Below are 54,405 nucleotides of genomic sequence, written 5' to 3' on the forward strand. Positions count from 1 at the left end.
CCCAGGGACGCCCGCGTTTCCACGCCCCGACGCCGCCCTCGCGCTCCGGACGGGTCACGAGAGCCACTGGCGTTCCGGACCGGAGGCCACCGCTGGAGGGGCCCTTCGTCCCGGTGGGGAGATCCACATCACACTGTAGTCTGCACTATATGTCCGAAATGTCCGAAAGAAGACGCGGTCCTGTCGACAGCGGGCAGGATCCTGACGGCGCGGAGGCCGCCCCCCTCGCCGGAGCCCGTATCCTCCTCGGCGAAGCGGACCCGGCGACCGCCGAACGTATCGCCCAGGCCCTGCGCGAGCACGGAGCGTCGACCGTCCACACCGTCCGCTCCACGGACGCCTTCCTGGAGGTCGGCGCCGCCCCGCCCGCGCCCGTACGGTTCTGGGACGCGGCCGTGTGGCACACCGGCCTCGCCGAGACCGAGACCGAGGCCGAAAGCGGGGCCGGGCGCGAGTCCCGCAGCGAGGCCGGCGGCGGGGCCGGAAGCCATGAAGCGCTCCTCCGGCTCCTCCGGCGCTGGCGGGACCGGCATTCCGGCATCCCGGTCGTCGTGACCGACGACGCGCCCACCGCCCGCCTCGCCGTGTCCGCGCTGCGCGGCAAGGCCGCCGACCTGGTCGAGCGCTCCGATCCGGACGCGCTGGCGGCGGCCGTCGCCCGGGCCGTCGCGGAGCGGGCCGATCCGCTCGGCGTCGAGGGCTCCGGGCAGGGCTCGCTGCGCATGCTGGTGGTCGGCGCCCACCCGGACGACGTGGAGATCGGCCTCGGCGGCACCATCCACCGCCGCGCGCACAGCGGCTGGGACGTCACGATCCTCACCATGTCCGGCGGCGGGAACGGCGGCGACCCGGCGCTGCGCCGGCGGGAGGCCCACCGGGCCGCCGAGGTGCTGGGCGCCCGGCTCGTCATGGAGAACCTGCCCGACGGGTCGATGGCCGACGACCGGGTCACCGTGGAGGCCGTGGAACGCGTCGTCGCCGAGGTGACGCCGGACGTCGTCGTCGTCCACTCCGAGAGCGACACCCACCAGGACCACCGGGCCGTGCACCGCGCGACGCTCGTGGCCTGCCGCAAGGTGGCGCGCCTCGCCTGCTACCAGTCGCCCTCCGCGACCGTGGCGTACCGGCCGAACCGGTTCATCGAGCTGAGCGAGGTCGACGTGGAGGCCAAGCTCGCCGCGATCGCCGCGCACCACTCGCAGGCGGCGAGCCGCTGGTACCTCGACGAGGACCTGCTGCGCTCCACCGCCCGCTACTGGGGCCGCTTCCCCCAGACCCGCTACGCCGAACCCCTGGAGCTCGTCCATGAACGCAACGCCGTCCTCCTCTGACCCCTCCCCCGCCTCCGCCCCCGCCTCCGCCCCGGTGCCGGACCTCTCCCTGCCGCTCGGCAGACCGCCGCGGGTCCTCGTCACCGGCGCCGGCGGGCCGTCCGGCGTGTGCTTCCTCCGGGGCCTCGAAGGGGCGGCCGAGCGGTACGCCGCCGACCTCGACCCCAACGGCGCGGGCCTGTACCTCGTGCCGCGCGCCTACCGGATGCTGCTGCCGCCCGGCGACGCCCCCGGCTTCGCCGAGGCCGTGCTGCGGCTGTGCCGGCGCCACGCCATCGACGTCCTGGTGCCGACCGTGGACGTGGAGCTCGTGGCGCTCGCCCGCGTGGCCGCCACCTTCGCCGACGCGGGCGTGCGGGTGCTGGTCTCCCCCGCCGAGTCGCTGGAGGCGTGCCTGGACAAGTGGCGGCTGGCGGAGGCGTGCCAGGGCGCGGTACGGCTGCCGGACACCCTGCTCGTCGGGGCGTCGGGCCCGGTGGAACCCGAGGGCGGCTATCCGGCGGTGGCGAAGCCGCGCAGCGGTTCCGGTTCGCGCGGCATCGTCGTCGTGCGCTCCGCCGAGGAGGTGGCCGGGCTGCCGCAGGACGGGTCGTACCTGCTCCAGGAGTTCCTGCCCGGCACCGAGTACTCCGTGGACGTGCTCACCGACGCGGGCGGCCGGGTCGTGGCCGCCGTGCCGCGGGCCCGGGACAAGACGGACTCCGGCATCGTCGTCGCCGGCCGCGTCCTGGACCTGCCCGAGCTGTCCGGGCTCGCCGAGGACACCGTCCGCACCCTGGGGCTGCGCGGCGTCCTCAACGTCCAGCTGCGCGAGGACCGGTCGGGGAAGGCGGCGCTCCTGGAGGTCAACCCGCGTCCCCCGGGCGGTCTTTCGCTGACGGTCGCCGGCGGGGTGGACATGCCGAAGTGGGCCGTGGCCTCGCTGCTCGGCGTCACCCTCCCGGAGCGGATCGCGCACCGGGAGACGGCGGTCGTCCGGCACTGGCAGGACGTCGTCCTCGCGCCGCGTGAGCTCGGCGACATGGGTGACGTGACGGAGGCCGGCCGGCCCGCCGCCGAAGGGGCCCGGGAGGCGGCGGCGTGACCGGCTCGCCGGCGCACGGCGCGGTCCCGGAGGGGCCCGATCCGCTGCGTACCGACCTCCACACCCACACCGACTTCTCCGACGGGCACGACACCCTGGACGCCGTCGTCGCCTCCGCCGCCGGCGCCGGACTCGACGCGCTCGTCCTCACCGACCACGTCCGCGCCGACACCACCTACCTCCCCGGCTACGTCCAGGCCGTCCGCACGGCCCGCCGCACCGCGCCGCTGACGCTGGTGTGCGGGGTGGAGGCCAAGATCCTCGACACCGAGGGCGGCATCGACCTCCCCGGCGACCTGACGGGCGTCGAGCACGTGGCGCTGGCCGACCACCGGTTCCCGCTGCCCGACGGGCCGGCCCACCCCGACACCGTACGCGCGCTGCTCGACGAGGGGCGGCTCGCGCCGGACGAGGCGCTGCGGCTGCTCGTCCGGGCGACGGCGCGGGCCGTGGAGCGGGTGCCGGCGGGGATGACCGCGCACGTGGCGCACCTGTTCAGCGTGCTGCCGAAGGCGGGTCTTGACGAGGCGTCCGTCGACGCGGCCGTACTCGCCCCGCTGGCCCGGGCCTGCCGCGCGCGGGGCGTCACCGTCGAGCTGAACGAGAAGTGGCGGTGCCCGTCCGTCCGCACCGCCCGGCTGCTGCGGCGGGCCGGGGTCCGGCTGGGGGCGGGCAGCGACGCCCACCGGGCGGAGGCGGTGGGCCGGTTCCGGTGGGTGGCGCCCGCGCTCAGGAAGGCGGCGGACGCGACAGACGCGACGGACACGACGCGGAAAGCAGAGGCGGGAGAGGCGGCGGAGGCGGCGGAGGTGCGGTGGACGTCCTGAACCAGATCCTGCACGTCGTGGCGACCGTCCTCGTCTTCCTCGGCGCCGTGCCGCTCGTGGTCGCGATCGTCCAGTTCCTGCTGATCGGCCTCCAGCGCTTCCGGCACCTGTACGAGGACCGGCCGCCGCACCTGCCGCGTACCGCCGTCCTCATCCCGGCCTGGAACGAGGCGCCGGTCCTCACCGCGTCCGTCGAGGGCCTGCTCGCCCTGCGCTACCCGGCCGACCGGCTGCGGATCGTGGTCGTCGACGACGCCAGCACCGACGAGACGCCGGAGGTCATGCGGCGGCTGACGGGCCGCCACCCCGGGCGGGTGGTGCACCTGCGGCGGGAGGACGGCGGCCAGGGCAAGGCCCACACCCTCAACCACGGCCTCGCCCACGTCCTCGCCGACGACTGGGCCGAGGCCGTGCTCGTGATGGACGCCGACGTCGTCTTCGACCGTGACGCGCTGCTGCGGATGACCCGCCACCTCGCGGACCCGCGGGTCGGTGCCGTCACCGCGTACATCAAGGAGGGCAGCGGGAAGCAGGGCAACTACCTGACCCGCTACATCGCCTTCGAGTACATCACCGCGCAGGCCGCCGCGCGCCGCGCGCAGAACGTGCTCGGCGTCCTCGCGTGCCTGGCCGGCGGCGCGCAGCTGCACGCCCGGGACAGCCTGGAGGCGATCGGCGGCCGGATCGACACCTCCACGCTGGCCGAGGACACCGTCACCACCTTCGAGACGCAGCTGACCGGCCGCCGGGTCGTCTTCGACGGGTACGCGACCGTGCTCGCCGAGGAGCCGGGCGACCTGGCGGGCCTGTGGAAGCAGCGACTGCGGTGGGCCCGCGGGAACCTCCAGGTGACGCACCGCTACCGGCACGTGTGGTTCCGTCCCTGGCGACGGCGGCAGGGGCACCGGCTCGGCTCGGTCCTCTTCGGCCTGATCTGGTACGCGCTGCTCCTCACGCCCGTGCTGCTGACGGTCTGCTCGGCGGCGCTGCTCTACCTGTACTTCACCGCCTCGGACCGTTCCTGGCAGCTGTTCCAGTGGCTGTGGGTGGTCAACCTCGTCTGCTATCTGCTCATCATCCTGATGGCGGCGGTCGTGGACCCCGGCACGTTCCGGCGCTGCTGGCGGGAGGCGCTGATCTATCCCGGGCTCGTCTCCACCTGCATCCTGGTCGTCACGGCGCTGCCCGCCGTCTTCCTGCCGCTCCTCGCCGACGCCGGCCTGTTCACGGACGACGGCTCGCCGCAGCCCCTGATGATCGTGGTCTACGCGTGGATGGGCCTGAGTCTGCCCCTCGCCTGGGTCGCGAAGCTGCTCACCGGGACGCGGATGCGGTGGTGCGCGCCGGTCCTGCTCCACCTGGTGGGGTACGGGTCGCTGCTCGCGGCCTGCCTGGTGGCGGCGTGGGTGCAGGAGCGGCGGAACGCGGACCTGGCGTGGGACAAGACGGAGAAGACCGGGAAGGTGGCGGCGGGACGATGACGGCGGCGGCAGCGGACCCCGGCGGCCCGGGCCCGGAGAGGGACCCGCGGCGGGCGCCGGCGGCGGACGCGGACGAGGAACTGGCGCGGTACGCGGCGGAGCTGACGGGCGGCGACCGGCGCCGTGACCGGCGGCTGCTGTGGTGGGAGCTGCTGGTGGTCCTGCTCGTCGCCGCCGCGCTGACGGCCAGGGCGCTCTGGCTGACCTGACCGGGGTCAGGAGAGCACGAACGGGTTGGCGCCCTGTGCGGCGAGCGCGAACCAGGCCGTCGTACCGGTGTGCAGGCTGGCGTACAGCGTGTCGCCGTCGCCGGTGCGCAGCCCGTCGGAGGACGCGGCGACGATGCCGTACCCGTCGGCGTGGGGTGCGCGGGCCTGGGCGGCGCGGAGGGTGGCGAGCAGCTGGTCGGCCTGCTCCCGGTCACGGTCCCGGTCCGCGCCGTCGGCGTCGTCCGCGCCTTCGGCGCCGGCGCGGTGGCGGAGGGCGGCGGCCATGTGGGCGGTGCCCTCGAACCACACCTTGGAGGTGTCGGCGTCGCTGACCGACACCCCGCGGAATCCGCCGTCCTCGGCGGCCAGGCGGCGCAGGGCCCAGTCGAGCGATCCGGCATGCCGGGCGTTCCCGGTAGCCAGGTAGGACCAGCTCTGGGGGTCCTCCGGGACGGGCGAGCGGTTGACGGTGGTGCCGTCCGTGCCGGTCCCGGTCCAGAAGTGGGGGCCGTCCGGGTTCCACAGCGCGTCGAGGAAGCCGGTCGCGACCGCTGCCCGGTCGGCCCACGTGCGGTCGCCGGTGACGTCGGCGAGGCCGCGGAAGAGGGCGGCGACGTCGGTGTTGTGCTCGGTGGACTTCCAGGTGAGCGGCGTGCCGGAGGCGGGGGTGCCGCCGGTGTGGCCGGCGACGCCGGCGGTGGACGCGGTGTGGTCCTGGATCCACGCGCCGAGCCGCAGCGCGCCGTCGCGGTACGCGGCGCCGCCCGTCGCGCGGTGGACGTGGAGCAGGGCGAGCCCGGTCCATGCCTGCGCGCCGGTGAACGCGTCGGCGGCGGCGACCGCCGGCAGTCCGTCCGCCGCGGTCACCTTCCCGGAGGTGTACGACTGGCGCACCCGCCCGTCTCCGGCGGCGTCTCCGGCCTGGAGCGCCAGCAGCGTCCCCGCCAGGGCCCGGGCCCGCTTCAGGTCGGATGCGGTGCCGCGGGCGCAGTAGGCGATGACGACGAGCGCCACGTCGTAGGTGAAGGCGATGGTCGAGTGGTGCGTCTCCATCCACCCGCCGGTGTAACTGCGGGGCAGCCCCTGCCGGTTCCCGCCCGCCGCTTCGTCGACGCGCCGGTCGAGGAACGTGTACGCCCGCTCGATCGCTTCCTCCTCGCCCACGCCGCTCTCCCCCGCCGCACCCGCGCCTCCCGACGCGCACCCGCCGAGCGCCACCACCACACCACCCACCACCGCCGCCGCGAACGCGCGCCGGCTCACCGCCCCGCGACCGCTCTCCCAGGAACCCATGGCTCCTCACTTAAACGCTCCGGACGGCTCCCCGGACCCAGACACACCCGAACAGAACGAACATTTCGCACGCTTCAGGGGGGGCGAGGGAACCAAGGGCTCGGCCGGACGCTCAACACCAGGGAGAGGAAGGGTGGGACCGTATGTCCGACGAGGTGACGGCCTGGCTGCGGCGGAGCGCATTACCGCTGGACCGCGTCACCGCGGGCGGATCCACGGCCGATCTGCAGCCGCTGAAACGGGCTCTCGACGGGGTGCGGGTCGTGGGACTGGGGGAGGCGACGCACGGGACGCGGGAGTTCTTCCGGCTCAAGCACCGGCTGCTGGAGTTCCTGGTGACGGAGCTGGGGTTCTCGGTGCTGGCGATGGAGGCCAGCGCCTCGGCCGGTCCGGCGGTCGACGCGTACGTCCGCCACGGTGCCGGGGACGCCGCGCGGGCGCTCGACGGGCTGGGGTTCTGGACCTGGCGGACGCATGAGGTGCTCGACATGATCGAGTGGATGCGCGCCTACAACCAAGGGCGGCGCGACGACCGGAAGGTGCGCTTCGCCGGCATCGATCCGCAGCGGTGCGGCGGCTCTCTCGACGTCCTCGCGTCCTTCCTCCGCCGGACGGCGCCCGACCGCGCGGCCGGCCTGCTCGCTCCGCTGCGCGTGCTCGCCACGGCCCATCCGGGGTCGCGGCCCGATCCGCGGCAGCGGCTGGTGCGCGACGCCGAGGAGGCGCTGGCGTACGTCCGCCGCCACGGTCGCGAGGCCACAGGCTCTGCCGACGCGCTGCGGCACGCCGAGATCCTGGTGCGGGCCGCCGATCTGGTGACGCGTCCCGGGCACCACGAGGACCCCGAGCAGACCGTCTTCGCCGCGCGCGACCGCGCCATGGCGGACGCGGTCGGGGCGATCCTCGAAGACCCTGAGGCCAAGGTCGCCCTCTGGGCGCACAACGGGCACGTCACCAAGGGCCGTCACGCGGGCGCGGTGCCGACGCTGGGCCACCACCTGCGCGCACGGTACGGCGACGCCTACTACGCGCTCGGGCTGCTGTTCGGCAGCGGCGCCTTCCGGGCCCGGCGGATGCGGCCCGGCCCGTGGTCCCGTCCCCGGCCGACGCCCGTCGCCACCCATCCGGTCGGGCCGCCCCGCGCCGGCACCGTCGAGGCCCGGCTGGCCGCCGCCCACCCGGGCGACCACCTCCTGGACCTGCGCGGCGCGGCCGACGCGCCGCCGGCCGTCCGCGCATGGCTCGGCGAGCGGCACGGGACGCGCAGCTTCGGCGCCGTGGTGCCGCGCTGGACGTACCGGCTCCACCTCCTCCCCGCCTCCCTGGCGGAGGAGTACGACGGACTGGCGTACGTCGCGCGCTCGTCCGCCTCCCGGCCGCTCCCCGGTTCGTGAACGCCGGCGCGCACGGGACGCGTGCGGCGGGCAGGGGGCCGGGGTCAGGCGGCCAGGGCCTTGCGCAGGTGCTCGGCGAAGTCGGCGGGGTGGGTGGTGAGGCCGACGTGGCCGCCGGGGAAGTGCCGGAAGTCCGCGCCGAGGGCGTCGGCCAGGAACGCCGCCGTACGGTACGGCAGTTCGCCGCGCGAGTCGTGGCCGCCCGCGAGGACGAGGCGGGCCGCGTGCGCGCGCAGGCGGACGAGGTCCGGGACGTAGGCCATGAAGCCGGGCACGACGCGGCCGAGGAAGTACGGGAGGTCGCCCAGTGTCTGCTCGCGGCGTGCGGCCGCCTGCGGGGGCAGTTCGGCGGCGGCCTCCGGCGCGGCGGGCGCGGGGGCCACGCCGTCCGCCCGCAGCCCCGCGGCGAATTCGCCCATCGCCGGCCCGAGCCCCCGGGTACGGAGCGTCGTCTGCACGCGCGCGAGGAGGGCGCGGTGCACGGCGGCGTCCGGCAGGACCTCCGGCACCGGCGGTTCGTGCGCCACGACGCGTTCGACCCGGTCGGGGTGGGCGGTGAGGAGGTGGAGCGCGGTGACCGCTCCCGAGCTGGCGCCGAAGACCCGGGCGGGCGCGGTGGGCGACAGCTCGTCCAGCAGACGCAGGGCGTCGTCGGCGTGTTCGGACACCCGCTGCGGGGCGTCGGGGTCGTCCAGGGTGCTGCCCGCCATGCCGCGCGGGTCGTAGGAGGCGACGGTGTACTCGGCGGCGAGGACGTCGGCGATCCCCGCGACGCCGGCCGCGCCTCCGGTCCCGCCGGGGATCAGGAGCAGGAGCGGGCCCTGGCCGCGTACCTCGTGACGCAGGGTCGCTCCGGGGACGCGCAGGTGCGCGGTGGTCGGTTCGGTGGTCATGCGGATGCTCCTTCTCCGGTGGTGGTGGGCCAGTGCTCCAGGAGGGTGTGCAGGGCGTCGAGGGTCCGCTCCCAGGACCGCTGCGGGGTGCGCGCGTGCGCGAAACCGCCCGCCGCCTCCAGGGCGACGAACCCGTGGAACGTGCTGCGCAGCAGCCGGACCGCGTCGGTCAGATCGGGCTCGGTGAGCCGGTAGCCGCGCAGCATCCCGTACGTCAGCTCGACCGCGCGGCGCGGTCCGGGCGCGTCGGCGGCGAGCGCGGGGTCGATGTCGACCGGGGTCTGCGTCGCCGCGTAACGCCCCGGGTGCGCGTGGGCGTACGCACGCCACGCGTCGGCGAACGCCACCAGCGCGTCCTTGCCGGACCGCCCGGCCATCGCCTCCGCGATGCGGATCGTCTTCTCGTCGGCCGCCGCGAGCGCGATCCGGCCGCGGAGGTCGTCCAGGTTCCACACGTGCGAGTAGAGGCTCGCGTCCTTCACGCCCAGCCGCCGCGCCACCTGCGCCATGGTGACCCGCTCGAAACCGACCTCGTCCGCCAGTTCGGCGCCCGCGGCGGTCACCCGCTCCGCCGTCAGCCCGGCCCGTACCATCGCCCGCCCTCACCCCTTCCCTGGAACCCTAGGACCCCTAGGCTAGACCTACGCCCCCTAGGAACGTCCACCGGATTATGCGACGGCGGCGCCCGGAAGCGCCGGGGCATGGCCGGCGGTCAGCCGATGCGCTCCGCAAGGGCGACGATGATGCCCGACGGACCGCGGAGGTAGCAGAGCCGGTAGACGTCCTCGTAGGTGGCCACGTGGCCGAGCAGTTCGGCGCCGTGGGGGCGCAGCCGGGCGAGGGTGTCGTCGAGGTCGTCGACCGCGAACATGACCCGGTGCAGACCCACCGTGTTCGGCGGCGGGGCGTCCGACCCCGCGCGGATCGCGGCGGGGGCGTGGTACTGCGCGAGTTCCAGCCGACCGTGACCGTCCGGGGTCCGCATCATCGCGATCTCGCTGCGGACGCCGTCGAGCCCGACCGTCCGGTCCGCGAACAGGCCCTCGATCGGCATCCGGCCTTCGACCTCCATGCCCAGCTCGGTGAAGAACGCGACGGCGGCGTCCAGGTCCTCGACGACGATGCCCACGTTGTCCATACGCTGAAGCGCCATGATCCTGCTCCTCCCGCGCCGCACGGTGCGCCGCGCCCCCCGGTATACCGAGCGCCCGCCCGACGACCCGCGCACGACACCCGCGAACACGCCGCGGCGATCCCCCGGCCGACGCCGGAGTGCTCAGACCGGGGGCAGCAGGTCGCTGGGGCTGAGGGTGTAGGTGAGGGGTGGGTAAGTGAAGTCGGGGTCGTCGTTCTCGCGGCGTCGCAGGCGGTAGAACGCGCGGCTCTGGTCCTCGTCGGCCAGGGTGAGGCGGGTGCCGTCCGGGAGGTGGGCGTGGCCGTCGCTGAAGCGGATCCGGGTCTTGGAGGTGCGGAAGGTGACGCCCAGCCACCGGTTGTCCGGCTCGTGGCCGGGGGCGTCCCAGACGATGCGGTGCTTGAGCCGGCGGTTCGCGGCGACGGAGAACGCGACGACGCTGTGGTGGGTCAGGGGGATCTCGTAGGGGTCCTCCTCGCCCTCTTCCTGGCCGTCCTTCACGGTGAAGACGAGCTTCCGCTGGGGCGCCGCTTCGGGGTGCTCGTAGCAGGAGTAGACGGCGATGTACCCGTCGTCGCGCAGGTCGAGGGCCTGGTCGGAGTGGCTGCCCATCTTCTTGTAGGCGTTCGTGTAGCACTCCACGAGCGCGTTGTCGAAGCCGACGGGAAGGCCCGCGTGGCGCTGGACGTCCCGGGCCAGGCGCGTGTGCACCGGGCGGAAGCGCTGCGCCGGTTCGGCGTAGCGCGTGGTCGTGCGGACGAGCGGTACGCCGCCGGAGGCGTCGACGTCGCACAGCACCGCGCCGGTCCGGCCCTTCCCGACGCTCTCCAGGCGCGTCGCCGCCGACAGCTCCGCGAAGGGGTCACCGGCGGCCGGCAGCGCGCACGAGACGACGAGCTCGTCCCAGGCCCTACGGTCGAGGGGCACGGTAGTCCCCCGTGTTCATGCTGAAGAGGAAGCCGTCGCCGTAGTCGACGTACGCCGTCGTGCTGTTCTCCTCGGCGTACAGCCTGCGCAGCTCGTCCATGCCGGCCGGGGTGGGTGGTTCGAGCTCCACCAGTCCTCCGGCCCGCTTGAGGTAGGTGCGGCCGTCCTTGTGGACGGCTTCGGTGCGGGAGCAGCGCACCACGTAACCCAGGCGCGTGGGGATCGTCCCGGCGTCCAGTGCCGACGGGCGGATCTCGTGCGTGTACAGGCGGTTGGTGGAGAGCGGCATGAGGAAGACCGAGCCGGGGTGGAGCGTCACCGTGAACCGGTCGGGGAGCTCGGTGACTTCGGCCTCGTCCGTCCGGTTCTCCTTGCGGCGGAAGCGGAGCCGGGTGAGGCCGCTGACGCCCTTCACGCCGTAGTCGAAGGGGTCGTCCGGCAGCGGCTGGAGCCCGTCGAGGCCGTCGTAGAAGGTGCAGAAGGCCATGATGCCGTGGGCGGGCATGTCCTTCGTCTTGTCGGCGTGGGCCGCGATCTTCGCCTTGGACTGCTTGCGCTCCGCCGTGGCGCTGGTGTTGTGGTAGATCTGCGCCAGGACGTGGTTGAGCGGCGGGTGGTCCCGGAACACGGCCGCCGCCTCGCGGTTCAGGTCCGCGACGATGCGGGTGTCCGTCGGGCCGAAGCCCTCCGTGGGACCCGAGAGGTTCGTGGAGCAGCGGAGGAGCCTGAAGTGCCGTTCGTCGCCGCGTACGTCGACGGGCGTCAGGTAGATGCCGCTGCGGTGGGCCGCGCCGGGTTTGGTGGACTCCGTCAGCGACTGGAAGGCGTGTTCGGCCCGTATCCGCCCGAAGTGACCGGCGTCGGGCTCGAAGAAGCGGCGGTAGTGGACGCCGGCGCCATGGACGCGGACCGGCACCCGGCCGACGTCGACGACGGACCACGGGCAGGCGCCCGCGCCGTCCTCGTCCCGCCCGTGCGTCAGCTGCCGGACGACGAAGACGCGCGCCGCCGCGGCGAGTCGGCGCGTGAGGCCGCTGATCTCGGCTGCGTCGCCGCACAGGTAGACCGTCTTCCCCGCGAGGTCGAGCGCGCCGGAAGCGGCCTCCTCCGGAGTCGCCTTGGTCCCGAAGAAGTCCCGCAGCAGCTTGTCGTCGTGGAGGTGCCGGGGAGCGACCAGGACACTCCTCGTCTCGTCGACGCGGGCTTCCGGCGGCTTCGTTGCGGACATCACGCGCTTCCTGCCCTGTACTGCTCGTCACGGGAACGTCGGATGCCGATGCTCTCACGGGGCTTGGCGGCGATCAACGGAGGTCCCGGCGTCACACCGTCCCAGGCCGGCCGCGCCCCCGGGCCGTTCCTCAGCCGTGCAGAGCCGCGTACGCCGCCGTCCAGCCGCCGCCGATCCGGTCGCCGCGCGTGAAGACGGCCGCGCCGCGGCGGCCGGCCGAGGGGTCGGCGGGGGCCGCGGGCGGGAACGGGAGGGTGGTGTCCTCGCCGTCGGACGTGTGGGCGGCGGTCGCGGCGCGGTCCCACAGGTGGATCACGGCGCCGGGCGGCGCCCACACCCGGACCGTGTCGCCGTCGAGGTCGAGCCGGGCGCCCGTGGCGCGTTCGGCGAGCAGGGCGCGGTACCGGTCCGGGGGCAGGGCGCAGTCACCGGGTGGTGTGGTGCCGGGCCAGTCGGGGGCGTCGATGCCGCGGGCCCGGGCCGCGTGCCACAGGCGCGGGACGAGCTGGGGCGCGAGCGGGGCGGTGGCCATGCGCTCGCACATCCAGAGCAGCCGGCCGGCGCCCCGGCCGGGCCCCAGCGCGCGCCAGCGGATGCGCAGGGCGAGGTCGGCGGCGACGACGGCGACCCAGGGGTGGACGGTGCCGAGCGGGCCCTGCGCGCCGAGCCACGCCAGGTAGCGCTGGGCCTCCTCCAGGATGCCGGCCATGGAGTCGACGGGGATGCCGAGGACGTACGCGGGACGGCCGCGGAAGAGCGCCGGGCGGGTCGCGGCGAGCAGCAGGACGGCGCGGGCCAGGTCCCCGGCCTGCGGCTGCTCCTCGTCGTCGTCGGCATCCGCACCGGCGCGGGCGCCCTTGGCGGGTTCCTTCACCGGGCCGATCCCCCAGGGGTCGTCCCCGGCCGTCTCCCACCCGGTCCCCCGTTCGAAGTCCGCCGTGCCGTCCGGCCGCTCGGTCTCGCGCAGGACCCGGCGCAGGGCCGCCTTCGCCCGGTCGGTGAACGGCGCCTTCTCCAGCGCGGGCAGGCAGGTGCTGAGCAGCGCCGCGAGCACCTGCTCGGCGGCGAGCGGGTCCTCGGGGACGGGTGCCGTGCGCAGGGCGGTCGCCAGGTCGTCGGCGAGGGTGGCGTCGACCATGAAGCGGCTGGTCAGCCGGCCCAGCGCGGTGGGTTCCAGGCGCTCCCCGCCGTCGCCGGCGCGCAGGCAGCCGGTGTCCGTGAGGTACCGGGCCGCCTCGTGCAGCGGCTCGACGCTGTCGTGGCCCTGGTACGCGGCGAAGGTGCCGGCCCACCACCGCTCGGCGTCGTCGAGGGTCGCGACGCGTTCCTGGACGGCCTCCGCGAGGAGGTGGTCGGCCAGGGACTCGTCCAGGCGCGACCGCACGGTGTATCCGGCGGCCAGCCGGGCCTGCCAGTGGGCGCGTTCGGCCGGGTCTGCGAGGAGGAACGCCCAGCCCTCGCGTTCCCCGGCGCCGATGCGCCCGGCGCGGCCGAACATCTGCTGGACCATCGACACCTCGACGCGGTCCAGGCCGAGGGTGGTGTCGCGGACGACGACCGCCCGCGCGGGGAGGTTGACGCCGGCGGCGACCGTGGAGGTGGCGACGAGGATCTCCGCCTCGCGGGCGCGGAACGCCTGCTCGGCCTCCCGCTTGTACGGCCAGTCGCGGTAGTGGAGCCGTACGCCCGCCTTCGTGCAGAGCCGTTCGACCTGTTCGGCGTCGTCGGCGTCGACGCCCGTGGTGGGCACGCCCCGGTCGGCGGCGAGGGCGAGCGCCGTCGCCCGGACACCCCGTTTGCTGCCGCAGAAGACGAGCACGCTGCCGCCGTCGTCGGTGACCTGCCGGGCGATCCGGACGGCGGCCTCGGTGCGGACGGCGACCCGCCCCGCCCAGTCGGTCTCGTCGACGGCGGGCAGGTGGGGCAGCTGCCAGGTGAGCCGGGTGGGCCGCCAGGTGGTGCGGACGAGCCGGGCGCCCAGCCAGTCCGCGACCTCGTCGGCGTTGGCGACCGTCGCGGACAGGCCGACGATGCGGGTGCCCGCGCTGTCCTCGCGTACGCGGGCGAGCAGCGCCTCCAGAACGGCCCCGCGCGTCGGGTCGCCGAGCAGGTGGATCTCGTCCACGACCAGGCAGCCGACCTCGCCGAGCGCGTCCCGCAGCGAGCCGGCCCGGCAGATCGCCTCGAACTTCTCGGTGGTCGCCACCCACACGTCGGCGGACCGGATCAGCTCCGTGTCCACCGCGGCCTCTCCGGAGAGGCGGACCACGCGCAGCCCGTGCCGGCGCCACAGCTGGAGCTCGCGGTCGAGTTCGTCGGTGAGCGAGCGCTGCGGCACCAGCCAGGCCGCCTTGCGGCCGCGGGCGTGCGCCGCCAGCGCCGCGACCATGCCGATCGGGGTCTTGCCCGCGCCCGTCGGCGCGACGACGACCAGATGGCCGGTGTCCTCCCGTACGGCGGGGACGGCGGCGGCCTGCACCGGGTTGAACGACGGGTGCGGCAGCAGGCCGGCCCAGTCGGCCGGCACCAGCTCGCCGACGGGCACGTACGCGTCCCGTCCCGCGTCCGGCAGTTCCTCCAGGGCGTCCCACTGGGCGGCGAAGGCGTCCCGGGCGGCGACCGCCCAGGGCCCCACGGCCGACGCCGCGCCGTCCGGACCGGCCGCGACCAGGTCCGTACGGCCTCCGGTGTCGCCGACCGTGCCGACCTGCCCGCCCTCCTCCCAGTAGCGGCTCACCCGGTACGGGACGTCCCGCTGCTCCAGCCAGGCGCGCAGGTCCGCGTACTCCGCACCCTCGGGGAGGATCACGCGCACGTCCTCGGCGGCGGCGAGCGCGGCGTCCGCCGGGCGCCAGGCCGGGTCGGCGGTCTTGCACCACAGCAGGGCGCGCCGTTCGGTCGCGTCGGGCACGGCCAGGTCCACCGGCCACGCCGCCCCCTGGTCCGGGCGCGGCCCCGGGAGCCGGACCCGCACGGTCACCTTCACCTCGGGCCGGCGCTCCTGCCGGGGGGCCTCGCGCGGCGCGGGCGCGGAGGGGCGGCGGCCGGTGGTGCCGGTCAGCTCGTCGTAGCGGCGGGCACCGAGGTCCGCGAGCGTGAAGGCGGCGGGGCAGGCGGGGCAGACGAGCGCCGTGTACCGGTAGGTCCGGCCCTGGGACTCGTACGGGCGGCGCAGCGCGTGCAGGGTGCCGGAGCAGGCGGGGCAGCGGCGCGCGACCGTCTCCTCGTAGCTCCACCCGGGCTCGGCGAACCGCGCGGGCAGCTCGCCGTCGCCCAGCGTGATCTTCCACCGCTCCCGGGCCAGGTCGGCGACGGTCCCCTGGCCGACGGTCTCGTCACTGCGCATGGCACGACTCTCCCATCCCAAGATCACCGCGCGCTCGGAAATCACGCGAATGCCGGTTTTCCCTCCGGGATAGGGTGTGGCCGCGACTGCACGCCCGTTTCAGGAGGTCACGAGTGGGGCGGGAACGCCTGGCGATCCGCGTACCGGTCGGCGAGGGCTCCGCCCGGTGGGCGAGCCGTGCCGTGGAACGCCGGGTCCTGCTGGTGGTCCACAACGTCACCTCGGCCGGGCGGCTGCTGGACCTGGTCCCGCTGTTCCACGACGACTTCCGCGTCCAGCTCCTCGTGACGTGCACGGGCTCCTCCCCCTTCCAGGGCGGCGTCCGCGAACTCCTCGACGCGCTGCAACTGCCCGAACTGCCGTGGGAGCAGGCGCTCGCGACCCCGGTGGACCTGGCGATCTCGGCCAGCTTCGGCGGCGAACTCGACCTGATCCAGGGGAAGTTGAGCGTGGTCTCGCACGGTGTCGGCTACACGAAAAAGCTTGGTAAGCAGGAGGACGGGAGCCGGGAGCCGACGTTCGGGTTGTCGGCGGAGTGGTTGCTGGGGGCGGACGGGCGGCCGTTCGCCGACGGGCTCATGCTGTCCCACCCCGAGCAGCTGGAGCGCCTGGCCCGGGCGTGCGCCGAGGCGGTGCCCGCGGCCGTGCTCGCCGGCGACCCCTGCTTCGACCGCATGCTCGCCGCGCGCCCGTACCGGGAGCGCTACCGGCGGGCGCTGGGCCTGCGCCGCGGGCAGCGGCTCGTCGTCCTCAACTCGACCTGGAACCCTGAGGGGTTGTTCGGGACCGAGGGCGACGGCACGGACGTCCTGCCCGCGCTCCTCCCCCGGCTCGCCGCCGAACTCCCCGCCGACGACTACCGCCTGGCCGCCGTGCTGCACCCCAACATCTGGTACGGGCACGGCCCCGGTCAGATCCGGGCGTGGCTCGACCGCGCCCGCCGCGGCGGCCTGACCCTCGTCGACCCGGTGCACGCGTGGCGGCAGGCCCTGCTCGCCGCCGACCTCGTCCTGGGCGACTTCGGCGCCGTGTCGTACTACGCCGCCGCCCTGGGCACCCCCGTCCTGCTGGCCGCCGACGGGAAGGGCGTCCTCGACGCCGAGGCGCCGCTCGCGGACTTCGTTCGGCGCGCGCCCCGGCTCGACCCGTACGCCGCCCTCCTCCCCCAGGTGCGGCGGGCGATCGGCGGCCACCGCCCGGATCCCGCGCTCGCCGGGTTCGTGACCTCCGAACCGGGCCGTTCGGCCGCGCTGCTCCGCCGGCACTTCTACGCGTTGCTGGACCTGCCCGAGCCGCCGGGCCCCGCGTCGCTCGAACCGCTCCCGCTGCCCCCGTACGCGCCAGCGAGGGCGACGGCCCCGCTGCACGTACGGACCCGCGTGGAGGGGACGGACATCGCGCTCGAACGGTCCGCGGGTCATCCTCCGGACGCCGCCGGTGAGGCGCATCTGGCGGTGCACGAGGAGACGCGGCACGCCGCCGACCTCGACGTGGCCGACGTGATCCTGCGCGACGGACGCGCGGACGACCCGCGGCTGGGCGGCCCCGGGGCGTGGACGGACGAGGTGCTGCGGCTGCACCCCCAGTGCTGGACCGCCGTCTACGTGACGGGCCCGCACACGTGCGTCGTCCGCGGCCGGAAGCACGGCACGGCGTTCCGGCTCACCGCCGACCCCGCCGCCGGCGCGGACGCGGACCCGGCGGCGTACGCCTCGGCCCTGCACGCCTGGTGGGCGTACGGCGGCACGGTCCCGGCCCGCGGCGTGGTCCTCCGGTTGCACACGGCCGGCGGGGCGCACCCGTTCCGCGTGGAACCGGACGCCTGAAAAGCCCACTCGATCGAAACCCTCAGCTGCCGGAGGGCGGATACGGGGCTTCCTTGAGGCGGCGGGCGAGGTGGGCGGTGTTCACGGCGAGGGTCCTCGTGGTCGCGGCGGTCTTCTCCGGGGTCGTGTCGAGGTCCTGGTAGTCGGTGCCCTGCATCGCCTCGCCGACCCAGTAGGTGACGGCGTTCGGGGCGAGGGAGAAGCCGACGTCGTTCAGGCCCTGGAAGAGTTCGGCGCTGACGTGGTGGGCGCCGTCCTCGTTGCCGACGACGCACACGGCGGCCACCTTGCCGTAGGTGAGCATCCGCCCCTCGTCGTCGCTCTCGGAGAGTTCGGCGTCGAGGCGTTCCAGAACGCGCTGGGCGAGGCTGGAGGGGTGGCCGAGCCAGATGGGCGTGGCGAGGACGAGGATGTCGCTGTCCAGGATCGTGTCCCGGATCCCGGGCCAGGCGTCGCCGTCTCCCATGTCGACCTCGACGCCCGGTTTGACGTCGTGGTCGGCGATGCGGATCACCTTTCCCGTCACTCCGTGCTCCGCCAGGGCCTCCAGGGTCTGCTCCGCCAGCAACTGGGAACTGGACGGCTTCGGCGACGGCGCGAGCGTGCAGACGAGCGCTACGGCGCGCAACGGCGTCCCTTCGGAGGCGGCGGAAGCGGCGGAGGCGGTGGTGGTGTGCGGGGTGGTGGTCGTGGTGTCCATGGGCTCCGGCTACCCGATCGGCCAGGCCGTATCCGTCCCGCCGCACACCCGGTCCCGGCGCGCGCCCGGTCCGGCTGGGCACCCTGTCCCGCTGGGCACGCGGCGGAGCGGAGGGCGGCTACTCCTCCCCCGACCCGGGTTCGGCCATCCGGCGGTGCCCCTCGGCCTTGAGCCCGTCGGGCAGCACCTTCACGGCCATCCCCTGCGCCCGCGTCTTCAGCGATCCGGCGACGACCTTGTCCTCGCCCGCGAACAGCGCGTCGAGCCCCTGGGCGGCCACCTGGACCGGGTCGTCCTTCGCGCCCCGCCCCACCTTGGTGTCGAGCATGTCGGCGCGGCGGAAGAAGTCGGTGTCGGTCGGGCCGGGCATGAGGGCGGTCACGGTCACCGGGGTGTCCTTGAGCTCGTGCTGCACCGCTTGCGCGAAGGACTGGAGGAACGACTTCGACGCGTTGTACACGGCCTGGTACGTGCCCGGCATGGTGGAGGCCAGCGACGACGTGATCAGCATGCGTCCCCCGCCGGCCGCGGTCATCGTCCGGAGCAGCCGTTTCGCCAGGTGCACCGTGGACCGCACGTTGAGGTCGATGATCTCGAACTCGTCCTCCAGGTCGATGTCCAGGAACGCGCCCCCTCGGCCGACGCCCGCGTTGAGCGCGGCGACGGCCACCGGCCGCCCCGCGGACACGACCGTCTCCACGAGGCGCTCCGCCTCGTCGTAGTGGCGCACGTCGGCCGGCACCGGGTGCACGACGGCTCCGGTCTGCCGGGTGACGGCGTCGGCGGCGGCCCGCAGCCGCGCGGCGTCGGCGGAGTTCACGATCAGGTCGAAGCCGCGCTCGCCGAGCTGCCGGGCGAGTTCGAACCCGATGCCGCTCGACGCGCCGGTCACGACCGCGAGCTCTCTTCTCTCGTCCATGCCCGGCGGCTACCCCGCCGCGCCGCCTCCTACCGTGGCCGCGCGGCCGCCTCGCAGCGCCGGCGGAGCCGGGCGAGGTACGCGCGGTGCGGCGCGGCGTCGGCGGGCAGCAGCGCTTCGGCCTCGGTGATCGCCGCCAGGGCCGCCGTCTCGTCGCCGGCCTCGTGCAGGGTCTCCGCGAGGTCGGTGAGGGCGCGGGCCTGGTTGTACGCCTCCGGGGGCGCGCCGGTCCGTCCGGCGAAGAAGTCCACGGCGTTGCTCAGGCGCCGGCGGGACTCGTCCAGCCTGCCCATGCCCCGCAGCGCCCTCCCCCGGTGCCGCTCGATCAGGGCCAGGGCCCTGGGGAGGTCGGCCGCGCCCTCCTGGCCCGGCCGGATCCTCCGGTAGACGGTCTCGGCCTCCGCGAACCGCTCGTACGCCTCCTCGTACGCCCGGCGGTTCAGGCTCAGCAGGCCCAGCAGTTCGACCGCCGACGCCTCGCCGCGCAGGTGGCCGGCGGCCCGCTCGTAGGTGACCGCGGCGCGGGCGGCCCGGGCGGCCTGCTCGGGGCGGCCGGTCTCGCCGAGGCAGTGGGCCAGCTGGAAGTGGAGGGCCGCCGCCGTCCGCTCGTCCGCGCGGTTCTCCTCGGCGCAGCGCGCCGCGTCCCGCAGGGCGGGAAGCACCTCGTCCCAGTACCCCGCCTTCAGCTGCAGCGGCCACAGCGAACGGGCCAGCCACAGGGCCGTGCCGGTACGCCGGTGCTCCTCGGCGACGACGACAGCCCGGGCGACGTTGGCGACCTCCTCGGCCAGGACCGCGATGCCGTCCGCGACCTCGGCGACGCCGTCCTGGTACGCGGGCGGCAGCTCGGTGCGCCAGCTCTGCGGCAGCGCCGCGCGGGAAGCGTGCAGCACCCGCCGGAGCAGGGCGTCGAGCGTCCGGCCGACGGCTTCCGCGCACGCGTCGAGGCCGTACGCGGCGGCCGCGGTCTCGGCCAGGTGGCGCCGGATCTCGGGCCGGAAGCGGTACCGGCCGTCGGGCAGGGCGTCCAGGAGCCCGACCCGTACGGCGTCGTCGAGGAGCCGGGCCGCCGTCGCCTCGTCCCCGTCCGCCGCGGCTGCCGCGAGCAGCGGGCTGACGGAAGGCCAGCCGCCGAGCGCCACGAGCCGGCACAGGCGCAGCGCGTCCGGGCCGAGGTGCTGCGAGGCCAGGTGGACGGCCGTGCGCACGGGAGGCTCCGACGGCGCCGGGGTCACGGTCCCGGCGGCGGGCCGGGATGCGTCGCCTGCCGGCTCGCCCAGTGTGAGCAGCCGCGCCTCCGCGTGGAGGGCGAAGGCGTTGCCCTGGCAGCGTGCGAGCAGTCCGGGCAGGTGCGCCTTGACGCGCGCCGCGTGCTCGGGCCCGGCGACCTTCCGGACGAGCCGCTTCGCGTGCCGGTCGCTGAGCGGCGGTACGGCGACGCGCTCGGCCTCCAGCAGCAGCGGCGGCCCCGAGACGACGACCAGCAGGAGGACGTCGGGCGTCGCGGGGACGAGCCCGCGGACCTGCGCCAGCGAGGTGGTGTGGTCGATGACGACGAGGGCCCTGCGGTCGGCGGTGAGCTGCCGGTAGAGCCGTGCGCGGCCGGCCTCGGTGGCCGGGATGTGGTCGGCGTCCACGTCCATCTCGCGCAGCAGCCGCAGCAGGACCCCCGCCGCGTCCGGTCCGGTCTCGCCGGGGGCGTCGCGCAGGTCGACGTAGTACCGCCCGTCGGGGAACCGCTCGCGGGCCTCCGCCGCCAGCCGCAGCGCGACCGAGGTGGAGCCGCTGCCCGCGGGTCCCGACAGCAGCACGACCCGGGGCCGACCGTCCCAGGGGCGTTCGGCCTCCCGCGTCAGCTGCTTGAGCACCTTCTCCTGGTTGGTGAACGCCCACGGGGCCGGCGGCATCGCGCCCTGCGACGGCTCGGGGGCGCCGTCCGGCGCGCTCTCCAGCATCAGCGCCCATTCCCCGGCCCGCCGCGGATCGCCGCTCAGGCGCGCGTGGACACGTCCGGCCAGGGCCCGGCGCTCGTCCGCGGCGGCCGGCAGCGGGGTCTCGCGGCCCAGCGTGCGGCGCACCAGGGCGCCGGCCGACAGGGTCAGGTTCTTGCCGATCTCCCCGGCGGCGCCGTTTCCGACCCCCAGCAGGAACGTGGTCAGCGCACTGAGCGCCACGACCTCCAACACGTCGGCCCCTCCCCCTGATCACCGGCCTGCTCCCGCCGGACTGTACCGCCGCGTCTCGCGATCACGGAAACGCCCGCGCCCCGGTAACTGCCCTTCCTGGCGCGATACATGTGCGCGCCCGGCACTCTGTCACCTCGGCGCGGGGCGCATCGCCTCCCGGAGCCGTGGACTCACCACGGTGCCGGTCGGATGGAGTTGCCCGCACCCGAGACAGGCGCCGCGCAACTGCCCTACGGTAGAGGATCGTTGAACGATTCTACCGACTGAGCAAGCCCTGACAGACGACACGCACCCGCACCCGAACCCGCACCCGCACCCGCCGAGGAGGAGCACCATGGTGACGACGACGCTGGAAGGTTCACCGGGACCCGGTCCCTGGTATCTGTGGCTCGCCGCGCCGCTCGTCGCCGCCGCGCTGGGAGCCGGCTTCGCCGCACTGGGCCGGCGCGGCGCCTTCGTGAAGTCGGTCCTCGGGACGCTGGCGCTGTTCGGCCTGGCGGTGTGGCTGGACGCGGGAACGGCGCCGGCGCTCTGGACCGTGCTGTACGCGGCCTGGGCGGGACTCCTGGCGTGGGCCCTGATACGCGCGCTGCGCCGCCCCTCCCCCACCGGCTTCACCCCGCCCCTGCCCCAGGAACGCCGGCGGGCCCTGGTCGCCGCCGGCCTGGGCCTCGCCCTCGCCGTCGGCGGCCTCGCCGGTCTGCGGTTCGCCGCCGACACGCGGCTGGCGGAGGGGGACGCGGCGCAGCTCGCCGGGGACTGCGCCACCGCGCTGGAGCGCTACGCCGGCGTCGAGGGCGCACTGAACGAGTACACCCTCGGTGCGGCGCCGGTCGCCGCCCGCACCGGCAGGTCCGCCTGCGTCCAGACGCTGCTGGCCGAGCGCGCCGACGGGACGGGCGACCACGAGGGGGCGGAGAGCGCGTACCGGCGTGCCACCGTCGCCTTCACGGCGCGCTTCGGCACGGGTGCGCCCCGGCTCGCCGCCCTGCGCCTGGCGCACGGGGACGCGATGGTCACGGCCGACCGCCGGCGGCTCGCGGCCGCCGACCCGGGCGCGGTGGGCCGCCCCTGGTTCGACGCCGAGGCCGTCACGACGTACCGGTCGATCGTCCGGGACACCCCGCACACGCCCGAGGCCGCCCTCGTGCCGGCGCGGATCGACACGCTGTACGCGCAGATCACCGGCGACGCCGCGAAGCGGCCGTGCGTCGGCCTGGGCCGGCTCCTCGGACTCGCCACCCTCGACGGGGCGAAGGAACCGGGTGCCGAGCCCGTCACCGCCAAGGCCCGCGCCGCGCTCCCGGAAGTCCGCTACGCCTGCGGCGCGTCGCAGTACCGCGAGAAGCGCTATCGCGAGGCGCGCGCCACGCTCAAGGAGGTGACCACGGGGCCGTACGCCAAGAAGGCCGCGGACCTGCTGATCGCCGTGGACGTCGCCGACGCCGCGCAGGGCATCGCGGGCGCCCTCCCGCCGCCGGCCACCGAGGGCCCCGCCCCCGCCGGCACCACCGAACTGGTCGTCGCGAACGATTCCACCAAGGCCTTGGAGGTCCTGTACGCGGGCCCGGAGAACGGCACCGCCGAGATCGAGGCGTGCGTGACGTGCACGACCCGCCGCACCCTGCCCACCAGCCACCTGGGCGGCCGGTACGACACCTGCTCGTCCTCCGCGAGGACGGTCACGCTCCGCCTCAAGCCCGGCACGTACGACCTCGTGGTGCGCGGCGCGGGCTCCACCGACGTCCGCCCCTACACCGGCAGGTGGTCCCTGAAGCCGGGCACCGCGTATTCCAGTTGCTTCTACATCAGTTCCGGTCTGTACTGACGCGTTGCATGACGCCGGCGAGCGAGGGGAAGAGCATGGCTCTGGCGGAACGTCCGTCCCGTGCGTGGGAGATCGCGGACCTGGTGCGGGACAGGCTGTTCGTCCTGCCGAATCCGCTCGCCGCATGGGACAGCGACCCGTTCTGGGTGTCGGTCTGGGACTCCGACCCGGACCGGGTGCGGGTCTCGCTGAACGTCCCCCGGGAAAGCGCCGCACACTACGTCCAGTTGATCGTCTCCACGCAGGTGACGGCCGATCCTCCCGGGCTCCAGGCCGACCGCATCGTCGCCGCCCTCCGGGCCCCGCACCCCCTGGACGGCGCCGTCGTCTGTGGCGGCTATCCTGCGTGCGCCGCGTCGTACGGCTACGCCTGGCCGCCGTCGCTGGACGAAGCGCCGCTCGACCTCCCGGAGTAGCCTCCGCGTCCCCGCCGTGCGCCTACCAAGCCCCTTGCCCGAGCCACCCGGTGGCGGTGACGACCTCGCGCGCGATGTCGTCCACGGTGCGGCCGTCGGTCGCCACCCACACCGTGTCCGGGGGCGCCTGGTCGTCGAGGATCCGCGCCTTGCGGGCGCTGCTCTCCCATTCCTGCTCCAGCTCCGAACCCCGTTCCCGGGCGGTCAGCCGCTCGCGGGCGGTGGCGTCGGAGGCCGTGAGCACCACCCGTACGATCCTGACGTCCGCGCCCATGGCACGCCGGAACGTGGCCTCGCTCTCCGGCAGAACGCTCACGGTCTGCGTGTAGACGAGGCGGCGGTACCCGAGCGCGGCGTAGTTCGACCAGAGCGCCGTCAGATTGCGCTCGGCGATCTTCCTGCGGCGCGGGTCCCCTTCCGGGGCGGGGTGGGCCTGGCCCATGAAGTCGCCCTCGATCACGCAGTGGGCGACCGCCGCGGCGCGCAGGCGGGCTGAGACCTCCCATCCCATCGTCGTCTTGCCGACTCCGGCACGCCCTCCGATGAGCAGCACCTCGGCGTGGTCCTTCACCGCGCCCTCCCCCTCCGTCACCTCGTCCCCGCCCGTCAGGCCGTGGCGGAGAGCAGGTCCACCACGAAGACCAGCGTGGAGTGCGCCGGGATCAGTGACGACGGCGACTGCTTGCCGTAGCCGAGGCGCGGGGGTACGACGATCTCGCGCCGGCCGCCGACCCTCATGCCCCGGATGCCCCGGTCGAAGCCCTTGACGGCCCGGCCGCCGCCGAGGGCGAACTTGAACGGCTCGTCGCGGTCCCAGGAGGAGTCGAACTCCTTGCCGGAGGCGAAGGTGACGCCGACGTAGTGCACCCGGACCACCATGCCGGTCTTCGCCTCCGCGCCGTCGCCGACGACCAGGTCCCGGACGGTCAGCTCGGTCGGAGCGTCGCCCTCCGGGACGTCGACCTCGGGCTTCACCGGTTCGCTCATCGCGCCTCATCACTCTCGGCCGGACGCCCCCGCGAGGGCCGTCCGGGTCCATGGACCGTCCATGTCTCTCGGCAGACGATCACGCTAGCGGGGACCGGGCGCTCCTGCGCGGCGGGGGGCCGCTGGACGGTGATCCCCGCGTTCGTGGGCCTCCAGCCACCTGCGCGCCCGCGGGTCCGCGCCCGCGCCGCACGCCTCGCACCGCATTCCGGCCCGCCGGGTGATCATCGGGCGGAGCCGTTCCCAGTCCCGGGGGCTCACGCAGAAGCGGACGTTGGTGAACCAGCAACCGGCCGGCACCAGGTCGACGAACAGTACGCGCCCCGCCCGGGCAGGGAGAGGTCCCGCAGGGGTCTGGCAGGAAACCTTCCCGACCCACTAGCATCCCCGCAGCGGCTCGGCGCGGCGGCCCCACGGGAGGACGTGACGCGCTCAGCGAGAGCTCTGACCCGGCCGCCGCGCACCGCCCCGCTCGTCCGTGGCGTGGTGCGCGTGCCGGTGTCCAGCTCTCAACGCCCCAGGCCAGGGAGCCCAGGCATGCGTCCGTTCGCATCCGTCCCCATCCGCCGCACCATGATTCCGCACTCCTCTTCCCTCCTCCTCGCCGTCGTGCTGCTGCTCGTCGGCGGGCTCGCCCTCGGTCTGCCCGACCGGGCCGGCGCCGGTGTCGCCGCCGACTCGCTGATCTCGCAGGGCCGTCCGGCCACCTCGTCCTCCGTCGAGGACGGCACGTTCGGGCCGGAGAAGGCGTTCGACGGCGTCGCGACCACCCGCTGGGCGAGTGCCGAGGGCGTCGACCCGCAGTGGATCCGGGTCGACCTCGGGCCGTCCGCGACCGTCTCGCGCGTCAAGCTCGTGTGGGAGGCCGCCTACGCGAAGGCGTACCGCGTCGAGATCTCGTCCGACGGCACGACGTGGACCCGCCTCGCCACCGAGACCGCCGGGAACGGCGGCACGGACGACTGGACCGGCCTGACCGGAACCGGCCGCTACCTGCGCGTGTACGGAACCGTCCGGGGCACCCCGTACGGCTACTCGCTGTACGCGGTGGAGGTCTACGGCACCGCCGCCACCACGCCCCCGCCCGCCGGCGCGTTCACGGTCGTCGCGGCCGGGGACATCGCCGCCCAGTGCACGGCGTCCAGCAGCTCCTGCGCGCACCCGAAGACGGCGGCGCTGGCGCAGCGGATCGCACCGTCCTTCTACCTCACGATGGGCGACAACCAGTACGACGACGCCCTGCTCTCCGACTTCCGCGCCTACTACGACAAGTCGTGGGGCGCGTTCAAGGCGCAGACCCGGCCGGTGCCGGGCAATCACGAGACGTACGACCCGGCGGGGTCGCTCGCCGGCTACAAGGCGTACTTCGGGGCGATCGCGTACCCGCAGGGCAAGCCGTACTACACCTACGACCACGGCAACTGGCACTTCGTCGCCCTCGACTCCAACGCCTTCGACGACCCGGCGCAGATCCAGTGGCTGAAGGACGACCTCGCCCGGAACACCAAGCGGTGCGTGGCCGCCTACTTCCACCACCCGCTGTACTCGTCCGGCGGCCACGGCAACGACCCGGTGTCCCGCCCGGTGTGGAGGATCCTGTACGCCGCGAAGGCCGACCTGGTCCTCAATGGCCACGACCACCACTACGAGCGGTTCGCCCCGCAGGACCCGGACGGGCGGGCCGCGGCCGACGGCATCGTCGAGATCGTCGGCGGCATGGGCGGTGCCGAGCCGTACGACATCGAGACCGTCCAGCCGAACAGCCAGAAGCGGATCAGCGGCACGTACGGCGTCCTGAAGCTGGACCTCACCGACACCACGTACACCTGGCAGTACGTCGGCACCGACGGCCAGGTGAAGGACTCCGCCCCGACCTACTCCTGCCACTGATGTACGTCGCGACCACCGGTCGCCCGGACGCGCCGCCCGACTCCCCGGGGGTCCGGCGGCGCGTCCCCGGCACCGTCCTCGCGCTCGGCACGGTCAGCCTGGTCACCGACGTCTCCTCCGAGATGGTGACGGCCGTCCTGCCGCTCTACCTGGTCCTCGGACTCGGTCTGTCCCCCCTCCAGTTCGGCCTGCTCGACGGTCTGTCGACCGGCGCGACCGCGCTCGTGCGGCTGCTGGGCGGCGCCGCCGCCGACCGCGGCGGGCGGCACAAGACGGTCGGCGGGTTCGGCTACGCGCTCTCCGCCCTGTCCCGGCTCGTTCTGCTCGCCGCGGGCGGCGCGACGGGCTGGATCGCGGCCGCCATCGGCGCCGACCGGATCGGCAAGGGCGTGCGCACCGCGCCGCGCGACGCGCTCATCACCCTGCACAGTCCGCCCGGGGAGCTGGGGCGCGCGTTCGGCACGCACCGCGCGATGGACACCACCGGGGCGCTGCTGGGGCCGCTGGCGGCGTTCGTGCTGCTGTGGGTGACGGCCGACGCGTACGACGCCGTCTTCGCGGTCAGTTTCTGCGTGGGGGCGTTCGGGGTGGTGCTGTGGGTGCTGTGCGTGCCCGGCCGCCGCCGCAGCGCCGCCACCACCTGCGCCGGCGGGCCGGTCGGTCCGGCGGCGCGGCGCGTGCGGGGCCGGCTCCTCGCCGGGCCGCGCTCGCGCGGGTACCGGCGGATCGTGCTGTGCACGGCGCTGCTCGGGGCGGCCACGATCGGCGACTCGTTCCTCTACCTGCTGCTCCAGCGGCGGCTGTCCTTCGACGCCACCTGGTTCCCGTTCCTGCCGCTGGGCGCCGCCTGCGTGTTCCTGCTCCTGGCCGTCCCGGCGGGCCGGCTCGCCGACCGGTTCGGCCGGAAGCGGCCCCTGCTGTACGGGCACGGGGCACTGTTCGGCGCGTACGGGCTGCTGCTGACGCCGCTGCCTGACGGGGTCGTGCTGGTCGGCGTGCTCGCGCTGCTGGGGATGTTCTACGCGGCGACCGACGGCGTGCTGATGGCCCTGACCGGCCCCTACCTGGCCGAGGGGCGGCAGGCGGGCGGGCTCGCGCTCGTCCAGACCGCGCAGGCGCTCGCCCGGTTCGGCGCGGCGGTCGCGTTCGGCGCCCTGTGGACGGTGACCGGCCCGGAGACCGCGCTCGCCGCCGCCCTCGTGGCCCTCGCCGCCGCCGTCGGCTGCTGCGCCCGTCTGCTCCCGCGGGACGACAGCGGCCCCGCCCGGCCGCACGCCGCCGAACCGTCCGGCTCCGGCGCCCCGGAGCCCTCCGCGCCGCACGCCCCCGACGCCTCCGAGAGGACCCCCTGACCCATGCCCGCCCTGACCGCCGCCTCCACCCGTACCCGCGTCTGGATCATCGTCCTCGCGCTGCTGCTGCTCGGCGGCGGAGCGACCGCCTACACCCTGCGGGCCGCCGCGGACCGTGGCGCCGCCGCGGGCTCCGGCGGCGCCGACGCCGGTTTCACCCTCGCCGGCGCGGACGGCGGCGCGCTGTACGTGCGGGACACCGCGACCGGGCGCGTCGCCCGCGTGGACGGCTCCGCACCGGGCGGCCGGGTGGCGGGCGGGCCCGTGTGCGACCGGTTCCACGCGGCCGGGGGCACCGCGCTGTGCCTGCGCCGCCGTGCGGGTGTCCCCGCCCGCTCGTACGTCATCGTGCTCGACCGCCGGCTGCGCGAGGTGCGCCGGATGAGCCTGCCGGGCATCCCGAGCCGGGCCCGGGTCTCGGCGTCCGGGAAGGTGCTCGCGTGGACCATGTTCACGACCGGCGACTCGTACGCGCGCTCCTCCTTCTCCACCCGCACGTCCCTCCTCGACCTGCGCACCGGCTACCTGGTGAAGAACATGGAGCAGATCCCGCTGACCCTCGGCGGGCGCCGCCACCACGCGCCCGACGTCAACTACTGGGGCGTCAGCTTCGCGGCGGACGACAACCGCTTCTACGCCACGGTGTCCACGAACGGCCGCACCCACCTCGTCGAGGGCGACCTGGCCGCCTGGTCGGCCCGGGCGCTCCGCGAGAACGTCGAGTGCCCGTCGCTCTCCCCCGACGGCACCCGGCTCGCGTTCAAGAAGCGCGTCTCCGCCGGCCCGCGCGAGCCATGGCGGCTGTACGTGTACGACCTGGCCACCGGCCGCGAGCACCCGGTCGCCGAACGGCGCGGCATCGACGACCAGGCCCTGTGGACGGATCACAGCACTCTGGCGTACGGGCACGGCGGCGGCGTCTGGTCGGCACCCGCCGACGGGACGGGCGCGCCCCGGCTCCTCGCCGACCGGGCCTCCTCGCCCGCGGGCGGTGCGGCGGCGCGGGTCCCGCGCCGCTGAACCTCACTGGGCCGGGTCCGGCTCCGGCCCGGTGACGCCGGGGTGGTGGGCGGGGACGAAGGGGGCGGTCAGGTGCGGGGTCGCCAGGTGGAGGGTGTCGGCGGTCCGGCCGCGGAGCAGCCGTTCGCGCGAGGCGCGTGCCTGGACGGGGTCCGTCTCGTGGGCGTAGGCGAGGGCGGGGTGCAGCAGTTGAAGGGCGTGCACGAGCACGTCGCCGGTGACGGCGAGCTGTTCGCGCCCGGAGGTGACGAGCAGGCTCTGGTGTCCGGGCGTGTGGCCGGGCGTGGCGATCACCCGCTCGCCGCCGCGGAGGGAGGTGTCGCCGTCGAGGAGGCGGAGCTGCCCGGTGGCGCGGAGCGGGTCGATCAGGCGCGACCGCAGCTGCGGGTTGACGGTGTCGAGTGCGTCGAACTCGGCTTCCTGGAGCAGGTATCGCGCGTTCGGGAAGTACGGCCGGGCGTGCTCGCCGGCGCCGACGACCGCCCAGCCGACGTGGTCGGTGTGCAGATGGGTGAGCACCACGGTGTCCACGTCGGCGGGATCGATGCCCGCGGCGGCGAGCGAGTCCGGGAGCACCCCGGGGACGGGCGCCCAGGAGGCCGCCGGGCCGTCGGCGGGTCCGATCCCCGCGTCGACCAGCGTCACGCCCCGCTCGCCGCGGACGGCGAAGGCGCGGAACCGGAGCCACCAGCGGCCGTCGGCGGTGACCGCTCCGGGGTCGAACCGGTCGGCTGCCGCCCACTGGTCGTCCGTGGCGTCGGGGAACGCCTCGGACCGGGCGGAGAAGAAGGGGCCCTCGCCGTCGGGGAGGGCGGTGACGGTGAAGGGGCCTATGCGGCGGGAGGGAAGCATGCCGGGGATCCTGCCACGCTCGTCATCCGGCCGCCCCGGGGGTTCCGGTGGTTCCGGTGATCCCGGCGGGGCTGAAGGCGTCGAGGGACTCGGGGACGGTCTGGCCTCCGTCCACGGTGAGCGTCTGGCCGGTGATGAACGCCGCCTCGTCGGAGGCGAGGAAGGCGACGGCGTGCGCGATGTCGGCGGTCTCCCCGATCCGGCCCAGCGGGATCGAGGCCGTCATCCTGCGCACGTACTCCTCGCCCAGTGCGGTCAGGCCCTCGGTGCGGATGTTGCCGGGGAGGACGGCGTTGACCGTGATGCCCAGCGGCGCCAGTTCGAGGGCGGCGCCGCGCAGGAAGCCGAGCTGCCCCGCCTTGCTGGCCCCGTAGTGTGACCAGCCGGTGTAGCCCGTGGTGGGGCCGGTGATGGAGGAGGTCAGGACGACGCGGCCGCGGCCGGCGCGTTCCATCGCGGGGAGACAGGCGCGGACCGCGAGGATGGAGCCGCGGAGGTTGACGGCGAGGACGTCGTCGATGTCGGCGGCGGTCATCTCGCGCAGCGGCTTCTCGGGGAAGACGCCGGCGTTCGCGCACAGGACGTCGAGGTGGCCGTGGCGTCGTTCGGCCTCGGCCGCCAGCTCCTCGACGGCGTCCGCGTCCCGCAGGTCGAGGCCCAGCCCGGTGACGCGCCCGCCGGTGGCCCGGCCGATGTCGGCGGCGACGGCGCGGGCGGTGGCCTCGTCCCGGCCGGTGAGCACGACCGCCGCGCCGTGCCGGGCGAACAGTTCGGCGATCCCGCGTCCGATGCCGCGGGTTCCGCCCGTCACGACGACGGACCGCTCCTGCCAGGGGGTGGTGGTCATGGCTGCTCGTTCACCTCGTCGCGCACCGGCCGTCGCCGCGGCCGGGCCGGCCGCGGCCGCTCACCGTACCGGAGGTGGATCCCGGCCGGTCCCCGGTTCACCCGATCGGGCAACTCCCCGCCCCGGGACGGCAGAAGAGCGAGCAGGCCGGCGTCCGGTGCGGGCCGCGAGCGCGTCGCGGTGCCGCGGCCGTGGTCCGTCAGGTCGTGCCGGTGCGGCAGGTGGTGCGGGGCGCCTCGTCGACGTGGAGGGTGAAGACGTCAGGGCGGGCGTAGTGGCCGGTGATGTCGAGGTCGAAGCGTGCGCGGGCGAGGTCGTCGAGGTCGAGGTCCGCGGTCAGGATGCCCTCGCCGTCGCGCAGCGGCCCGGCGAGGACGTCGCCGAGCGGGGAGACGATGACGGAGCCGCCGCCGATGAGCACGGTGTCGGGCGCGTCGCCCTGGACGGGGTGGAGGTCGTCCGGAAGGGCGTCCCGGCGCAGGTACTGGCAGGCGCTGAGCACGAAGCACCGTCCCTCCAGGGCGATGTGACGCATCGTGGCCTGCCAGGCGTCACGGTCGTCGACGGTCGGCGCGCACCACAGGTCGACGCCCTTGGCGTACATCGTGGTGCGCAGCAGCGGCATGTAGTTCTCCCAGCAGATGGCCGCGCCGAGGCGGGCGGTGCCGGTGTCGACGACGGGGAGGGTGGAGCCGTCGCCCTGGCCCCAGAGGTAGCGTTCGGCGGCGGTGGGCACGAGCTTGCGGTGCAGGCCGAGGTAGCCGCCGGGGCCGAAGAAGAGCGCGACGCAGTAGAGGGTGCCGCCGCGCCGCTCGACGGCGCCGACGACGGCGTGGACGCCGAGTTCCCGGGTGACGTCGGCCAGGGCCTCGGTCTCCGGTCCCGGGACCTCGACGGCGGCGGCGTGGTAGCGCCGGAAGAGGTCGCGCCCGGCCGGGCTGCGGCTGCCGACGGTGATCCCGAAGTCCAGCCCCTTCGGGTATCCCCCGAGGAACGCCTCCGGCAGCACGACCACGGCCGCTCCCCGCGCGTGCGCCTCGCGGATGAGCTCGCCGGCCCGGGCCACCGCGCGGGGCGTGTCGAAGAGCGGGGCGGCGGCCTGGACGACGGCGACGGTCACGGTGCGGCCGGACTCGGCGGGACCGGCGGGGATGTCGGTACGGGAGGTCGAGGTCATGCCCCGACGCTAGCCGAGAGCCACGCGGCGTCGGCAGCCACGGCCACGGCCACGACCGGGACCACGGCGTCAGACGCGGCGGGATCCGGCGGCCCGGTACAGGGCGGCGTAGGGGTCGGGCTCGCCCGTGAACGGATCGAGCCCGGCCGCGGTCCGTCGCTCCTGCTCCCGCCAGCTGACGAAGGTGCCCGTCCGCTTCCAGAGCGACGCGTCACCGAGCGGGCAGTCGTCGAATCGGCCCAGCATCATCCGGGTGAGGAACTGGACCATGGTGCAGTCGAACAGCGCCCACGGCGCCTCGCCCCAGTCGTGGTGGCGGCGCCAGGCGATGACGGGCCAGCGGTCGGGATCGGGGTCGTTCATGAGCCAGCCCAGCTCGTTGGCGTTCATACCGGTCCCCCAGGGCAGGACGGCGTCGGCGCCCGACGTCACGCCCGGGACTCCTCCGCTCCCCTCCCACAGTTCCCGCAGTCCGGCCGTCCGCGCCCCGATGTGGCAGGCGCCCCACCCCGTACGTGTCCAGCAGCGCCTCGTAGTCGCCGGGCAGCCGCACGCCGAGCGCGGCCTCGGCGGCGGCCCAGTCGATCCGCTCACCGCCCGCGAAGTCGTCCGGCACGAGGTCGAGCAGGGCCGCGACGTCGGGATGCGCGCTCATGCCGAAGAACCCCCGGGAGGCCGGTGACGGAATCCCGGACACCCTAGACGATCATTCCCCGGCACGGCCCGCCGGACTGCGGGGGGGGGAACTCTCAGGCTCCGGGGTCGACTTCGGGATGCGTGAACCGCACGGGCTTGCCCAGGGTCCGGGCGTAGGCGATCTCGGCGCGGGTGCTGTCCCCGATGTGGTCGCCGACCACGAGCACGTCGTCGGCGAGCCGGATCTTCGCGCGGTGCAGATGGTCCAGCCGGACCTTCAGCGCCTCGGCCTCGACGGGGTCGGACCAGAGGGCGTGGGGTGATTGCAGGTCGCAGCCGGGTTTGACGACGATCTTCCCGGCCATGGTCTCCCGCAGATCGGCCTCGGCCATCTCGGCCATGAAGCGGGTGGAGCCGCAGATCACGACGATGCCGGGCAGGTCCAGCTCCTTCTTCGCGTCGGCGAGCTTGTCGTCGGGCGCGGGCCGCCGGGGGTGGGACACGGCTGTCTCCTGGTGACGTTCCGATGCGGAGGGCTCCTCGGGCACCAGGACTCCTAGCCGAGCCAGACGATGCTGAGGACGGTCAGGTGGTGCAGGGGCCTGTTCACCCAATACGTGAGGGACAACCGGCCGACGGAGGCGTAGCGGACGTCCTGGCCGTCGGGGTCGTCGGCGTTCCACCGCCGGAAGCCCCAGGGGTTCGCCGCGGCGGCGTCGAGGACGTCCCAGACGGTGTCCTCGACGCGCGGGGGCAGGGTGTCCAGGACCTTGGCCGCCGTCGTGGAGAGCCGGACCGCGTACGGGGCGGTGCCGGTCACCGGCGCCTGCCCCGCAGTTCCGCCATGTCGATGGCGTCGCTGTCGTCGTAGCCGGAGGTGACGAACGCGTCGACGGCCGACGCGTGGGCGAGCCGGCCCTGCCAGTCCCGTACGACCTCGTACAGCCCGGCGAGGGAGAACGACCGGCGGGACTCCTCCAGCGCGGCCGTCCAGTCGCGTTCGAAGGCCACCACCCAGCGGTCCGCTCGGTCGCTCGAGCGGAGCCGGGCGAGGAGTTCGGCCGGCGCACCGGGCGCGGGTGCCTGGGGAGGGATCGGGGCGGGGTGGTCGGGCTCCGCGCTCATCGGCACCTCCAGCGGGGACGTGGTCTCGCCACTGTACGCGCGGGCCCGCCCCGACTTCCCGCGAACGCGCGGGGATTCACCGTCCCGCCGGCTCCCCTCCCCCGGGTCTCGGGGTGGCGCGCGCCGTCCTCCGTTCGGCAGGATCTCCGGTCATGGGGATGCGGCGAGTGGTGCGGCGCCGTCTGCTGTGGTCGGGGGCGGGCGCGATCGCGGTGTGGCTGCTGGTGCTGGGGTTCCGGGGCGGGTGGGACGTCGCGGATCCCGTCGCCAGTGTCGTGGGGGCGCTGGCCGCTGTCACGGGGCTCGTGTACGCGCTGGACGCGGAGCAGCTCGCCGAGCGGCTGGCGGGCGAGGTGGTGCGGCTGGAGCAGGACGAGTACGTGCGCTGGCTGGACGGACGGGCCGGGGCGCGCATCGACCTCGCGTACTCCGTGCGGGTCCACGGCCAGGTCGAGGGGGCTCCGGCGGAGGGCCGGCTGAGCGAACTGGCCGCGATGCACGCGCGGTTGTCGCCGCCGCGGCTGGTGATCACCGGCGCGGGCGCGACGGACGACGCGGGGACCGGGAAGTCCCTGGCGGCGCTGGCGATGGTGCTCGACCTCGCGCGGGACCGGCAGTCCGGGCAGCCCGTGCCCCTGCGGCTGGCGGCGACCTCGTGGACGGGCCAGGACCTGGAGGACTGGCTGGCCGGGCACGTGGCGACCGTGTTCGGCGTGGGCCGCGGCCCGGCGCGACAGCTGGTGGAGGCGCGCCTCGTGCTGCCCGTCGTGGACGGCCTCGACGAACTGGATCCGCCGGGCACCGCGGCGTACTCCAGCCGGGCGGCCGGTCTGCTGCGCCTGCTCGACGACTGGCGGCACGGGACGCAGCCGGCCGGCGTCGTGGTCACCTGCCGGCGCGGCGTCTACGACCGTCTCGTCGAAGTGGAGGCGCATCTGCGGGCCGCGGCGGTGGTGCGGCTGGCGCCGGTCGGCGTCGAGCAGAGCGGCGCGTTCCTGCGGGCGAGCGTCGCCGACACGGAGGCGGGGCTGAGGCGCTGGCGGCCGGTCCTCGACGCGCTGGCCGGCTCCGCGCAGGGCCCTGGGGCGGAGGCGCGGCGCCGGTTACGGGAGGTGCTGGGCACTCCCTGGCGGCTGTCGCTGGTGACGGCCGTCTACCAGGAGCGGACCGCGGACGGCGGCTATCGCCGTGACCCCGCCGACCTCCTCCCGCTCGCCGCCGCGGGCACCCTCCACCGGCACCTGCTCGACCTGTTCGTCCCGGCGGCGCTGGCGGCGCGGGGTGACGGGTCGGTCGCCCCCGACGGTCCGGCCCGGAGCCGGCTGGCGGCGCTCGCCTCGTACCTGGACGCCAACCGGGAGGGGCGGCGGGCGGAGGGCCGCACGCTCTCGTCGACGGACCTCGTCCTGCCCGACTTGTGGCCCATGGTGGGGGCGCGGCGCACCAAGCGCGCCATCCGGTGGGCCTGTCTCGGCTGGGCCGCCACCGCCACCCTCGCGGTGGTCGTGGGGGCGGCGCTGACCTCGTGGGACCTCCTGGCCTTCGCCTTCTTTCCGCTGTTCGGGCTGATGTTCGCGTTCGAGCCGGATCTGTGGGAGGGCGAGGAGCGGTTCGTGCTCCGGCCGCGCCGCCTGGTGCTGGGGGGCGTGCTGGGTGCCGGCCCGTTCGTCCTGCTCGGGCTGCTCCTGCCCACGTCGGACGGGCCGGCCGGGTGGATGGCGGGCGCGGTGGCGTTCGGGCTGCTGGCCGGCAGCGTGACGGGCACGGCCATCGCGCCCGACGAGCGCCGCGACGGGCCGCGTTCCGTGGTCCGCGCCGACGCCGTGACCTGGGTGCTGTTCCTCGGCGTGCTGGCGGCCTTCTTCGGTCTGCTGGGCTACACGGGGGCCGGCCCGCGCGGCCTCCTGATGGCGCTCGGGGTGCTCCTGGCCTTCGGCCCGATCGTGTTCCAGACGCTGTCGTTCCGGTACGTGGTGTTCCTCGTCCTGGCGCGCGGGGTGCTGCCGTGGCGGCTCGGCCGCTTCCTGCACGCGTGCCACCGGGCGGGGATCCTGCGCACGGCGGGAGCGGCCTACCAGTTCCGGCACCAGGAGCTCCAGGACCACCTGGCGGGTCGGCCCATCGGGTGACCTCCGCCGCCGGCCGCGCATGCCCGCCGGAGGGGTGGGCAGGCGACCGGGGAGAGGGAGTCGGTGGTGGCAGGGCCGGGGCCGCCGGCCTGGTGGTGCGCCCCGCCGGCCCCGGGAGGCGATCATGGGATTTCCGCTGCCCGACACCGTCGAGGAGCTGAAGGCTCTCCTCACGGAGGAGGTGGCCGGCCTGCGGTCGGCGGTCCGCCGTGCCGCCGACCGGCCCGCCGCCCCCGTGCCAGGCGAGGAGGTGACGGCGTCGGTCCGATCACTTTCGACGGAGCCGAGCCTGCCGGTGCGGGGGGATTCCGGCGCCGGCTGCCTGTGCAGCACGCACGAACCGGGCGCGAGCGGTACGTGCGCGATCCTCGACGCGATCCCGGCCTCCGCCGTGCTGCTGGAGGCGATCCGGGACGCGACCGGGGCGGTGCGCGACTTCCGTATCGTCGCCGGCAACCGGATCCGGTCGGCCGAGTGGCTGGAGGCGCCGGACCGGCAGGTCGGGCAGCGGTTCCTGGAGGCCCGGCCGGGCGCGGCGGCGAGCGGGCTGCTGGCGGGGCTCGCGGACGTGGTCGCGGGCGGCAAGCCGCTGGAGGGGCGGGTCGTCGACTACACGGAGCAGCGTCTGGGACGGCTGCACCGCGCCCCGCTGCTGTACTCGGCGGCGCGCTGCGGCGAGCAGGTCCTGGCGACCTGGCGGCCGGTGCAGAGCCAGACGGAGCTGCTGACGATCGACGCGCAGTACCTGGCGTCGCTCGGCTGGGGGAACTGGGACCTGCTGTCGGGGAAGGTGACCTGGTCGGAGGGGCTGAGCCGGATCTTCCACGCGGAGATCCGGATGCCGTGGACGCTGGAGCAGCTGTGTGACGCGCTGCTCCCGGACGATCTCACCGCGTTCGCGGAGTTCCTGACCTCGGTGCTCGCCGGGGAGGAGCCCGCCTGGACGCGGATCCGGTTCCTCGTGCTCGGCGAGGTCCGCACGCTCGACCTGCTGGGGCGGCCGGTCGCCGGGACCGACGGCCGGCCGTGGGCCGTGAACCTCGTGGCCCGCGACCTCACCCCGCAGATCCGCAGCCGCCGCAGGCTCGCCGACACGGAGCGCGAGTCGGACCGGCTGCGGCGCCAGGCGCAGGCCGAGCGGCGGGTGGCCGACGCCCTGCGGGAGGCGCTGCTGCCGACGCACTCGGAGGCGCTGGCGGCGGTCGGTCTGACCGTGGCGGCCTCGTACGCGCCCGCCGAACCGGACGCGGCCGTCGGCGGCGACTGGTACAAGTGCCGGCTCCTGCCCGACGGGCGGGTCCTCATCGCCATCGGCGACGCCGCCGGCCACGGTCTGGAGGCGGTCGCCCGCATGGCGCAGCAGCGCCACGCCCTGGCGGGCCTCGCCCAGACGGGGGCGGCGGCGGGCGAGATCACGACCTGGCTCAACGAGCTGGTGTGCAGCGACCCGGCGGAGCAGACCGCCACCATGGTGACCGGCCACATCGACGCCGACCACCAACTGCACTGGGCCGACGCCGGGCACCCGGCGCCGCTGCTCCTCCGCGACGGCCGGGCCCAGCCCCTCCGCACGGACGACCGCGGCCCGCTGCTCGGCGCCCTGCCGGGGTACTCGTACCAGACGACCACGACGCGGCTGCGCCCCGGCGACCTGCTGCTGCTCTACACGGACGGCATCGTGGAGCGCCGGGGCGAGGACGTCACCACGGGCATCGAACGCCTCGCCGACCTCGTGACCCGCATCCCCGACACGGCACCCCGGGCCCTCATCGACGCGATCCTCGCCGACCCGGAGCAGCAGAAGGGCCACGAGGACGACGCCTGCATGCTGGCCATCCGCATCGACTGAAGTCCCGCCGGGGCGGGATCGTGGCGAATCGGCTCCGCGCGGGGCGCACCCCGGATCTCGCCGCAGGTGCCGTCGGTGGCGCCCGGCCTGAGGGCTGAGGCCCGCCCTGAAGTATCAGGCCTGGCACGCATGCGCAGACCCGGCCTGAGGGCTCAGGCCCTGACGCGGGTTCCGGCGTCGAGGTGGGCGGCGATGCGGGCGATGGTCCCGGCGTTGTCCTCGAAGAGGTGGGCCCGCATGCCGGCGGCGTGTGCCGCCTCGACGTTGGGGGCGGCGTCGTCGACGAACAGGCAGTCCTCGGGCCGTACGCCGAGGGCGGCGCAGGCGGTGTCGAAAGCGCGCGGGTCGGGTTTCTCGACGCCGATCTCGTGCGAGTAGACGATCTCCTCGACGAGTTCGTCGAAGCGGTACAGCGCCGTCTCCCGTTCGCGGGCGCCGACGAAGCTGTTGCTGAGGATGCCCAGTCGGCAGCGTCCGCGCAGTCCCCGGACGTAGGCGATCAGTTCCTCGTTCGGGGTGCCGAGGTACTCCTCCCAGAGGTCGGCCATGAACGCGTCGGCGTCGGCGGCGTCGAGGCCCAGGCGTGCGGCCACCTGTTCGCGCACCTCCCGTTCGCCGATGGTGCCGACGCTGCCGGCGCGCCAGACGTCACCCATCCGGGCGTGCACGGTCCCGCGCGGCAACTCCAGCCGCTCCTCCCACCGTTGGACCCACCCCGTGTCCGGGGTGTGCTCCAGCACGCCGCCGATGTCGAGCAGGACGCAGGTGTCGGTCATGGGCATCTCCGTTCGTGACGGCGGGCGTTGTTCCCGCGGGCGACAGGCGGCCGCCGCACCCACTAACGTACCCGCGAGTAGGAAGTGCGGGGCGAGGGGAGCGGGCCATGGACCGGCTGTGGAGCCTGGAGGAGAGCGTGGTGGTCGACGCGCCGCCCGTGGTCGTCTACGGGCTGGTGGCGGACCTGCGCGGCATGGGTCGCTGGAGCCCGGAGTGCCGGGCGGTGTGGGTGCTGCGGCCTCCGGCGCGCGCGGGCTCCCGCTTCGTCGGGTTCAACCGGCGCGGGCCCTTCCTGTGGCCGACCGTCGGGCGGGTGGTCCGGGCCCGGACGGACAGCGAGTTCGTCTTCGACGTCAGCGCGTTCGGGCTGCCGATCGCGCGCTGGGGCTACCGGTTCGAGCCGGAGGGGGCGGGCACGCGGGTCACCGAGTTCTGGCAGGACCTGCGGACCGGCGGGCCGCGCGGCCGGGCCGCCGAACTCCTGGGTACGGTGTTCGCCGGCTCGGGCCCGGCCCGCCGGGTGGCCCTCAACCGCGCCGGCATGCGCACCACGCTGGCGCGGATCGCACGGGCCGCGACGGCCGGCACCTGAGCGCGGCGCCGTCGCTGCGCGCCGGCCCCACCCCCGTGGAGGCCGGCGCGCCGCGACGGTCCTATCCGCGCCCGGGTTCCGCCGGCGGGGTGTCGGCGCAGGTCGGGTCGGCGATCGCGGTCACGGTGTACGGAGGCCGGCCCGGCGGCTCGTCGAGCTGGCTGTTGACGACGTAGAGGCGGCAGCCGTGGCGCGCCAGGGTGGTGGGCAGGTCGAAGGGCTCGTCGGTGACGCGGTGGGTGACCGTGCCCGTGCGCAGCTCCTCGTCGAGCCGGGCGACGTAGACGCCGTGCGGGGCGCCGTAGTTGAGGACGGCGTACAGCGTCCGCCCGTGCAGCACCATGCCGTCGGCACCGAAGGACTGGTCGCCGAGGTCGAGCCGGCTGACCTCCTTGCCGGCGGTGGCGATCCGCCAGACGGCCTCGGTGCCGTTCGACGCCACGAGGAGGGTGCCGCCGGACGCGTCCGCCACGATGCCGTTCAACAGCCAATAGCGGGCCGGGAACTGAGGGAACGCGGCACGGATGTCGAGCCACGGTTCGAGGGGACCGAGCGTGCCGCCCCGGAGCTCCGCCCGGTGGATGACGGGGTTGGCCCAGTCGGTGACGTACACGGCGTCCTTCGTCACGGCCAGGTCGTTGAGGCGGGGCGCGCCGAGCGGCCCGTCCTGGGCCGTGCGGGTGGCGAGGAGGCGGCCGTGGCGGTCGTGGACGGTCAGCGTGGCGCCGCCCACGGACAGGACGCGGCCCCGCCGGTCGGTGTGCACGCCGAGGGTGCTGGGCCGGTCCGCGAGGCCGCGCGCCGGGAACGGCTCCAGCTCCGGGTCTCCGATCCGGCCCCGGTAGAGGGTGCCGAGGCCGTCGGAGGAGACGTACATCGTGCCGTCCGGGGTGACGGTGATCCCCTCGGGCAGCACGCCGGCGTCGCGGGAGACGACGTACGTGCCGGGCAGTTCGCGGGCGGCGGCGGGCGCGGGCGCGCCGGCGAGGGTCGCGAGGAGCAGGCCGGCGGCGAGACACGCGGCGCGGGCGGGGCGCCGGGCGGGAGTACGGGCGGGAAGGGGGACGGGGGTACGGCGCATGGGTACGGCCTCCGGCGGCTGGTCGGCGCTGGGGTGAGGGGCGGTCGACAGGAGGGTGCCGCGCCGTCGTCCGGAGCGCACGGCCTTTCATCCCTGGGCGAAAGGGTCCGCCGGGCGGATAATCGGGCCGCATGATCCGTCTTCACTTCACGGCCGCCGATCTGTGCCGGATCACGCTCGCTCCCGCCGCCAACGCGCTGGCGGAGACGGCGCTGAGCGTGCGGGTGACGCGCCGGCCGGGCCCGGGGCCGGGGGCCCCGGGGCGGGGTGCCGGGGAGCTGTACCGTCCGCGGGCCGCCGCCCGGGAGTGGCACCGCGCGCTGCCGGGCGGCGCGGCGGCCCGGGCGGGCGTGCTCGCCGAACTGGCGACGGAGGACGGCTTCGTCCCGGACTTCCTGCTGCAGCCGGCCGCGCCCGGTTTCGCCGACGGCCTCGCGGCGGCCGTGGCGACGCCGGCGGACCGGCTGGCGGTGGACCTCGGCATCCCCGAGGTGTCCGGCTGGAACGGCGGCCTGGCCCGCCCGGGCCGGTGGGCGCACGAGCTGGCCCAGGGGTCGCCGGCCGCGGCCCGGGCCCTGCGGGACGACGTCCGCCGCTACTTCGAGACGACCGTGGAACCGCTGTGGCCGCGGATCCGGCGCGATGTCCTCGCCGATCGCGCGCTGCGGTCGGAGATGCTGCTGCGGGGCGGTGTCGACGCGCTGCTGACGACGCTCGGTACGACGTGGCGGTGGCAGGCGCCCACGCTGCACCTGCCGTCGGCGTCGACGTACGACATCCCGCTGTGCGGGCGGGGGTTGCTGCTGGTCCCCTCGTGGTTCGCGGCCGGCCCGCTGGTGATGTACCGGCCGGAGGCGGCGACCGTGCTGGTCTACCCGTTGTACGACTCCGGGGACGCGGCCCCCGCCCCCGGCGAGCGGCCGGAAGCGCTCGCGGCGCTCCTCGGCCGCACCCGGGCCCGCGTCCTCGCCCTGCTGCGCTCCCCCGCCACCACGACGGCGCTCGCCGAACGCGCCTCGGTGTCCCTGGCGGCGGCCAGCCAGCACGCGGCGGTGCTGCGGGGCGCGGGCCTGGTCGAGACGGTGCGGACGGGGACGGCGGTACTGCACAGCCTCACCCCGCTCGGGCACGCGCTGCTGGCGGGGACGGCCGCCTGAGGCTCAGGCGAGGGTCACGCGAGGGCGGTGACGAGGAGGGTGAACGCCGCGACGATGACGGCGACGCGGACGTAGTGGAGGCGGTCCCAGCGGTTGCCCTGCTCCTGCCAGTCCTCGGGCCGGTTCTCGGGCGTCCACGTCTTGCTGCGGTTGTTGATCGGGACGAGCAGCAGCAGCGACATGACGACGCTGAGGACCAGCAGACCGACGGCGGTGACGACGAGGCCGGTCCCGGGGTCGTTCCGGCCGGCGACGGCCCAGACGGCCGCCAGGACGACGGAGCCGATGTACCAGAAGGGCATCAGCGCGCCGAGCATCCGTCCGCCGTGGGCGCGGCCGAGGACGCGGCTGTCCTCGGGGAGCCCGTCGAGGATCGGGTTGAACACGAAGGCGACGGCGAACTCGACCCCCACCATCAGACCGACGACGACGGTGGTGACGACCTCAAGAGTAGTGAGCATGACGATCCCTCCCAGGCAGATCTAGCGGCGCTAGCTGGCGAATCAACGCTAGTACGGCCATCGCTCGGATGTCTAGCGGTGCTAGCATCGCGGTATGTCGGTACAGGAACGCAAGCAGCGCGAACGGGCGGAACGCGAGCGCCTCATCGTGTCCACGGCCCGTGAACTCGCCGAGCAGCAGGGGTGGGACGCGGTCACGACCCGCCGGCTCGCCGAGCGCATCGAGTACAGCCAGCCCGTCCTCTACAGCCACTTCCGCGGCAAGCGCGAGATCATCGGCGCCGTCGCCCTGGAGGGCGCGACCGAGATGGCCGCGGCGGTGCGGGCGGCGACCGCCGCCGCGGACGGCCCGCGCGAACGGGTCGCGGCCCTCGCCCGCGCCTACCTCGACTTCGCCGTGCGCCATCCGGCGGTGTACGACGCCCTGTTCCAGCTCGACGGCGGCCTCGCGTACGCGCACGAGGACACCCCCGAGCCGCTGAAGGACGCCTTCGCGGCCCTGCGGGAAAGCCTCGGCGAGGTCGCGGGGGACGGCGTCGCCCCGGGACTGTTCACCGAGACGTTCTGGGCGGCCCTGCACGGACTGGCCACCCTGACCCGGTCCCGGCGGCTCCCGCCGGAGGACACCGAGCGCAGGGTGGCGCTGCTGGTGGACCGCCTCGCGATCGTCTGACGACGACCGGCCGCCGCCACTCGCCGGCGGCCGGCGCCGGTCAGTACGGGAGGTGCCCCGTGGCCATCAGCAGAACGACGACACCGACGTTCACGACGGCCGTCGCCACGACCGCCCCGCCGGGCACCTGGACCCGCTCCCCCGGCGGCGAGCCGAGCGCGCCGGCCGTCCGCGCCTGCCGCCAGAGGTACGCGGCGAGCAGCAGGACGGCCGCCGGCAGCAGCACCACGTGCCCGGTGAAGTGCGGGACGGCGCCGCTCACGCCGACGACCCCGGCGGCCCCGAGCAGCACGCCCCACCCGTCGAAACGGAGGCCGGCGCGGCCGGGACGGTCGTACGCCAGGACCGCCACCGCGACCGCGGCGGCCACGGCGAACGGGACGCCGGCGAAGAGGACCGCCCGCCAGCCCGGCACCAGCGGCAACGACCACGCCACCGCCAGGCCGAGCGCCGGCCCGGCGACGCCCGCGACCACGACGTACCGCCCGAACGCCCTGCGGCGCTCCTGCACGCCGGGGAAGGCCGCGGAGACGAGCGCGGGCGCGGCGGACGACACCAGCGCGGCGAAGGCGCCCTGCAGGGCCCGGGCGGCGGTCCAGACGCCGGACGACGGCGCGAGGCCGGCGAGCGGGCCGCCGCCGCGAATCCCACCAGCCCGACGACCAGCATCCGCTTCCGGCCCATCAGGTCGGCGATCCGGGCCCCGCACAGCAGCGCCATGACGAACCCCAGCGCGTAGCCGAGGGGCATCACCTCCAGGTAGACGGTGGACGACACCTTCCAGCCGTCGGACACCCCGAGCTCGTGGGCCGCGCCCGTCCTCGTCATCGCCGCGTGGGAGAACGCCGTGTCGAAGAGCACGACCGCCTGGGCCAGCGCGACCGCCACCAGCCCCCACCGCCGCCGGGCCGGCGGAGCACCCGCCGCCCCTGCCCCGGAACGCGCCGGCGCCATCGGCACATAGGCGGGCGGCGCCGAGGCCACCGCCGCCCTGGCGGCCGGCACCCGCGGGTCCGGCGGCACGGCGCCCCCGCCGCTGCCACGGGTGACGGCCGGGGCGTAGTCGAGCAGCTGGGCGGCGCGGCGCCCGAGCTGGGCGAGTACGGCCCCCGGCAGCCACTCCCCCTCCTGACCGGACGCGGTGCGCGCGGCCACTTCCGGGGCGTGGGCCGCTTGGCCGGGTCCTTGTCGAGGCAGGCGCGGACGAGGTCGACGAGCGTGTCCGGTACGCCGGTCAGGTCCGCCTCCTCCTCGGCGATCCGGAAGAGGTGGGCGTTCAGGCCGGTGTCCGTGGCACCGAAAAGGAGCTGTCCGGTGGCCGCGTACACGAGGAGCGCGCCCAGGCAGAACACGTCGGAGGCGGGGGTGAGTTCGAGACCGCGCACCTGCTCGGGCGACATGAAGCCGGGCGAGCCGATGAGCATGCCGGTGCGGGTGTGCAGGCTGTCCCCGGTCAGGCCGTCCCTCGCCCGGGCGATCCCGAAGTCGATGACGCGCGGGCCGTCGACGGTGACCAGCACGTTGGACGGCTTGAGGTCGCGGTGGATCAGCCCCGCCTCGTGCACGGCCTGGAGGGCGAGGGCAAGGCGGTTGGCGAGCACGCGGACCGAGTGCTCGGGCAGCGGCCCGAAGTTCCGGGCCACGACGGAGGTGAGGTCCGGCCCCGGGATGTACTGGGTCGCCACCCAGGGCACGGCGGCGTCGGTGTCGGCGTCCAGCACGTCGGCGGTCCACGCCCCGCCCACCCGCCGCGCCGCCGCCACCTCACGAGCGAACCGCCGCCGGAACTCGTCGTGTTGGGCGTACTCGGCCTGCACCACCTTCACGGCGACGGTACGCCCGAGATCGGAGCGCCCCAGATAGACGAGGCCCATGCCGCCGGCCCCCAGCCGAGCGATCAGACGGTACGGACCGATGTACGCGGGGTCCTCCCCGGTCAACTGCTCCACGACGACCTTCAGCCCTCCCGCCGCAGGACACCCGGACCCTCGCCCAAGGCGAGCGCGCCGGACACGACGAGGAACGAGAAAGCTGACCGAAGCACATCACGGCCCATGAACGGCGACCCCCCTGAACGCATACAGAGACCAGAATCTGGAACACCATTCCAGAACGCCCGCCGCAACACCAACTCACCTCCACTCCAGGCGATTTCCCGCCCCAGACTCTCCCCCTCCTGGGCACCACCCGCTCCACCGGGACAACCCGGGCAGCGACCGCGCCAGGACGGGCGCCAGGACACTCCCGACTCCGCCCCCGGCCGGCCGTCACGGCCCGCCCCACCTCACCCGGCGAGAGCCCTTTCCGCTCACGAGTCCCTACGAGTGGGAGGAGGACGGCGAGGAGCTGTCGGAGCAGGAGTACGAGGCCCGCTGGGAAGCCGCGGTGACCCACGGCTCGCTCCTGCTCGGCACCGACGGCTGCGGCATGGACTGGCACCTGATCGTCACCGGTCCGCAGCGCGGCCACGTCTGGCTGATCGACGAGATCGGCGCGATCCCCTTCGGCACCTCCCTGATGCCGGGCACACCCGGATTCACCAGATGGGCGGCCCACTGGCGCCGGGGCCACTCCTGGTTCGCCGACACCCCGGCAGGCAACCAGCAAGAAGCGCCCTAGTGGCGCTGCCGCAGGCCGATGGCCGCGGCCACGGGCATGTCGCAGTCGACGGTCTCGCGGATCTGGTGGGCGTCAGCCCTGGCACCGCACCGGAGAGGCGTTCGGTCTGTGCGTGGACGAGAAGTTGCCGATCCAGGCCCTGAACCAGTCCGACTCAGGTCACCAGAGCTCCGCCCGCGACCCGCCGGACAGGATCTACCACTTGACCTGATGAAAGGCCATCGTGCCGAAGGTCGCGATGTCCATCGCGTAGCTCCACAACGCGTAGACCTGCTGATCGGCACGGCGATACGTCTTGCCGAAACCGTTGTCGAGAATCTCGGTCCAGCCGTCGCCCTGTCCGTAGTGCGCGAACAGTCGCTCATTGCGCCGCGCCGCGTCCTCTCCGGACTCGGCCGGGGTCTGGTAGATCACCTCATGCAGCCGACCGCGCCAAAGAGTGAGAAGGAGCCGGCCGCCGTCGACCACGTATGCGTCCACTACCGCGTCGGGAGCGTTCCGGTGAGGGAGTGACGACTCCAGTTCGCCAGGGACCCGTACTTCGTCAGCAGCGCACAGCAACTCCAGCAGCGGCAGGTCATCGATGAAGGGGCCCATGATCGGCAATCCTAATGATCCAGTGGCCCTCGGCTCACTCCAGCACGATCCGCGACCACTGAGCCCGGGCCTGGGCGGGTGCGGCGGCGTAACCAGCCCTCCCACACCGCCCGCTGGGCATCTGTGACCGACAACCGCGGAGCCTTCGGAACCGGACGACTGACCCCCGACTAACGACGAATCTCCGACTCACGCCCCTGGTCGTCATCGGCGCGGCCTGCGCCCTCGTAGGCGGCCTCGTTCGGCGCGTACGAGGAGGCGAAGGTGAAGGCGCGCGGGGACGGGCCGTTCGCGCGCAGGTCCGCCAGCCGCTCCAGGGCCTCGTCGATGGTCGGGACGTGGCCGGCGGGGATCCACCAGAGCACGAGATGCGCCTCGACGTGCCGCGCGAACCAGTCGCGGCGCTGCCGCATCACCTCCAGGTGCCCGCTGCGGTAGGTGAAGTCCCACAACGCCTCCTGGGACTCCCACACGGTGAGGTTGACGATGACGTCCTCCCCGGCCGGGCGCAGCCCGGTGGCGTCGGCCGTCCCCTCCTCCACGAGCCGCCACACGAAGCCGGGCGCGCGGTCGGCGGCGGCGTTGACCGGGTCGAGCATCTCGACGAAGGGCGCGATGCGCGGGTCGTCGATGGGGTGGAGGAGCGTGGCGACGTTGAGCTGGGCGAGATGGACGGCGGGCGCGCCGGGCACGGAGGAGGTCATGGCCTCATCCCAGCACGGCCCGCTTTTCTATGTCAATGCTCATTGTTTTTAGAACCCACTCGGAGGCCCTCGGGAGCCGGCTCCGCCGCTTCGATCACCACGCAACACTCCCCCGGCCGGGCGTCCATGCGGGCCCGGACCGGACCACCGGCACCGATCAGCCCCTCCAGCAGGGCGAGGTTCATGCCGCACACGAGGGGCGGAAAACGTTCGGCGACGGCATGGAACGGGCAGTTGCGCATCCGCACGACGGCCGCCGCCTCACCCTCCCCGGCCACCCCCCCGTCGGCGGCGGGTTCGGCGAGGTGCGGCTCGTAACCCCGCTCGGCCAGTACCTTCATGGCCTCCGCGAGGCTGGCGCACGGCGCGTCCGAGCCGCGCAGAGCCTCGCCGCGCCGGCGGGCGGCCGCGTTGAGCCCGGCATCCAGGCCGGCCTGCTCGGCGGCCTCGGCGAGCAGTTCCGCGGCGGTGCGGTAGTCGCGCCCGGGCAGCGACACCGACCGCTCACCCTGGGCCCGCGTATACACCTTGGCAGGCCGCCCCGCCCCCGGCCCCGAGCGCCCGGTCAGCCGCCGGCTGCCGCTCTCCAGCAGCCCTGCCTCGACCAGCCGGTCCAGGTGGTGCGCGGCGAGCGTCCGCGCCACCCCCGCCCCCTCGGCGGCCTCATTACGGCCCACCTCACGGCCCTGCGCGACCACGTACTCGTAAAGGCGGCGGCGCACCGGGTCCTGCAGCACAGCGATCGCATCGATGTCCTTCATCAGGACATTCTATTGACAATCCGGATAGCACATAGAAGCCGCCCGCCTCCCCGACGCCGTGGACGCGCAACCGCTACACGACGGGCGGCACGGCAGCCCCGGCGTCGTACTCCGCCACCGCCCACGGCAGCACCGCGCACGCCAGCAGGAACCGGGGGTCGTACCGGCGCAGGTCCCAGCCGTCCACGGCGAACCGGAAGCCCCGGTACTGCTCCGCGTACCGCTCCTCGAAGCGTCCGACGGCCTCGCGCAGCCCCTTCTCCGTCCCGAGGTCCACACCGTCTCGCCCCCCGAAGAAGAACGCCTCGGCGTCCTCGGCCAGCCCCTCGTACCGCGCCGCGGCTCCGGCGACGGCCTCCCGCACGTACGCGGACGCGCGCTCCTCGCCGTAACCCACCACCGCCTCTGCGACGTTGGCGTCCAGCATCGCCGCCGCGTCCGCCGGGTCGACGCCGTCCTCCGCCACGGCGGGTCCCGGGAAGCGATCGAACATGTCCTCGGTACCGCTGAAGGCCCACACGCCCCACTCGCCCCGCAGGACCAGCACGTGCGGCCAGGTCACGAGCTCGCACTCCCTCCAGGAAGCCCTGGGAAGCTCGTACCGCGCGTGCCGATAGACCCCGTCCCGCCTCAGAACGGACACCGTCGCGCCGCCCGCCTCCTCGGCGAACTGCGCCCGGATCTCCGCCACTTGCCGCCGCGTCTCCTCGTTCGCGTCGATCGTGCCCACCTCTGTGCTCCTCTCGTCCGCCCCCGGCACCGCCAGGGCACCGTGGGGTCAACGAGACGACCGCGCGAAGGGTACGGCGCCCCACCAGGTTGACGCGTTTCCCCCGGCCCCGAACCCGCACCCGCACCCGCACCCGGCCCACACCGAACCCACCGCACCGGGCGCAAGTAGCCTGCCACCACGTGCAGCAGAGCTCCCCTGCGGGCCGAGCCCGTCCCGGGAGGCCGCCCGCTGGGCGAGGAGACGTCGCTGGCGGTCAAGCACGGCGCCCAGGACGCCGAAGACCGCGTCGCGGCGTACTGCGGCTCCCTCGGCTTCGAAACGCTGGTCGGCTACTGAAACCGGCCACGCCCGACCGGCCCCGGACCAGGCGGACCGGGCGGGCCCGGCGGCCGAGGAGGGACGGGATGGGTCGGAGGCGCCGGCCGGGGCTCCGACGGGTCGGTCGGGTCGCCGGGGCCGGGCGGGTCATCCGGCCGCGGCGGGACCGGGCGGGTCGGCGGCCCGGTGCCGGAACCGTTCCCCGGATCACGTTCCATGACGTCACACTCCCGTCACGTCGTCAGCTTCTCGGTCACGACGGCGTCAGCTTCTCCGTCAGGCCATCATCAGCGCCTCCGTCACGCCATCGTCAGCGTCTCCGTCACGACGCCATCAGCGTCTCCAGCCGCCCGCGGGCGGCTTTCAGCGAGCGTCCGCGCGTCAGCTCCCCCTTCCAGGGATCGTCGCCCTCCAGGCGTTCGCCGAGGGTGGTCACCGTCCAGCGCCGCGGCGTCAGGTCAGGATCGTCGAGTTCGGCCCAGCTCAGCGGGGTGGCGACGGGGGCGCCGGGGCGGGCGCGGACGGCGTACGGGGTGACGGCGGTCTGGCCGTAGCCGTTGCGCTGGACGTCGAGGTAGAGCCGGCCCTTCCGGGCCTGTTTGCGCGCCGCGGTGGTGAGCTGGTCCGGGTGCCGGGCCGCGAGCACGTCGGCCACGTCGCGGGCGAACGCCCGTACCTCGTCGAAGCCGGCACGCCGGTCCAGCGGGACGACGACGTGCAGCCCGCGCGAACCCGTGGTCATCAGCGCCGCCGGCAGCCCGAGTTCGTCCAGCAGACCGCGCAGCAGCCCGGCGGTCCGCCTGACGAGTGCGAAGTCGTCACCCGCGGGATCGAGATCGAAGACCAGCCGGTCGGGGTGGTCGGGCCGGTCCGCCTTGGACAGCCAGCGGTGCGGCGTGACGCACGCCTGGTCGACCAGATACAGCAGCGACGCCAGGTCGTCGCAGACCGGGTACGTGACGGTGCCGCCCTCCTTGGGCAGTTCCACTCGATGGAACCAGGCCGGGAAATGATCGGGCGTGTCCTTCTGCATGAAACGCCCGCCGCCGATGCCGTCGGGATAGCGCTCCAGCATCAGCGGGCGTCCGCGCAGGTGCGGCAGGATGCGCGGGCCGACCCGCCGGTAGTAGTCGGCGAGGTCGGCCTTGGTGATGCCGTCGTCGGGGAAGAGTTCCTTCCCCGCGCGCTTGATCGCGACGGTCCGGCCGCTCGCCCGGAAGTCGGCGGTGCCGCTCCTGGTGCCGGTGGGGCTCATGGGGTGCCTCGCTCGCGGATGACGTCGGTGGGCCGCTTGTCGTCGCGCAGCCCCTTGTAGCGGGGGTGGCGGAGCCGCCCGGCGCCGGTCCACTCGGTGAAGTCGATGTGGACGACGAGCTCGGGGCGCACCCAGTGCACGGCGCGCTCCCGGACGTCGTCGGCGAACGGCGAGTGGTCCTGCTCCAGCCGGTCCAGACGGGCGCGCAGCCGCCGCAGGGTGTCGGTGCCGTAACCGGTGCCGACCTTGCCCGCGTACCGCAGCCGCCCGCCCTCGTAGTGGCCGACGAGCAGCGCGCCGAACCCGACCCGCTCACCGGCCGGTTCGGTGAAGCCGCCGACGACCATCTCCTGGCCGGCGGCGCACTTAAGCTTGAGCCAGTCCGTGGAACGCCGGTGCAGATACGGCCCGTCGGCCCGCTTCGCGATCAGCCCCTCCCAGCCGCGTCCGCACGCGTCGGCCAGCAGGTCCCGGCCGTCACGGCCGACGCGGTGCGGGGTGAAGCGCAGCGGGAGGCGGTAGGCGAACGCGTCGCGGAGCAGGGACTTGCGGGTACGGGCCGGGAGGGCGGCGGTGCTCCGGCCGTCCAGCCGTACGAGGTCGAACAGGTAGTAGCGGACGGCGACCCGGCTGGCCCGCACGTCCTCCGCCCGCGTGAGCTGCATGCGCTGCTGCAGCAGGCCGAAGTCGCTGCGCCCGCCCCTGACGGCGGTGATCTCGCCGTCCACGCAGAAGTCGGGGCACTCCTGCACGGCGAGGGCGTCGACGACCTCCGGGTACGTGCGGTCGAGCGACCTGCCGGTGCGGGAGAGCAGCCGTGGCCGCCCGCCGTCGCGTCGCGTGGCGACGACGCGCACGCCGTCCAGCTTGCGCTCGAACAGCATGGCGTGGTCGAAGGTACGCCGATCACTGAGCACGGCGAGCATCGGCTGCCGCTCGCGCACCCCGTCCTCCGCGACGCGCAGCCGCGCGCGATCGGCCTCCGAAAGCCGCTCCAGCAGACTCACGCGACCTCCGCCTCCCGCTCCCAACCCCTGGCCCCTTCACGGAAGCGCGTGAGCGCCCGGTCCCCGCCCAGCCTGCGCCCCACGAGCCGGAATGAGTCATGACCGGCGTCCAGCGCCTCGGCAAAGGGGACCGCGCGGCCGCCCTCGTCGGCGCTGCGGTTCTCGTACCGCCCCTCGCCCCAGACGATCAGAGGATGGTCCTCGGTGGGCATGGCCAGCCGTCTGTCGTGCCGATCACCGGAAGGCCTCTTGGGCACGGACCACGACCCGAGGACACCGTCCGCCTCCAGCCGAAAGTCGAAGTGCGTCCTGGCGGCGTCATACGCGCCCAGCACCCGCTCCGCTCCGCCCCTGCCCATTCCGCCACCCCTCCTCCCGTCCCCTTCACACGCGACCCCCGTCACCGTCCGCCCCGCGCCTACCCACCGATCCGCCGAGGACACCCGTGTGAGCGCCACCCGAGCCGGGCACCCGCCCGGAGAGAGACCCACAGCGCACAAAGGGGCGGGAAGGGGCACGCCCTCATGACCACATCCACCACCACGTCGAGACTGCTCTCCGAGTACGGCCACACCTACGCCCAGCAGGCCGGCATCACCCTCCGCGACAAGCCCTCCCCGCTGTACCGGCTCCTGGTGCTCACGGTCCTCTGCTCGATCCGGATCAGCGCCGACACGGCCGTCGCCGCCGCCCGCGAACTCTCCCGAGCCGGCCTCCGCACCCCGCGCGCGATGGCGGACTCCCGCTGGCAGGACCGGGTGGACGCCCTGGGCCGCGCCCACTACGTGCGGTACGACGAGAGCACCGCCACGGCCCTCGGCGAGGGCGCGGACCTGGTCCTCGCCCGCTGGCACGGAGACCTCCGGCGCATGGGCGAGGAAGCCCACGGCGACGCGCGCGCCCTGCGGGAACTGGTCCAGGAGGTCCCGCGGATCGGCCCGGTCGGCGCCGACATCTTCTGCCGGGAGGCGCAGGCGGTCTGGCCGTGGCTGCGCCCGTACTTCGACTCCCGGGCCTGCGCGACGGCGGCGGACCTGGGCCTCCCCCACACGCCACGCGGCCTCGGCCGTCTCGTACCACCGGAGGACCACGCACGACTCGCCGCCGCCCTCGTCCGCGTAGCACTCTCCCAGCACGCGGCCCGCGAACTGCAGCCCGCGTAACGCCTCGCCCCCCAGCCCAAGACGTCACCACCGGACGAGCACCGAAGCCTCGGGTGCCCGCCGCCGCCACTCCTCGGTGAGCCGTACGAGACGGGGGCGCGCCGCGATCCCCCGCACGATCGCGATCTTCCCGTGGGCCAGATCGAACGTCACCGACCCGACGACCTGCTCGCCGCGCCCCTCGCCGTCCCGATGACCGCCCCCGCCGCCGGCGCTCTCACCGACGACGAACAGGAAGCCCGGCCCGCCGTTGATCACGGCGTAGTGGAGCGTGGGGGTGCCGCCGGCCAGCCGCCGCTTGGCCGCCGACGGCGTGAGGCCGGCCCGGGCGAGGGTGGCGATCCGCTCCGGGGTGTCGAACCGCAGCAGCTTCGTGGCCAGACCCGCGCCGTCGGAGAGCGCGACCGCGTCGTCGGTGAGCAGCGCCACCAGCCGGTCGGTGCGTCCCGAGGAGGCGGCGGCCAGGAACTCCTCGACGACCTTCCGCGCCGCCGCCGGGTCGATCCCGCCGGCGCCGCGGCGGCGCTCGTCGGCGACCCGCCGCCTGGCCCGGTGGAGGTGCTGCTGGCTGGCGGACTCGGTGACGTCGAGGATCCCGGCGATCTCGGCGTGGCTGTACGCGAAGGCTTCGCGCAGCACGTAGACGGCACGTTCGAGGGGCGAGAGCCGTTCCATGAGCGTGAGCACCGCCAGGGAGACGGACTCGCGCTGGACGAAGGTGTCGGCGGGCCCGAGCAGCGGGTCGCCGTCGAGGAGCGGTTCCGGCATCCAGGCGCCGGTGGTGCGCTCGCGCCGGTGGTGCGCCGAACGGAGCCGGTCCAAGCACAGGTTGGTGACGACCTTCGTCAGCCATGCCTCCGGCACCTGGATCCGCTGCCGGTCGGCGGCCTGCCAGTGCAGGAACGCGTCCTGCACGACGTCCTCGGCATCGGTCGCGGAACCGAGCAGCCGGTAGGCCAGGGAGGCCAGCCGGCCCCGGCTGGCCTCGAACCGGCCGGTGTCGAAACGATCAGCGGCGATGCGGTCCACACGGATCACCCTAGACATCCCGGCCGCTCACGCGGCGGCCTTCCGCTCCACGGACACCGTAAGCTCCCCGACGTACGCGTCCGGCGTGGCCGACACCCGGTGCCGGCGCCGGGGCAAGCCGAACGTCGGGTGCACGCTGGCCCACAGCGACATCCGGACGATGGCGGCCTTGATCAGCGCGGCCTTCCGCCCGCCCAGACAGGCAGGCTTGGCCCGCCCCTGCCGGTCGACCATCTGGATGATCCCGTCCCGCCGGCCGAGGCTGATGTGGTTGGCGACGTACACGAGCTTGGCACGGGCGACCTCGCCTCCGGTCAGCCGCCCCACGATCGCCTGTACGGCCTGCATGCCGGTCGCCCCGGCGGAGGCGCAGGACATCGGCAGCGGCAGGCCGTTGTCGCCGATGGCGTACACGCTGTCGCCGACGGCGTACACGTCCGGGTGGGAGATGGACCGCATGGTGCGGTCGACGACGATCCGCCCGTGCTCGGTGACCTCCAGCCCGGAGGCGGCGGCAAGAGGACTGACGGCGAACCCGGCCGTCCACACGACCGCGTCCGCCGCGAGAACGGTGCCGCCGGCGCACCGCACCTGGTCCGCCTCGACGGCCGTGACCTCGGTGTGCTCGACCACGCCGATACGCAGCCGGTCGCACGCCCGGCGGAGGTGACCGCGCGCCCCGGCGGAGAGCCGGGCACCCAGCTCGCCGCGGGCGATCAGCGTCACCGCGAGAAGGGGCCGTGACTCGGCGATCTCGGTGGCGGTCTCGATGCCGGTCAGCCCGTCCCCGACGACCACCACCTTCCCACCCCCACCGCGCGCTTCGAGCGCCGCCAGCCGCTCGGACAACCGCAGCGCGGACGGCCGCCCACCGACGTCGAAGGCGTACTCGGCGACTCCAGGAACCCCGTGCACGGCACCATGGCTGCCCAGCGCGTACACGAGCGTGTCGTACCCGAGTTCGCCACCCCCGTCGCCATCCGCCACGGCCACGACCCGCCGCTCGGGATCGATCCCGATGACCCGCCCGAGCCGCACCCGCACCGCCGTCCCGGCGAAGACCTCAGCGAGCGACGGAGCGTCGATCTCCTGCCCCGCGGCCACCTGATGCAGTCGCAGCCGCTGAACGAAGTCCGGCTCGGCGTTCACCAACGTCACCTCGACGTCCCGCACGGACAACCGCCGAGCGAGCGCCCCGGCGACGTGGGTACCGGCATATCCGGCCCCGAGAACGAGAATGCGATGCTTCATCACCACTCCCTGCCGACCTGTCGGCCTGTCGATGGACACGCTGTCGACGGACTGAGCGAAACACCCACCCCATCCCTGACAGCCCCCACATGTGACCTCCACCACAATCCGGCCGACCACACCAGCCGCCCCTTATGCCCAGGGACGCGGCGAGCGCACATCGGTTGACGGACGCCAACGGCGTCGTCGACACATGCCTGTCTGCAGCTGCGCAAGCAAGAGGCACGACCAATCCACAACCCTCCACCTGATCGCCGAGGCCGCGATCAGCCGACGCGGTGGCAGCCCCGAGGTGACGGCAGCCACGCTGGGCAGGACCGATCCGGCTTGGGGCAGACGGCTCCGCAGCGGCGGCCTGGACAACGCGGAGCCGGTCGAGGCATGCGGCCGCGACCGCTGGATGGCCTCGCCTGGATCGCAGATCCAGGCGCGAACAGGGCCCGTACACGACACTCTCGTTCTTCCGCACGGCGCCCGGGCAACCCGCCGACGCCGAACAACTGACGCTGCTCTACGGCGCCGCTCCCGCCCAGGTCGCCGGCCGAAAGCACCTGGCTGACAGCGACTTCCACATAGACCATCTACACCTTGGACTACATGCGGAACGGCCGCCGCGTCGACGACGACTGGGGAATCCCGAAACTGATCTGATACGAGCGCGGCCGCGCGCCCTACCTCTGGGGCCTCAAGCTGGACCTCCTCAAGCAGGCACTACGCCGCGCCGAACTCGACCACCCCGAGCGGACCAACACCTACGAGCTCTCCTGCGAGCCGCGTACTGGGCGAAGGCATCCAGACTGCTCGATCAATCCTCCGGCTGAAGCCTTTGCCGAGCGGACTCAAGTCGCTGGTGGTAGTCGGAGGCGAAGATCTCCGGAAGCGCCACGTCAAGCGTGCCGGCGATCCGATGGATCGGAGCCCAGACCGCCGGATCGTCGACGACACGACCAAGGTCCGTCATCTGAAGCTTCTCCAGCCAGTGCGACAGCACCAGCGCCTCATCGCGCGTGAGCTTGATCGTCACCAGTCCCTCACCCATGCACACCCCCACGGCCCTCAACCTCACCGAACATCCGGACACCTCACGCTTCTCACCCGTCAAGCCGTTGGGACAGGCTCGTCGAACACGGCACGACAGTAGAGCCGGTGGCCCACTCATGGGCATTCGGGGCCGGCTTGGTCTTGAGGACCGTCTTGGGGCCCGTCTCGATCCCCGAAACGCAGAAAAGCCCCGCACCAGAAGGCGCGGGGCTTTCCCACAATGATTGTTCGGCGGCGTCCTACTCTCCCACAGGGTCCCCCCTGCAGTACCATCGGCGCTGAAAGGCTTAGCTTCCGGG

53 protein-coding genes are annotated in these 54,405 nt (G+C 74.5%); 19 read left to right on the forward strand and 34 right to left on the reverse strand.

The window, feature by feature from the left end; genetic code table 11:
- The first annotated feature begins 158 nt into the window (after positions 1-158).
- From ACFVQZ_RS15925 to ACFVQZ_RS15945, 5 genes are read left to right on the forward strand one after another with little or no spacing between them, the layout of a single operon-like run.
- On the forward strand, positions 159-1,331 hold the full coding sequence (locus ACFVQZ_RS15925) for a PIG-L deacetylase family protein (RefSeq protein WP_321193035.1): 1,173 nt from the start codon (positions 159-161) through the stop codon (positions 1,329-1,331).
- The gene (locus tag ACFVQZ_RS15930; protein WP_383622842.1) at positions 1,306-2,415 is read left to right on the forward strand and encodes an ATP-grasp domain-containing protein; all 1,110 of its coding nucleotides are present in this window, start codon (positions 1,306-1,308) and stop codon (positions 2,413-2,415) included. The genes ACFVQZ_RS15925 and ACFVQZ_RS15930 overlap by 26 nt, the downstream gene beginning before the upstream one ends.
- Complete coding sequence (locus tag ACFVQZ_RS15935) at positions 2,412-3,242, forward strand: PHP domain-containing protein (protein ID WP_383622845.1); 831 nt, start codon at positions 2,412-2,414, stop codon at positions 3,240-3,242. Before ACFVQZ_RS15930 ends, ACFVQZ_RS15935 begins: the two co-directional genes overlap by 4 nt.
- Positions 3,230-4,723 (forward strand): glycosyltransferase, encoded by a 1,494-nt coding sequence (locus tag ACFVQZ_RS15940; protein WP_383622848.1) that lies wholly within the window; start codon positions 3,230-3,232, stop codon positions 4,721-4,723. The genes ACFVQZ_RS15935 and ACFVQZ_RS15940 overlap by 13 nt, the downstream gene beginning before the upstream one ends.
- A complete protein-coding gene (locus ACFVQZ_RS15945) occupies positions 4,720-4,932 on the forward strand; it encodes a hypothetical protein (protein WP_030496105.1) in 213 nt (70 codons plus the stop codon). Before ACFVQZ_RS15940 ends, ACFVQZ_RS15945 begins: the two co-directional genes overlap by 4 nt.
- A gap of 6 nt (positions 4,933-4,938) precedes the next feature.
- On the opposite strand, the gene ACFVQZ_RS15950 is transcribed toward ACFVQZ_RS15945, so the two are convergent.
- The gene (locus ACFVQZ_RS15950; protein WP_383622852.1) at positions 4,939-6,225 is read right to left on the reverse strand and encodes a hypothetical protein; all 1,287 of its coding nucleotides are present in this window, start codon (positions 6,223-6,225) and stop codon (positions 4,939-4,941) included.
- A 143-nt stretch (positions 6,226-6,368) separates the two neighbouring features.
- Between ACFVQZ_RS15950 and ACFVQZ_RS15955 the strand changes: the two genes are divergently transcribed.
- Positions 6,369-7,619, forward strand: coding sequence for an erythromycin esterase family protein (locus ACFVQZ_RS15955; RefSeq protein ID WP_383622855.1), 1,251 nt, complete (start codon positions 6,369-6,371; stop codon positions 7,617-7,619).
- Positions 7,620-7,663: 44 nt separating this feature from the next.
- On the opposite strand, the gene ACFVQZ_RS15960 is transcribed toward ACFVQZ_RS15955, so the two are convergent.
- The 6 genes from ACFVQZ_RS15960 to ACFVQZ_RS15985 all read right to left on the reverse strand — a co-directional run bounded on the left by ACFVQZ_RS15960 (position 7,664) and on the right by ACFVQZ_RS15985 (position 15,148).
- The gene (locus tag ACFVQZ_RS15960; RefSeq protein ID WP_383622858.1) at positions 7,664-8,512 is read right to left on the reverse strand and encodes an alpha/beta fold hydrolase; all 849 of its coding nucleotides are present in this window, start codon (positions 8,510-8,512) and stop codon (positions 7,664-7,666) included.
- Entirely contained in the window at positions 8,509-9,105 is a 597-nt protein-coding gene (locus ACFVQZ_RS15965) for a TetR/AcrR family transcriptional regulator (RefSeq protein ID WP_383622861.1), read from the reverse strand. The genes ACFVQZ_RS15960 and ACFVQZ_RS15965 overlap by 4 nt, the downstream gene beginning before the upstream one ends.
- Positions 9,106-9,224: 119 nt before the next feature.
- Complete coding sequence (locus ACFVQZ_RS15970; protein ID WP_383622864.1) at positions 9,225-9,665, reverse strand: VOC family protein; 441 nt, start codon at positions 9,663-9,665, stop codon at positions 9,225-9,227.
- Positions 9,666-9,788: 123 nt separating this feature from the next.
- Complete coding sequence (locus ACFVQZ_RS15975; RefSeq protein WP_383622867.1) at positions 9,789-10,574, reverse strand: hypothetical protein; 786 nt, start codon at positions 10,572-10,574, stop codon at positions 9,789-9,791.
- Positions 10,558-11,802, reverse strand: coding sequence for a hypothetical protein (locus tag ACFVQZ_RS15980; protein WP_383622870.1), 1,245 nt, complete (start codon positions 11,800-11,802; stop codon positions 10,558-10,560). The genes ACFVQZ_RS15975 and ACFVQZ_RS15980 overlap by 17 nt, the downstream gene beginning before the upstream one ends.
- A gap of 130 nt (positions 11,803-11,932) precedes the next feature.
- Positions 11,933-15,148: a DEAD/DEAH box helicase gene (locus ACFVQZ_RS15985; RefSeq protein WP_383622873.1), complete on the reverse strand. Its 3,216-nt coding sequence runs from the start codon at positions 15,146-15,148 to the stop codon at positions 11,933-11,935.
- Positions 15,149-15,261: 113 nt separating this feature from the next.
- Between ACFVQZ_RS15985 and ACFVQZ_RS15990 the strand changes: the two genes are divergently transcribed.
- Complete coding sequence (locus ACFVQZ_RS15990; RefSeq protein WP_383622876.1) at positions 15,262-16,974, forward strand: hypothetical protein; 1,713 nt, start codon at positions 15,262-15,264, stop codon at positions 16,972-16,974.
- A 22-nt stretch (positions 16,975-16,996) separates the two neighbouring features.
- Here ACFVQZ_RS15990 and ACFVQZ_RS15995 read toward each other — a convergent pair whose 3' ends face one another.
- The 3 genes from ACFVQZ_RS15995 to ACFVQZ_RS16005 form a co-directional block, all read right to left on the reverse strand.
- Complete coding sequence (locus tag ACFVQZ_RS15995; RefSeq protein WP_030496094.1) at positions 16,997-17,602, reverse strand: flavodoxin family protein; 606 nt, start codon at positions 17,600-17,602, stop codon at positions 16,997-16,999.
- A 190-nt stretch (positions 17,603-17,792) separates the two neighbouring features.
- Positions 17,793-18,593, reverse strand: a complete 801-nt coding sequence (locus ACFVQZ_RS16000) for an SDR family NAD(P)-dependent oxidoreductase (RefSeq protein ID WP_030496093.1) — start codon at positions 18,591-18,593, stop codon at positions 17,793-17,795.
- Between the two features lie 29 nt (positions 18,594-18,622).
- Positions 18,623-20,779 carry an ATP-binding protein gene (locus tag ACFVQZ_RS16005; RefSeq protein ID WP_383622880.1) on the reverse strand — a complete coding sequence of 719 codons (2,157 nt, stop codon included), beginning with the start codon at positions 20,777-20,779 and terminating at the stop codon, positions 18,623-18,625.
- A 334-nt stretch (positions 20,780-21,113) separates the two neighbouring features.
- Here ACFVQZ_RS16005 and ACFVQZ_RS16010 point away from each other — a divergent pair, with 334 nt between their 5' ends.
- A complete protein-coding gene (locus tag ACFVQZ_RS16010) occupies positions 21,114-22,607 on the forward strand; it encodes a hypothetical protein (RefSeq protein WP_383622883.1) in 1,494 nt (497 codons plus the stop codon).
- Between the two features lie 35 nt (positions 22,608-22,642).
- Positions 22,643-23,023 carry a hypothetical protein gene (locus ACFVQZ_RS16015; protein WP_030496090.1) on the forward strand — a complete coding sequence of 127 codons (381 nt, stop codon included), beginning with the start codon at positions 22,643-22,645 and terminating at the stop codon, positions 23,021-23,023.
- Positions 23,024-23,045: 22 nt separating this feature from the next.
- Here the strand turns inward: ACFVQZ_RS16015 and ACFVQZ_RS16020 are convergent, their stop codons facing one another.
- Together ACFVQZ_RS16020 and ACFVQZ_RS16025 are read right to left on the reverse strand one after the other, a co-directional pair.
- Positions 23,046-23,594: an AAA family ATPase gene (locus ACFVQZ_RS16020; protein ID WP_383622887.1), complete on the reverse strand. Its 549-nt coding sequence runs from the start codon at positions 23,592-23,594 to the stop codon at positions 23,046-23,048.
- A gap of 35 nt (positions 23,595-23,629) precedes the next feature.
- Entirely contained in the window at positions 23,630-24,010 is a 381-nt protein-coding gene (locus tag ACFVQZ_RS16025) for an FKBP-type peptidyl-prolyl cis-trans isomerase (protein ID WP_030496088.1), read from the reverse strand.
- Between the two features lie 537 nt (positions 24,011-24,547).
- On the opposite strand from ACFVQZ_RS16025, the gene ACFVQZ_RS16030 reads away from it, so the two are divergent.
- From ACFVQZ_RS16030 to ACFVQZ_RS16040, 3 genes are read left to right on the forward strand one after another with little or no spacing between them, the layout of a single operon-like run.
- The gene (locus ACFVQZ_RS16030; protein ID WP_383622890.1) at positions 24,548-25,900 is read left to right on the forward strand and encodes a discoidin domain-containing protein; all 1,353 of its coding nucleotides are present in this window, start codon (positions 24,548-24,550) and stop codon (positions 25,898-25,900) included.
- Positions 25,900-27,252 (forward strand): MFS transporter, encoded by a 1,353-nt coding sequence (locus ACFVQZ_RS16035; RefSeq protein ID WP_030496086.1) that lies wholly within the window; start codon positions 25,900-25,902, stop codon positions 27,250-27,252. The genes ACFVQZ_RS16030 and ACFVQZ_RS16035 overlap by 1 nt, the downstream gene beginning before the upstream one ends.
- A gap of 3 nt (positions 27,253-27,255) precedes the next feature.
- Positions 27,256-28,272: a hypothetical protein gene (locus ACFVQZ_RS16040; RefSeq protein WP_383622895.1), complete on the forward strand. Its 1,017-nt coding sequence runs from the start codon at positions 27,256-27,258 to the stop codon at positions 28,270-28,272.
- A 3-nt stretch (positions 28,273-28,275) separates the two neighbouring features.
- Here ACFVQZ_RS16040 and ACFVQZ_RS16045 read toward each other — a convergent pair whose 3' ends face one another.
- The 7 genes from ACFVQZ_RS16045 to ACFVQZ_RS16075 all read right to left on the reverse strand — a co-directional run bounded on the left by ACFVQZ_RS16045 (position 28,276) and on the right by ACFVQZ_RS16075 (position 32,909).
- Positions 28,276-29,124 (reverse strand): MBL fold metallo-hydrolase, encoded by an 849-nt coding sequence (locus ACFVQZ_RS16045; RefSeq protein WP_383622897.1) that lies wholly within the window; start codon positions 29,122-29,124, stop codon positions 28,276-28,278.
- Positions 29,125-29,146: 22 nt separating this feature from the next.
- Positions 29,147-29,971: a 3-oxoacyl-ACP reductase FabG gene (fabG, locus tag ACFVQZ_RS16050; RefSeq protein ID WP_383622900.1), complete on the reverse strand. Its 825-nt coding sequence runs from the start codon at positions 29,969-29,971 to the stop codon at positions 29,147-29,149.
- A gap of 199 nt (positions 29,972-30,170) precedes the next feature.
- A complete protein-coding gene (locus ACFVQZ_RS16055) occupies positions 30,171-31,148 on the reverse strand; it encodes a nitrilase-related carbon-nitrogen hydrolase (protein ID WP_383622903.1) in 978 nt (325 codons plus the stop codon).
- Between the two features lie 69 nt (positions 31,149-31,217).
- Entirely contained in the window at positions 31,218-31,580 is a 363-nt protein-coding gene (locus ACFVQZ_RS16060; RefSeq protein ID WP_383622906.1) for a hypothetical protein, read from the reverse strand.
- Positions 31,581-31,897: 317 nt separating this feature from the next.
- Positions 31,898-32,287 carry a hypothetical protein gene (locus ACFVQZ_RS16065; RefSeq protein ID WP_383622909.1) on the reverse strand — a complete coding sequence of 130 codons (390 nt, stop codon included), beginning with the start codon at positions 32,285-32,287 and terminating at the stop codon, positions 31,898-31,900.
- A 53-nt stretch (positions 32,288-32,340) separates the two neighbouring features.
- Positions 32,341-32,604, reverse strand: coding sequence for a hypothetical protein (locus ACFVQZ_RS16070; protein ID WP_383622912.1), 264 nt, complete (start codon positions 32,602-32,604; stop codon positions 32,341-32,343).
- Positions 32,601-32,909: a DUF6247 family protein gene (locus tag ACFVQZ_RS16075; protein WP_383622914.1), complete on the reverse strand. Its 309-nt coding sequence runs from the start codon at positions 32,907-32,909 to the stop codon at positions 32,601-32,603. Before ACFVQZ_RS16075 ends, ACFVQZ_RS16070 begins: the two co-directional genes overlap by 4 nt.
- Positions 32,910-33,061: 152 nt before the next feature.
- Here ACFVQZ_RS16075 and ACFVQZ_RS16080 point away from each other — a divergent pair, with 152 nt between their 5' ends.
- Positions 33,062-35,038: a hypothetical protein gene (locus ACFVQZ_RS16080; protein WP_383622917.1), complete on the forward strand. Its 1,977-nt coding sequence runs from the start codon at positions 33,062-33,064 to the stop codon at positions 35,036-35,038.
- Positions 35,039-35,162: 124 nt separating this feature from the next.
- Complete coding sequence (locus ACFVQZ_RS16085; protein ID WP_383622920.1) at positions 35,163-36,887, forward strand: PP2C family protein-serine/threonine phosphatase; 1,725 nt, start codon at positions 35,163-35,165, stop codon at positions 36,885-36,887.
- 152 nt (positions 36,888-37,039) lie between these two features.
- Here the strand turns inward: ACFVQZ_RS16085 and ACFVQZ_RS16090 are convergent, their stop codons facing one another.
- Positions 37,040-37,663 (reverse strand): HAD family hydrolase, encoded by a 624-nt coding sequence (locus ACFVQZ_RS16090; RefSeq protein ID WP_383622923.1) that lies wholly within the window; start codon positions 37,661-37,663, stop codon positions 37,040-37,042.
- A 107-nt stretch (positions 37,664-37,770) separates the two neighbouring features.
- Here ACFVQZ_RS16090 and ACFVQZ_RS16095 point away from each other — a divergent pair, with 107 nt between their 5' ends.
- The gene (locus ACFVQZ_RS16095) at positions 37,771-38,256 is read left to right on the forward strand and encodes an SRPBCC family protein (protein ID WP_030496076.1); all 486 of its coding nucleotides are present in this window, start codon (positions 37,771-37,773) and stop codon (positions 38,254-38,256) included.
- Positions 38,257-38,317: 61 nt separating this feature from the next.
- Here ACFVQZ_RS16095 and ACFVQZ_RS16100 read toward each other — a convergent pair whose 3' ends face one another.
- Complete coding sequence (locus tag ACFVQZ_RS16100; RefSeq protein ID WP_383622925.1) at positions 38,318-39,418, reverse strand: hypothetical protein; 1,101 nt, start codon at positions 39,416-39,418, stop codon at positions 38,318-38,320.
- A 50-nt stretch (positions 39,419-39,468) separates the two neighbouring features.
- Between ACFVQZ_RS16100 and ACFVQZ_RS16105 the strand changes: the two genes are divergently transcribed.
- On the forward strand, positions 39,469-40,494 hold the full coding sequence (locus tag ACFVQZ_RS16105; RefSeq protein ID WP_383622928.1) for a winged helix-turn-helix domain-containing protein: 1,026 nt from the start codon (positions 39,469-39,471) through the stop codon (positions 40,492-40,494).
- 14 nt (positions 40,495-40,508) lie between these two features.
- Here ACFVQZ_RS16105 and ACFVQZ_RS16110 read toward each other — a convergent pair whose 3' ends face one another.
- Positions 40,509-40,955, reverse strand: a complete 447-nt coding sequence (locus tag ACFVQZ_RS16110) for an anthrone oxygenase family protein (RefSeq protein WP_383622931.1) — start codon at positions 40,953-40,955, stop codon at positions 40,509-40,511.
- 94 nt (positions 40,956-41,049) lie between these two features.
- Between ACFVQZ_RS16110 and ACFVQZ_RS16115 the strand changes: the two genes are divergently transcribed.
- Positions 41,050-41,628 (forward strand): TetR/AcrR family transcriptional regulator, encoded by a 579-nt coding sequence (locus tag ACFVQZ_RS16115; RefSeq protein WP_030496072.1) that lies wholly within the window; start codon positions 41,050-41,052, stop codon positions 41,626-41,628.
- A 40-nt stretch (positions 41,629-41,668) separates the two neighbouring features.
- Here ACFVQZ_RS16115 and ACFVQZ_RS16120 read toward each other — a convergent pair whose 3' ends face one another.
- On the reverse strand, positions 41,669-42,184 hold the full coding sequence (locus ACFVQZ_RS16120) for a hypothetical protein (protein ID WP_383622935.1): 516 nt from the start codon (positions 42,182-42,184) through the stop codon (positions 41,669-41,671).
- Positions 42,185-42,452: 268 nt separating this feature from the next.
- Positions 42,453-43,577: a serine/threonine-protein kinase gene (locus ACFVQZ_RS16125; protein WP_383622938.1), complete on the reverse strand. Its 1,125-nt coding sequence runs from the start codon at positions 43,575-43,577 to the stop codon at positions 42,453-42,455.
- A 436-nt stretch (positions 43,578-44,013) separates the two neighbouring features.
- Here ACFVQZ_RS16125 and ACFVQZ_RS16130 point away from each other — a divergent pair, with 436 nt between their 5' ends.
- Positions 44,014-44,247 carry a hypothetical protein gene (locus ACFVQZ_RS16130; RefSeq protein WP_383622941.1) on the forward strand — a complete coding sequence of 78 codons (234 nt, stop codon included), beginning with the start codon at positions 44,014-44,016 and terminating at the stop codon, positions 44,245-44,247.
- A gap of 195 nt (positions 44,248-44,442) precedes the next feature.
- Here the strand turns inward: ACFVQZ_RS16130 and ACFVQZ_RS16135 are convergent, their stop codons facing one another.
- The 7 genes from ACFVQZ_RS16135 to ACFVQZ_RS16165 form a co-directional block, all read right to left on the reverse strand.
- Entirely contained in the window at positions 44,443-44,844 is a 402-nt protein-coding gene (locus ACFVQZ_RS16135; RefSeq protein WP_030496069.1) for a hypothetical protein, read from the reverse strand.
- A gap of 170 nt (positions 44,845-45,014) precedes the next feature.
- Complete coding sequence (locus ACFVQZ_RS16140) at positions 45,015-45,548, reverse strand: DUF3291 domain-containing protein (protein WP_383622944.1); 534 nt, start codon at positions 45,546-45,548, stop codon at positions 45,015-45,017.
- Between the two features lie 32 nt (positions 45,549-45,580).
- A complete protein-coding gene (locus ACFVQZ_RS16145) occupies positions 45,581-46,309 on the reverse strand; it encodes a helix-turn-helix transcriptional regulator (RefSeq protein WP_383622947.1) in 729 nt (242 codons plus the stop codon).
- A gap of 73 nt (positions 46,310-46,382) precedes the next feature.
- The gene (locus tag ACFVQZ_RS16150) at positions 46,383-47,039 is read right to left on the reverse strand and encodes a hypothetical protein (RefSeq protein WP_383622950.1); all 657 of its coding nucleotides are present in this window, start codon (positions 47,037-47,039) and stop codon (positions 46,383-46,385) included.
- A gap of 643 nt (positions 47,040-47,682) precedes the next feature.
- Positions 47,683-48,615 (reverse strand): non-homologous end-joining DNA ligase, encoded by a 933-nt coding sequence (gene ligD, locus ACFVQZ_RS16155; RefSeq protein WP_383622953.1) that lies wholly within the window; start codon positions 48,613-48,615, stop codon positions 47,683-47,685.
- Complete coding sequence (gene ligD / locus ACFVQZ_RS16160; RefSeq protein ID WP_383622956.1) at positions 48,612-49,622, reverse strand: non-homologous end-joining DNA ligase; 1,011 nt, start codon at positions 49,620-49,622, stop codon at positions 48,612-48,614. Before ligD (ACFVQZ_RS16160) ends, ligD (ACFVQZ_RS16155) begins: the two co-directional genes overlap by 4 nt.
- The gene (locus tag ACFVQZ_RS16165) at positions 49,619-49,981 is read right to left on the reverse strand and encodes a DNA polymerase ligase N-terminal domain-containing protein (RefSeq protein ID WP_383622959.1); all 363 of its coding nucleotides are present in this window, start codon (positions 49,979-49,981) and stop codon (positions 49,619-49,621) included. Before ACFVQZ_RS16165 ends, ligD (ACFVQZ_RS16160) begins: the two co-directional genes overlap by 4 nt.
- A 165-nt stretch (positions 49,982-50,146) precedes the next feature.
- On the opposite strand from ACFVQZ_RS16165, the gene ACFVQZ_RS16170 reads away from it, so the two are divergent.
- Positions 50,147-50,785, forward strand: coding sequence for an endonuclease (locus ACFVQZ_RS16170; protein ID WP_383622962.1), 639 nt, complete (start codon positions 50,147-50,149; stop codon positions 50,783-50,785).
- Positions 50,786-50,809: 24 nt separating this feature from the next.
- Here the strand turns inward: ACFVQZ_RS16170 and ACFVQZ_RS16175 are convergent, their stop codons facing one another.
- The 3 genes from ACFVQZ_RS16175 to ACFVQZ_RS16185 all read right to left on the reverse strand — a co-directional run bounded on the left by ACFVQZ_RS16175 (position 50,810) and on the right by ACFVQZ_RS16185 (position 54,104).
- Complete coding sequence (locus tag ACFVQZ_RS16175; protein WP_383622965.1) at positions 50,810-51,814, reverse strand: sigma-70 family RNA polymerase sigma factor; 1,005 nt, start codon at positions 51,812-51,814, stop codon at positions 50,810-50,812.
- 27 nt (positions 51,815-51,841) lie between these two features.
- Complete coding sequence (locus ACFVQZ_RS16180) at positions 51,842-53,065, reverse strand: NAD(P)/FAD-dependent oxidoreductase (protein ID WP_383622968.1); 1,224 nt, start codon at positions 53,063-53,065, stop codon at positions 51,842-51,844.
- Between the two features lie 805 nt (positions 53,066-53,870).
- Positions 53,871-54,104 carry a hypothetical protein gene (locus tag ACFVQZ_RS16185; protein ID WP_030496060.1) on the reverse strand — a complete coding sequence of 78 codons (234 nt, stop codon included), beginning with the start codon at positions 54,102-54,104 and terminating at the stop codon, positions 53,871-53,873.
- Positions 54,105-54,405: the final 301 nt, after the last annotated feature.

Source organism: Streptomyces sp. NPDC057854 (assembly GCF_042797055.1).
Lineage (GTDB): Bacteria > Actinomycetota > Actinomycetes > Streptomycetales > Streptomycetaceae > Streptomyces.

Excerpts from the sequence above, each read along its gene's own strand:
- ACFVQZ_RS16110 (WP_383622931.1), bottom strand. The coding sequence starts at position 40,955 with ATGCTCACTACTCTTGAGGTCGTCACCACCGTCGTCGTCGGTCTGATG.
- ACFVQZ_RS15980 (WP_383622870.1), bottom strand. The coding sequence starts at position 11,802 with ATGTCCGCAACGAAGCCGCCGGAAGCCCGCGTCGACGAGACGAGGAGT.
- ACFVQZ_RS16055 (WP_383622903.1), bottom strand. The coding sequence starts at position 31,148 with ATGACCTCGACCTCCCGTACCGACATCCCCGCCGGTCCCGCCGAGTCC.
- fabG (WP_383622900.1), bottom strand. The coding sequence starts at position 29,971 with ATGACCACCACCCCCTGGCAGGAGCGGTCCGTCGTCGTGACGGGCGGA.
- ACFVQZ_RS16095 (WP_030496076.1), top strand. The coding sequence starts at position 37,771 with ATGGACCGGCTGTGGAGCCTGGAGGAGAGCGTGGTGGTCGACGCGCCG.
- ligD (WP_383622953.1), bottom strand. The coding sequence starts at position 48,615 with ATGAGCCCCACCGGCACCAGGAGCGGCACCGCCGACTTCCGGGCGAGC.
- ACFVQZ_RS16170 (WP_383622962.1), top strand. The coding sequence starts at position 50,147 with ATGACCACATCCACCACCACGTCGAGACTGCTCTCCGAGTACGGCCAC.
- ACFVQZ_RS16000 (WP_030496093.1), bottom strand. The coding sequence starts at position 18,593 with ATGGACGAGAGAAGAGAGCTCGCGGTCGTGACCGGCGCGTCGAGCGGC.
- ACFVQZ_RS15955 (WP_383622855.1), top strand. The coding sequence starts at position 6,369 with ATGTCCGACGAGGTGACGGCCTGGCTGCGGCGGAGCGCATTACCGCTG.
- ACFVQZ_RS16010 (WP_383622883.1), top strand. The coding sequence starts at position 21,114 with ATGGTGACGACGACGCTGGAAGGTTCACCGGGACCCGGTCCCTGGTAT.
- ACFVQZ_RS16030 (WP_383622890.1), top strand. The coding sequence starts at position 24,548 with ATGCGTCCGTTCGCATCCGTCCCCATCCGCCGCACCATGATTCCGCAC.
- ACFVQZ_RS16115 (WP_030496072.1), top strand. The coding sequence starts at position 41,050 with ATGTCGGTACAGGAACGCAAGCAGCGCGAACGGGCGGAACGCGAGCGC.
- ACFVQZ_RS16025 (WP_030496088.1), bottom strand. The coding sequence starts at position 24,010 with ATGAGCGAACCGGTGAAGCCCGAGGTCGACGTCCCGGAGGGCGACGCT.
- ACFVQZ_RS15950 (WP_383622852.1), bottom strand. The coding sequence starts at position 6,225 with ATGGGTTCCTGGGAGAGCGGTCGCGGGGCGGTGAGCCGGCGCGCGTTC.
- ACFVQZ_RS16015 (WP_030496090.1), top strand. The coding sequence starts at position 22,643 with ATGGCTCTGGCGGAACGTCCGTCCCGTGCGTGGGAGATCGCGGACCTG.
- ACFVQZ_RS16090 (WP_383622923.1), bottom strand. The coding sequence starts at position 37,663 with ATGACCGACACCTGCGTCCTGCTCGACATCGGCGGCGTGCTGGAGCAC.
- ACFVQZ_RS16185 (WP_030496060.1), bottom strand. The coding sequence starts at position 54,104 with ATGGGTGAGGGACTGGTGACGATCAAGCTCACGCGCGATGAGGCGCTG.
- ACFVQZ_RS15930 (WP_383622842.1), top strand. The coding sequence starts at position 1,306 with ATGAACGCAACGCCGTCCTCCTCTGACCCCTCCCCCGCCTCCGCCCCC.
- ACFVQZ_RS16165 (WP_383622959.1), bottom strand. The coding sequence starts at position 49,981 with ATGGGCAGGGGCGGAGCGGAGCGGGTGCTGGGCGCGTATGACGCCGCC.
- ACFVQZ_RS16045 (WP_383622897.1), bottom strand. The coding sequence starts at position 29,124 with ATGCTTCCCTCCCGCCGCATAGGCCCCTTCACCGTCACCGCCCTCCCC.
- ACFVQZ_RS16085 (WP_383622920.1), top strand. The coding sequence starts at position 35,163 with ATGGGATTTCCGCTGCCCGACACCGTCGAGGAGCTGAAGGCTCTCCTC.
- ACFVQZ_RS16105 (WP_383622928.1), top strand. The coding sequence starts at position 39,469 with ATGATCCGTCTTCACTTCACGGCCGCCGATCTGTGCCGGATCACGCTC.
- ACFVQZ_RS15970 (WP_383622864.1), bottom strand. The coding sequence starts at position 9,665 with ATGGCGCTTCAGCGTATGGACAACGTGGGCATCGTCGTCGAGGACCTG.
- ACFVQZ_RS16180 (WP_383622968.1), bottom strand. The coding sequence starts at position 53,065 with ATGAAGCATCGCATTCTCGTTCTCGGGGCCGGATATGCCGGTACCCAC.
- ACFVQZ_RS15925 (WP_321193035.1), top strand. The coding sequence starts at position 159 with ATGTCCGAAAGAAGACGCGGTCCTGTCGACAGCGGGCAGGATCCTGAC.
- ACFVQZ_RS15985 (WP_383622873.1), bottom strand. The coding sequence starts at position 15,148 with ATGCGCAGTGACGAGACCGTCGGCCAGGGGACCGTCGCCGACCTGGCC.
- ACFVQZ_RS16080 (WP_383622917.1), top strand. The coding sequence starts at position 33,062 with ATGGGGATGCGGCGAGTGGTGCGGCGCCGTCTGCTGTGGTCGGGGGCG.
- ACFVQZ_RS16140 (WP_383622944.1), bottom strand. The coding sequence starts at position 45,548 with ATGACCTCCTCCGTGCCCGGCGCGCCCGCCGTCCATCTCGCCCAGCTC.
- ACFVQZ_RS16135 (WP_030496069.1), bottom strand. The coding sequence starts at position 44,844 with ATGGGCCCCTTCATCGATGACCTGCCGCTGCTGGAGTTGCTGTGCGCT.
- ACFVQZ_RS16145 (WP_383622947.1), bottom strand. The coding sequence starts at position 46,309 with ATGAAGGACATCGATGCGATCGCTGTGCTGCAGGACCCGGTGCGCCGC.
- ACFVQZ_RS16075 (WP_383622914.1), bottom strand. The coding sequence starts at position 32,909 with ATGAGCGCGGAGCCCGACCACCCCGCCCCGATCCCTCCCCAGGCACCC.
- ACFVQZ_RS16035 (WP_030496086.1), top strand. The coding sequence starts at position 25,900 with ATGTACGTCGCGACCACCGGTCGCCCGGACGCGCCGCCCGACTCCCCG.
- ACFVQZ_RS15965 (WP_383622861.1), bottom strand. The coding sequence starts at position 9,105 with ATGGTACGGGCCGGGCTGACGGCGGAGCGGGTGACCGCCGCGGGCGCC.
- ACFVQZ_RS16040 (WP_383622895.1), top strand. The coding sequence starts at position 27,256 with ATGCCCGCCCTGACCGCCGCCTCCACCCGTACCCGCGTCTGGATCATC.
- ACFVQZ_RS15945 (WP_030496105.1), top strand. The coding sequence starts at position 4,720 with ATGACGGCGGCGGCAGCGGACCCCGGCGGCCCGGGCCCGGAGAGGGAC.
- ACFVQZ_RS15960 (WP_383622858.1), bottom strand. The coding sequence starts at position 8,512 with ATGACCACCGAACCGACCACCGCGCACCTGCGCGTCCCCGGAGCGACC.